This window comes from Streptomyces cyaneus, assembly GCF_004028635.1.
In the GTDB taxonomy this organism is placed as follows: Bacteria; Actinomycetota; Actinomycetes; order Streptomycetales; family Streptomycetaceae; genus Streptomyces; species Streptomyces cyaneus.
Genome location: NZ_RQJW01000021.1, coordinates 57059 through 112952, shown reverse-complemented (window position 1 = coordinate 112952; position 55894 = coordinate 57059). Strand labels below are relative to the sequence as shown.

Annotated in this window: 55 protein-coding genes (2 of these 55 cut by a window edge); 34 read left to right on the top strand and 21 right to left on the bottom strand. The window is 70.4% G+C overall.

The features are described from left to right. From ald to EHO50_RS40850, 10 genes are all read left to right on the top strand, one after another. Positions 1-892 carry the 3' portion of an alanine dehydrogenase gene (gene ald, locus EHO50_RS40895; RefSeq protein WP_128436954.1) on the top strand. Its footprint begins 224 nt before the window's first position, so the window shows 892 of its 1116 coding nt (coding positions 225-1116); its start codon lies beyond the left edge, outside the window; it ends in the stop codon at positions 890-892. Between the two features lie 399 nt (positions 893-1291). Next, a complete protein-coding gene (locus EHO50_RS40890) occupies positions 1292-2428 on the top strand; it encodes a ParA family protein (RefSeq protein ID WP_079052605.1) in 1137 nt (378 codons plus the stop codon). After that, the gene (locus EHO50_RS40885) at positions 2413-3033 is read left to right on the top strand and encodes a hypothetical protein (RefSeq protein ID WP_128436932.1); all 621 of its coding nucleotides are present in this window, start codon (positions 2413-2415) and stop codon (positions 3031-3033) included. Before EHO50_RS40890 ends, EHO50_RS40885 begins: the two co-directional genes overlap by 16 nt. A gap of 18 nt (positions 3034-3051) precedes the next feature. Continuing rightward, the gene (locus EHO50_RS40880; protein WP_128436931.1) at positions 3052-4266 is read left to right on the top strand and encodes a segregation and condensation protein A; all 1215 of its coding nucleotides are present in this window, start codon (positions 3052-3054) and stop codon (positions 4264-4266) included. Beyond that, entirely contained in the window at positions 4263-4916 is a 654-nt protein-coding gene (gene scpB / locus EHO50_RS40875; protein ID WP_128436930.1) for an SMC-Scp complex subunit ScpB, read from the top strand. Before EHO50_RS40880 ends, scpB begins: the two co-directional genes overlap by 4 nt. Further along, entirely contained in the window at positions 4916-6043 is a 1128-nt protein-coding gene (locus EHO50_RS40870) for a pseudouridine synthase (RefSeq protein WP_128436929.1), read from the top strand. Before scpB ends, EHO50_RS40870 begins: the two co-directional genes overlap by 1 nt. A 222-nt stretch (positions 6044-6265) precedes the next feature. Then, positions 6266-6811 (top strand): TIGR03086 family metal-binding protein, encoded by a 546-nt coding sequence (locus EHO50_RS40865; RefSeq protein ID WP_128436928.1) that lies wholly within the window; start codon positions 6266-6268, stop codon positions 6809-6811. An 83-nt stretch (positions 6812-6894) separates the two neighbouring features. Beyond that, on the top strand, positions 6895-7611 hold the full coding sequence (locus EHO50_RS40860) for an NUDIX hydrolase (RefSeq protein ID WP_128436953.1): 717 nt from the start codon (positions 6895-6897) through the stop codon (positions 7609-7611). Continuing rightward, positions 7608-8630 carry an ADP-ribosylglycohydrolase family protein gene (locus tag EHO50_RS40855; protein ID WP_128436927.1) on the top strand — a complete coding sequence of 341 codons (1023 nt, stop codon included), beginning with the start codon at positions 7608-7610 and terminating at the stop codon, positions 8628-8630. Before EHO50_RS40860 ends, EHO50_RS40855 begins: the two co-directional genes overlap by 4 nt. 3 nt (positions 8631-8633) lie before the next feature. Then, a complete protein-coding gene (locus tag EHO50_RS40850; protein ID WP_128436926.1) occupies positions 8634-9383 on the top strand; it encodes a nucleotidyltransferase domain-containing protein in 750 nt (249 codons plus the stop codon). Here the strand turns inward: EHO50_RS40850 and EHO50_RS40845 are convergent. From EHO50_RS40845 to EHO50_RS40830, 4 genes are all read right to left on the bottom strand, one after another. Further along, positions 9309-10052 carry a nucleotidyltransferase domain-containing protein gene (locus EHO50_RS40845; protein ID WP_128436925.1) on the bottom strand — a complete coding sequence of 248 codons (744 nt, stop codon included), beginning with the start codon at positions 10050-10052 and terminating at the stop codon, positions 9309-9311. The two genes, EHO50_RS40850 and EHO50_RS40845, sit on opposite strands and share 75 nt — an antisense overlap. A 22-nt stretch (positions 10053-10074) precedes the next feature. Continuing rightward, the gene (locus tag EHO50_RS40840; RefSeq protein WP_128436924.1) at positions 10075-10485 is read right to left on the bottom strand and encodes a Rieske (2Fe-2S) protein; all 411 of its coding nucleotides are present in this window, start codon (positions 10483-10485) and stop codon (positions 10075-10077) included. Beyond that, complete coding sequence (locus EHO50_RS40835) at positions 10482-11066, bottom strand: DUF6529 family protein (protein ID WP_128436923.1); 585 nt, start codon at positions 11064-11066, stop codon at positions 10482-10484. Before EHO50_RS40835 ends, EHO50_RS40840 begins: the two co-directional genes overlap by 4 nt. 80 nt (positions 11067-11146) lie before the next feature. Continuing rightward, positions 11147-11821 carry a hypothetical protein gene (locus EHO50_RS40830; RefSeq protein ID WP_128436922.1) on the bottom strand — a complete coding sequence of 225 codons (675 nt, stop codon included), beginning with the start codon at positions 11819-11821 and terminating at the stop codon, positions 11147-11149. Positions 11822-12062: 241 nt separating this feature from the next. Here EHO50_RS40830 and aroH point away from each other — a divergent pair, with 241 nt between their 5' ends. From aroH to der, 5 genes are all read left to right on the top strand, one after another. Next, entirely contained in the window at positions 12063-12425 is a 363-nt protein-coding gene (gene aroH / locus EHO50_RS40825) for a chorismate mutase (RefSeq protein ID WP_128436921.1), read from the top strand. Continuing rightward, positions 12422-13507, top strand: coding sequence for a prephenate dehydrogenase (locus EHO50_RS40820; protein WP_128436920.1), 1086 nt, complete (start codon positions 12422-12424; stop codon positions 13505-13507). Before aroH ends, EHO50_RS40820 begins: the two co-directional genes overlap by 4 nt. Before the next feature lie 259 nt (positions 13508-13766). Beyond that, entirely contained in the window at positions 13767-14453 is a 687-nt protein-coding gene (cmk, locus tag EHO50_RS40810) for a (d)CMP kinase (RefSeq protein ID WP_128436918.1), read from the top strand. Continuing rightward, positions 14450-15148 (top strand): lysophospholipid acyltransferase family protein, encoded by a 699-nt coding sequence (locus EHO50_RS40805; RefSeq protein WP_425472363.1) that lies wholly within the window; start codon positions 14450-14452, stop codon positions 15146-15148. Before cmk ends, EHO50_RS40805 begins: the two co-directional genes overlap by 4 nt. An 81-nt stretch (positions 15149-15229) precedes the next feature. Continuing rightward, a complete protein-coding gene (gene der, locus EHO50_RS40800; protein WP_128436917.1) occupies positions 15230-16711 on the top strand; it encodes a ribosome biogenesis GTPase Der in 1482 nt (493 codons plus the stop codon). 67 nt (positions 16712-16778) lie between these two features. On the opposite strand, the gene EHO50_RS40795 is transcribed toward der, so the two are convergent. Continuing rightward, on the bottom strand, positions 16779-17129 hold the full coding sequence (locus EHO50_RS40795; RefSeq protein ID WP_128436916.1) for a hypothetical protein: 351 nt from the start codon (positions 17127-17129) through the stop codon (positions 16779-16781). 103 nt (positions 17130-17232) lie between these two features. After that, positions 17233-18015, bottom strand: coding sequence for a hypothetical protein (locus EHO50_RS40790; RefSeq protein ID WP_128436915.1), 783 nt, complete (start codon positions 18013-18015; stop codon positions 17233-17235). A gap of 538 nt (positions 18016-18553) precedes the next feature. Here EHO50_RS40790 and EHO50_RS40785 point away from each other — a divergent pair. Beyond that, positions 18554-19219 (top strand): LysM peptidoglycan-binding domain-containing protein, encoded by a 666-nt coding sequence (locus EHO50_RS40785; protein WP_128436914.1) that lies wholly within the window; start codon positions 18554-18556, stop codon positions 19217-19219. Positions 19220-19335: 116 nt separating this feature from the next. Next, on the top strand, positions 19336-19902 hold the full coding sequence (locus EHO50_RS40780; protein WP_128436913.1) for a transglycosylase family protein: 567 nt from the start codon (positions 19336-19338) through the stop codon (positions 19900-19902). On the opposite strand, the gene EHO50_RS40775 is transcribed toward EHO50_RS40780, so the two are convergent. The 3 genes from EHO50_RS40775 to EHO50_RS40765 are packed head-to-tail and all read right to left on the bottom strand — an operon-like array spanning position 19814 to position 23759. Then, entirely contained in the window at positions 19814-20512 is a 699-nt protein-coding gene (locus tag EHO50_RS40775) for an ABC transporter ATP-binding protein (protein ID WP_128436912.1), read from the bottom strand. The genes EHO50_RS40780 and EHO50_RS40775 overlap by 89 nt on opposite strands. Then, positions 20509-23283 (bottom strand): ABC transporter permease subunit, encoded by a 2775-nt coding sequence (locus EHO50_RS40770; RefSeq protein ID WP_128436911.1) that lies wholly within the window; start codon positions 23281-23283, stop codon positions 20509-20511. The genes EHO50_RS40775 and EHO50_RS40770 overlap by 4 nt, the downstream gene beginning before the upstream one ends. After that, positions 23283-23759 (bottom strand): hypothetical protein, encoded by a 477-nt coding sequence (locus EHO50_RS40765; protein ID WP_128436910.1) that lies wholly within the window; start codon positions 23757-23759, stop codon positions 23283-23285. Before EHO50_RS40765 ends, EHO50_RS40770 begins: the two co-directional genes overlap by 1 nt. A 156-nt stretch (positions 23760-23915) precedes the next feature. Between EHO50_RS40765 and EHO50_RS40760 the strand changes: the two genes are divergently transcribed. Both EHO50_RS40760 and EHO50_RS40755 read left to right on the top strand, forming a co-directional pair. Further along, positions 23916-24476: an MTB12 C-terminal domain-containing protein gene (locus EHO50_RS40760; protein WP_128436909.1), complete on the top strand. Its 561-nt coding sequence runs from the start codon at positions 23916-23918 to the stop codon at positions 24474-24476. Beyond that, the gene (locus EHO50_RS40755) at positions 24451-25746 is read left to right on the top strand and encodes an ABC transporter substrate-binding protein (protein WP_128436908.1); all 1296 of its coding nucleotides are present in this window, start codon (positions 24451-24453) and stop codon (positions 25744-25746) included. Before EHO50_RS40760 ends, EHO50_RS40755 begins: the two co-directional genes overlap by 26 nt. A gap of 439 nt (positions 25747-26185) precedes the next feature. On the opposite strand, the gene ctaD is transcribed toward EHO50_RS40755, so the two are convergent. Next, positions 26186-27865 carry an aa3-type cytochrome oxidase subunit I gene (gene ctaD, locus EHO50_RS40745; RefSeq protein WP_128436907.1) on the bottom strand — a complete coding sequence of 560 codons (1680 nt, stop codon included), beginning with the start codon at positions 27863-27865 and terminating at the stop codon, positions 26186-26188. 443 nt (positions 27866-28308) lie between these two features. Here ctaD and EHO50_RS40740 point away from each other — a divergent pair, with 443 nt between their 5' ends. Beyond that, positions 28309-28524: an I78 family peptidase inhibitor gene (locus EHO50_RS40740; RefSeq protein WP_128436906.1), complete on the top strand. Its 216-nt coding sequence runs from the start codon at positions 28309-28311 to the stop codon at positions 28522-28524. A gap of 113 nt (positions 28525-28637) precedes the next feature. Here EHO50_RS40740 and EHO50_RS40735 read toward each other — a convergent pair whose 3' ends face one another. Next, positions 28638-29663, bottom strand: coding sequence for a phosphatase PAP2 family protein (locus EHO50_RS40735; protein ID WP_128436905.1), 1026 nt, complete (start codon positions 29661-29663; stop codon positions 28638-28640). 468 nt (positions 29664-30131) lie between these two features. Between EHO50_RS40735 and EHO50_RS40730 the strand changes: the two genes are divergently transcribed. Then, complete coding sequence (locus tag EHO50_RS40730; RefSeq protein ID WP_128436904.1) at positions 30132-31733, top strand: MFS transporter; 1602 nt, start codon at positions 30132-30134, stop codon at positions 31731-31733. Between the two features lie 192 nt (positions 31734-31925). Next, on the top strand, positions 31926-33116 hold the full coding sequence (locus EHO50_RS40725; RefSeq protein ID WP_128436903.1) for an acyl-CoA dehydrogenase family protein: 1191 nt from the start codon (positions 31926-31928) through the stop codon (positions 33114-33116). Positions 33117-33153: 37 nt separating this feature from the next. Here EHO50_RS40725 and EHO50_RS40720 read toward each other — a convergent pair whose 3' ends face one another. Continuing rightward, complete coding sequence (locus EHO50_RS40720; RefSeq protein ID WP_062701561.1) at positions 33154-33591, bottom strand: cell division protein SepF; 438 nt, start codon at positions 33589-33591, stop codon at positions 33154-33156. A gap of 323 nt (positions 33592-33914) precedes the next feature. Here EHO50_RS40720 and EHO50_RS40715 point away from each other — a divergent pair, with 323 nt between their 5' ends. The 4 genes from EHO50_RS40715 to EHO50_RS40700 all read left to right on the top strand — a co-directional run bounded on the left by EHO50_RS40715 (position 33915) and on the right by EHO50_RS40700 (position 38844). Beyond that, the gene (locus EHO50_RS40715; protein ID WP_181449790.1) at positions 33915-35198 is read left to right on the top strand and encodes a DUF5685 family protein; all 1284 of its coding nucleotides are present in this window, start codon (positions 33915-33917) and stop codon (positions 35196-35198) included. A 350-nt stretch (positions 35199-35548) separates the two neighbouring features. Then, positions 35549-36454 (top strand): S1 family peptidase, encoded by a 906-nt coding sequence (locus tag EHO50_RS40710; protein ID WP_128436902.1) that lies wholly within the window; start codon positions 35549-35551, stop codon positions 36452-36454. 154 nt (positions 36455-36608) lie between these two features. Further along, complete coding sequence (locus tag EHO50_RS40705; RefSeq protein ID WP_128436901.1) at positions 36609-37484, top strand: slipin family protein; 876 nt, start codon at positions 36609-36611, stop codon at positions 37482-37484. A 277-nt stretch (positions 37485-37761) separates the two neighbouring features. Next, on the top strand, positions 37762-38844 hold the full coding sequence (locus tag EHO50_RS40700; protein WP_128436900.1) for a S1 family peptidase: 1083 nt from the start codon (positions 37762-37764) through the stop codon (positions 38842-38844). 94 nt (positions 38845-38938) lie between these two features. On the opposite strand, the gene EHO50_RS40695 is transcribed toward EHO50_RS40700, so the two are convergent. Further along, complete coding sequence (locus tag EHO50_RS40695; RefSeq protein ID WP_128436899.1) at positions 38939-39982, bottom strand: ABC transporter permease; 1044 nt, start codon at positions 39980-39982, stop codon at positions 38939-38941. A gap of 176 nt (positions 39983-40158) precedes the next feature. Here EHO50_RS40695 and EHO50_RS40690 point away from each other — a divergent pair, with 176 nt between their 5' ends. Further along, positions 40159-43623, top strand: coding sequence for a DNA polymerase III subunit alpha (locus EHO50_RS40690; protein ID WP_128436898.1), 3465 nt, complete (start codon positions 40159-40161; stop codon positions 43621-43623). Further along, positions 43620-44621: a DNA polymerase Y family protein gene (locus EHO50_RS40685; RefSeq protein ID WP_128436897.1), complete on the top strand. Its 1002-nt coding sequence runs from the start codon at positions 43620-43622 to the stop codon at positions 44619-44621. Before EHO50_RS40690 ends, EHO50_RS40685 begins: the two co-directional genes overlap by 4 nt. On the opposite strand, the gene EHO50_RS40680 is transcribed toward EHO50_RS40685, so the two are convergent. After that, positions 44599-44973: a cupin domain-containing protein gene (locus EHO50_RS40680; protein WP_128436896.1), complete on the bottom strand. Its 375-nt coding sequence runs from the start codon at positions 44971-44973 to the stop codon at positions 44599-44601. The two genes, EHO50_RS40685 and EHO50_RS40680, sit on opposite strands and share 23 nt — an antisense overlap. Positions 44974-45129: 156 nt before the next feature. Between EHO50_RS40680 and EHO50_RS40675 the strand changes: the two genes are divergently transcribed. Both EHO50_RS40675 and EHO50_RS40670 read left to right on the top strand, forming a co-directional pair. Beyond that, a complete protein-coding gene (locus EHO50_RS40675) occupies positions 45130-45576 on the top strand; it encodes a MarR family winged helix-turn-helix transcriptional regulator (protein WP_128436895.1) in 447 nt (148 codons plus the stop codon). A gap of 171 nt (positions 45577-45747) precedes the next feature. Next, positions 45748-46620, top strand: coding sequence for an esterase/lipase family protein (locus EHO50_RS40670; RefSeq protein ID WP_128436894.1), 873 nt, complete (start codon positions 45748-45750; stop codon positions 46618-46620). Positions 46621-46724: 104 nt separating this feature from the next. Here EHO50_RS40670 and EHO50_RS40665 read toward each other — a convergent pair whose 3' ends face one another. Next, on the bottom strand, positions 46725-47732 hold the full coding sequence (locus EHO50_RS40665; RefSeq protein ID WP_128436893.1) for a lytic polysaccharide monooxygenase: 1008 nt from the start codon (positions 47730-47732) through the stop codon (positions 46725-46727). Between the two features lie 167 nt (positions 47733-47899). On the opposite strand from EHO50_RS40665, the gene EHO50_RS40660 reads away from it, so the two are divergent. Continuing rightward, a complete protein-coding gene (locus tag EHO50_RS40660) occupies positions 47900-48349 on the top strand; it encodes a GNAT family N-acetyltransferase (protein ID WP_128436892.1) in 450 nt (149 codons plus the stop codon). A 33-nt stretch (positions 48350-48382) separates the two neighbouring features. On the opposite strand, the gene EHO50_RS40655 is transcribed toward EHO50_RS40660, so the two are convergent. After that, on the bottom strand, positions 48383-48520 hold the full coding sequence (locus EHO50_RS40655) for a hypothetical protein (protein WP_128436891.1): 138 nt from the start codon (positions 48518-48520) through the stop codon (positions 48383-48385). 139 nt (positions 48521-48659) lie between these two features. On the opposite strand from EHO50_RS40655, the gene EHO50_RS40650 reads away from it, so the two are divergent. Continuing rightward, a complete protein-coding gene (locus tag EHO50_RS40650) occupies positions 48660-49289 on the top strand; it encodes a class I SAM-dependent methyltransferase (RefSeq protein WP_164905092.1) in 630 nt (209 codons plus the stop codon). 41 nt (positions 49290-49330) lie between these two features. Here the strand turns inward: EHO50_RS40650 and EHO50_RS40645 are convergent, their stop codons facing one another. After that, positions 49331-49831 carry a ribonuclease FAU-1 family protein gene (locus EHO50_RS40645; protein ID WP_128436890.1) on the bottom strand — a complete coding sequence of 167 codons (501 nt, stop codon included), beginning with the start codon at positions 49829-49831 and terminating at the stop codon, positions 49331-49333. Next, entirely contained in the window at positions 49812-50741 is a 930-nt protein-coding gene (locus tag EHO50_RS40640; protein ID WP_128436889.1) for a GNAT family N-acetyltransferase, read from the bottom strand. Before EHO50_RS40640 ends, EHO50_RS40645 begins: the two co-directional genes overlap by 20 nt. A gap of 71 nt (positions 50742-50812) precedes the next feature. On the opposite strand from EHO50_RS40640, the gene EHO50_RS40635 reads away from it, so the two are divergent. Further along, positions 50813-51181, top strand: a complete 369-nt coding sequence (locus EHO50_RS40635; protein ID WP_181449789.1) for a GntR family transcriptional regulator — start codon at positions 50813-50815, stop codon at positions 51179-51181. On the opposite strand, the gene EHO50_RS40630 is transcribed toward EHO50_RS40635, so the two are convergent. Together EHO50_RS40630 and EHO50_RS40625 are read right to left on the bottom strand one after the other, a co-directional pair. After that, positions 51182-51952 carry a DUF72 domain-containing protein gene (locus EHO50_RS40630; protein WP_128436887.1) on the bottom strand — a complete coding sequence of 257 codons (771 nt, stop codon included), beginning with the start codon at positions 51950-51952 and terminating at the stop codon, positions 51182-51184. It lies immediately after the preceding gene. Between the two features lie 23 nt (positions 51953-51975). Continuing rightward, positions 51976-53070, bottom strand: coding sequence for a DUF5925 domain-containing protein (locus EHO50_RS40625; protein ID WP_128436886.1), 1095 nt, complete (start codon positions 53068-53070; stop codon positions 51976-51978). A 198-nt stretch (positions 53071-53268) separates the two neighbouring features. Here EHO50_RS40625 and EHO50_RS40620 point away from each other — a divergent pair, with 198 nt between their 5' ends. Further along, positions 53269-54681, top strand: a complete 1413-nt coding sequence (locus tag EHO50_RS40620; RefSeq protein WP_128436885.1) for a GH39 family glycosyl hydrolase — start codon at positions 53269-53271, stop codon at positions 54679-54681. Positions 54682-54705: 24 nt separating this feature from the next. Here EHO50_RS40620 and EHO50_RS40615 read toward each other — a convergent pair whose 3' ends face one another. Next, positions 54706-55894 carry the 3' end of a lipopolysaccharide biosynthesis protein gene (locus EHO50_RS40615; protein WP_128436884.1) on the bottom strand. It continues 2669 nt past the right edge of the window, so the window shows 1189 of its 3858 coding nt (coding positions 2670-3858); its start codon lies beyond the right edge, outside the window; the stop codon is at positions 54706-54708.

Here is a 55894-nt window from a genome sequence, read left to right as displayed (position 1 = left end):
GGAGCCCATCGCCGAGGAGTACCACCGCCTCCGCAAGGACCAGACGCTCTTCACCTACCTGCACCTGGCCGCCTCCAAGGAGTGCACGGACGCACTCATCGAGTCCGGCACCACGGCGATCGCATACGAGACCGTCGAGCTGCCCAGCCGCGCGCTCCCGCTGCTCGCCCCGATGTCCGAGGTCGCGGGCCGGTTGGCCCCGCAGGTCGGCGCCTACCACCTGATGCGCTCGGCCGGCGGCCGTGGCGTGCTCCCCGGTGGCGTCCCCGGCACCCAGCCCGCGAAGGCCGTCGTCATCGGCGGCGGCGTCTCCGGCTGGAACGCGACGCAGATCGCCGTCGGCATGGGCTTCCACGTCACGCTGCTCGACCGCGACATCAACAAGCTGCGCGAGGCGGACAAGGTCTTCGGCACCAAGGTCCGGGCGATCATGTCCAACGCCTTCGAGCTCGAGAAGGCCGTCCTGGAGGCCGACCTCGTCATCGGCGCCGTCCTGATCCCGGGCGCCAAGGCCCCCAAGCTGGTCACCAACGAGCTGGTCTCGCGGATGAAGCCGGGAAGTGTCCTTGTCGACATCGCGATCGACCAGGGCGGCTGCTTCGAGGACTCCCGCCCCACGACGCACGCCGAGCCGACCTTCCAGGTCCACAACTCGGTCTTCTACTGCGTCGCCAACATGCCCGGCGCGGTGCCCAACACCTCCACCTACGCGCTGACCAACGCCACGCTGCCCTACATCGTCGAACTGGCCAACCGCGGCTGGGTGGAGGCCCTGCGCCGCGACCCCGCGCTGGCCAAGGGCCTCAACACGCATGACGGCAAGGTGGTTTACCGGGAGGTCGCGGAGGCACACGACCTGGAGCACGTCGAGCTCGAATCGCTGCTCGGCTGAGCCGATCGGCTAAGTCACTTTCTGGTAAAGGCGATACGTCAACAAGAGTCGTCAACCGTACGCACCCGGCCGGACCTTGCCCGAAAAGGTCCGGCCGGATGTGTGTATGGTCACTTTGCGACTCTCGGTCAACTCGCCTCGAACGCAACCCTTAGACCGATTCGTACACCGGTGAAACCTGCCGTGCGACGGCCGTACGCCCTTGACAGCGGGATGTTTCATTGTCGACACATCTGCCCGGTCCGGCGGATTGTGTTGCTGCGGACCGCCGACACGCCATAGAGTCGCCAACCGTCGGCATGGTGCCACGCTGACCTGTCTAGAAGTTTCCTGGTCCCCAAGGAGGTAAGACGACTTGTGAATGAGTCGACATTTTCTCCCGGGGGTGGTCAACCAGGAATGCCGGTACGGGGCCAGGGTCCCGCGGGATTCGAGGCTGTCGGCTCCGTCGCGGTGCGCACCTTCGCAGCCCACCAGGGTCACCTGACCTCAGGGGTGACTCAGCCAGCAAACATGAGCATGGATGGCCATCACGTGAACGCCATGGCCGGCGACGGAAGTGGCGCGCCCCACAACCACTTCGCCGACTACGACGAACTGCCCGAGGGGCACTTCTACGACCCCGACGCGGAGTACGAGCCCGATCCCGAGTACGCGGCCACGCTCGCGCCCGACGCTGCCCGTCAGCGCCGTGAGCGCATCGGCCCGACCGGGCGCCCGCTGCCGTACTTCCCGATTCCGGGCCCGCTGACCGATCACGGTCCCGCGAAGATCATCGCGATGTGCAACCAGAAGGGCGGCGTCGGCAAGACGACGTCGACCATCAACCTGGGTGCCGCACTCGCGGAGTACGGACGCCGGGTCCTGCTCGTCGACTTCGACCCGCAGGGCGCGCTGTCGGTCGGCCTCGGCGTCAACCCGATGGAGCTCGACCTCACCGTCTACAACCTGCTCATGGAGCGGGGCATGTCGGCGGACGAGGTGCTCCTGAAGACGGCGGTCCCCAACATGGACCTGCTGCCGAGCAACATCGACCTGTCGGCCGCCGAGGTCCAGCTGGTGAGTGAGGTCGCGCGCGAGTCCACGCTCCAGCGCGCCCTGAAGCCGCTGCTGCCGGACTACGACTTCATCGTGATCGACTGTCAGCCCTCGCTGGGTCTGCTCACGGTGAACGCGCTGACGGCCGCCCACAAGGTGATCGTGCCCCTGGAGTGCGAGTTCTTCGCCCTGCGAGGTGTCGCGCTGCTGACGGAGACCATCGAGAAGGTCCAGGAGCGGCTCAACCCGGAGCTGGAGCTCGACGGGATCCTCGCCACGATGTACGACTCGCGCACGGTGCACAGCCGTGAGGTGCTCGCGCGTGTCGTCGAGGCGTTCGACGATCACGTCTACCACACGGTCATCGGGCGCACGGTCCGCTTCCCGGAGACCACGGTCGCCGGTGAGCCGATCACCACGTACGCCTCCAACTCCGTCGGTGCCGCCGCCTATCGCCAGCTCGCCAGGGAGGTGCTCGCCCGGTGTCACGCCGAGTGAGTCTGCCGGGGGCCGACGAACTGTTCCGCACGACAGGGGGTACGGCGCTCCAGCCGTCCACTCCCCGGCGCCCGGCCAACGGCGAGGTCCGGGTGCCGGCTCCCGCGGGGGAGAGCGACGCCGCCGCCGCGGCGGAGGACGCGCCGCAGTCGGTGCCCGCACAGGGCGGTGACGGCGATGGCGCGGAGCATGTGGCGGCTGACACGGAGTCGGTCGACGCCGGTGAGTCGCGCAGCCGTGCCGCTGCCGCTGAGCGCTCCGCGCGACGTCAGGGGGCGCAGGAAGGTTCTGCCGGGGCCTCTGCGGGTGCCCTCGGCGGTTCCGCCGCGTCCGGCGCCGCTGCCTCTGCCGCCGCGCCGCGCAAGCGTGGGCGGGGAGGCACGCGTCGGCCCAGTGGTCGTGAACGGCACGACGAGAAGATCACCGTGTACGTCTCCGCCGAGGAGCTCATGGATCTGGAGCACGCGCGTCTGGTGCTCCGCGGTGAGCACGGGCTGGCCGTCGACCGCGGGCGGATCGTCCGCGAGGCGGTGGCCGTGGTGCTGGCCGATCTGGAGTCCCGCGGGGACGCGAGCATCCTCGTACGACGGCTTCGCGGGCGGTAGCGGTAGCCTGCGGGGGCCATGACCTCGAACGACGTTCCCGCCTCGGCCTCCGGCGCAGCAGCCGGTCGTCGGCGTGCGCTGGGGCGAGGGCCGGGGGCGGCACCGGTGGCTCCGCCGGTTGAGCCGGTGTCTGCGCCTCCTGCGGAGAGCTCGTCGGTGGCCGAGGCTGAGTCTCCGACTGAGGCCGCTGGGCCGTTGTGCCCACCCGTTCCTCCCCCGGTGCCGGCAGGGCCTGGGGGGACCACCGGCGGAACGCCTGCCCACAACGGTGGCGGCTACGATGTGGAACCGCCCTCTGCCGAGCCCGAAGAGCCCGAGGCCAGCCGGCCGCAGCAGGAGATGCGAGCTGCTGAGCCGAAGCCCGCTGCCCAGGACGTGGCCGACCCGCCGGAAGTCGGCGCCGAGCCCGAAGAATCCGACGACGGTGTCTTCAAGGTTCGGCTCTCCAACTTCGAGGGGCCCTTCGATCTCCTTCTCCAGCTGATCTCCAAGCACAAGCTCGATGTCACCGAAGTCGCGTTGTCCAAGGTGACCGACGAGTTCATGGCGCACATCAGGGCGATGGGGTCGGACTGGGATCTCGACGAGACGACCGAGTTTCTCGTGGTCGCGGCCACCTTGCTCGACCTCAAGGCGGCCCGGCTGCTGCCCTCCGCCGAGGTGGAGGACGAGGCCGACCTCGCGTTGCTGGAGGCGCGGGACCTGCTGTTCGCGCGGCTGCTGCAGTACCGGGCGTACAAGCAGATCGCCGACATCTTCAGCCGACGGCTCGATGACGAGGCCCGGCGTTACCCCCGTACCGTCGGGCTCGAGCCGCAGCACGCCGAGCTGTTGCCCGAGGTCGTCATCAGCATCGGGGCGGAAGGATTCGCCAAGCTCGCGGTCAAGGCGATGCAGCCCAAGCCCAAGCCGCAGGTCTACGTCGATCACATTCACGCCCCGCTGGTGAGTGTGCAGGAGCAGGCCGGGATCGTCGTCGCACGGCTCAAGGAGCTCGGCGAGGCCAGCTTCCGGGCCCTCGTCGAGGACACCGACGACACCCTCACCGTCGTAGCGCGATTTCTGGCTCTGCTGGAGCTGTACCGCGAGAAGGCCGTGGCCCTCGACCAGGAGACCGCGCTCGGGGAGCTCGTCGTGCGCTGGACCGGTGGGGACGGGGACGAGGCGCCGATGGTGACCGACGAGTTCGACCGGCCGCCCGAGCCGCCCAAGGAGGAGGAGAAGAAGGCGTGAGTGAGGACACAACCGAGCTTCCGGCCGGGCTGCGTACCGTCGCCGACCTCGACCTCAAGCCCGCCCTTGAGGCGATGCTCATGGTCGTGGACGAACCTGCGACCGAGGAGCGCCTCGCGAAGCTCCTGGAGCGGCCGCGACGCCAGATCGCCGATGCCCTGCGGGAGCTGGCCGACGAGTACGCCGTGCAGGGGCGCGGCTTCGAGCTGCGGTTCGTCGCGGGCGGCTGGCGTTTCTACACCCGCTCCGAGTACGCGGCCGCCGTCGAACGTCTGGTGCTCGACGGTCAGACGGCCCGCCTCACCCAGGCCGCCCTGGAGACCCTGGCGGTCGTCGCGTACCGCCAGCCGGTCAGCCGCAGCCGCGTCTCCGCCGTGCGCGGAGTGAACTGTGACGGTGTCATGCGCACCCTCCTTCAGCGCGGGCTGGTCGAGGAGGCGGGCACGGAACCCGAAACAGGTGCGATCCTGTACAGGACGACGAACTACTTCCTTGAGCGAATGGGCCTGCGCGGCCTGGACGAGCTCCCGGAGCTCGCGCCCTTCCTCCCGGAGGCGGAGGCGATCGAGGCCGAGACGCTGGAAGGAGTCCCGTCGTTCGATCCGGACGCTCCGGATTCCGAGGACGCAGACGACAAGACGGAACTTTGATGCGAAGCAGCAGCGGCAGGAACAGCAGCGGAAACAACGGCGGGAGCCGTGGTGGCAACAGCGGCGGCCGCGGCGGGAGCAGTGGTGGCCGCGGTAATTACCGCGGCGCCGGTAACAACCGCGACGACAAGCAGGGCGGCCGGCCGAAGAAGCCGCGCCCGGAGGAGCGGCGCTACGACGTAGGCCCCGGGGCGACGCAGGACGGCCCGAAGTCCGGCCGCGGTGCCTCCGCGCGCGGAGGTGCCAAGGGCGGGCCCAAGCAGGGCCAGCAGCGCGGCACCGGTCGGGGCCGTTGGGCCCCGGCGACGTCCCGCGAGTACGACGCGCGCGCCGAGGAGCGCAACCGCGAGCGCTACGCGGGCAAGAAGGACGTCAAGCTGCCCAAGACCTTCCCGGGCGCCGAGCAGGAGGGTGAGCGCCTGCAGAAGGTGCTCGCGCGCGCGGGTTACGGCTCCCGGCGTGCCTGCGAGGAGCTGATCGAGCAGGCGCGGGTCGAGGTCAACGGCGAGATCGTGCTGGAGCAGGGCAAGCGGGTCGACCCGGAGAAGGACGAGGTCAAGGTCGACGGCCTGACCGTCGCCACGCAGTCGTACCAGTTCTTCTCGCTCAACAAGCCCGCCGGTGTCGTCTCGACGATGGAGGACCCCGACGGCCGTCAGTGCCTCGGCGACTACGTCACCAACCGTGAGACCCGGCTCTTCCACGTCGGACGGCTCGACACCGAGACCGAGGGCGTCATCCTGCTCACCAACCACGGCGAGCTGGCGCACCGCCTCACCCACCCCAAGTACGGCGTCAAGAAGACCTACCTCGCGGCCATCGTCGGCCCGATCCCGCGCGACCTGGGCAAGAAGCTCAAGGACGGCATCCAGCTGGAGGACGGCTACGCGCGCGCGGACCACTTCCGGGTCGTCGAGCAGACCGGCAAGAACTACCTGGTCGAGGTCACCCTCCACGAGGGTCGCAAGCACATCGTCCGCCGCATGCTGGCGGAGGCGGGCTTCCCCGTCGAGAAGCTGGTGCGCACCGCCTTCGGGCCCATCACCCTCGGCGACCAGAAGTCGGGCTGGCTGCGGCGGCTGTCGAACACCGAGGTCGGCATGCTGATGCAGGAAGTCGATCTGTAGTCCTGTAGTCCTGTAGTCCCGTACGCGTGCGTGCAGGCCGGTTCCGGGTGCCGACCCGGGACCGGCCGATGTGTTTTCGCCCCTGCGCCGGTCTGTATCCGTGACGGAGGGAGCGGGCATGAGGACCACCACGGCGGATCGCGAGGAGCGCGGGCGACCGAAGACCCGGGAGGCATCCCGTACGGCGCCTGAGGGGCCGCTGAGGGCTTTATGGGGCCTGTCATGAACTCCGGCGAGCTGCTGGAGCGTTCGCTCGCCTACACGCTCGGCGGCGTCGCGGGTGTGGAGGCCGGGGATCTGCGGCGCGGGACGCCGTGCGGCGAGTGGGATCTGGGGGAGCTGCTCGGACACCTCGACGACTCGCTGGACGCCTTGTACGAGGGTTTGACCGGCGGCCGCATCGGGCTGTTCCCGCGCGCCGACCGCGTCTGCGGCTTCCGTACGCGCGCGTGCGCTGTGCTCGGCGCCTGGGCGGCCGGGCCCGCCGGGGACCGCGTCCTGGTCGGTGAGCGGCCGCTGGACGTGCGGGTGATGGGAGCCGTGGGCGCCGTCGAGATCGCCGTGCACGGGTGGGACGTCGCCCAGGCCTGCGGCCGGCCGAGGCCCATCCCGGTCGCGCTCGCGGCCGAGCTGCTGAACGTCGCCCGTTGTGTGGTCACGGAGGAGGACAGGGGGGTGCGGTTCGCCGCACCGGTCGCGGTGCCGCCACGCGCGCGTGCCGATGTCCGGCTGCTGGCCTTCCTGGGCCGTCGCGAGTCCTTTGCCTGACCGGGGTTGTGCCGTTACCCCACCCTCTTTATAGTCGTGATGACTATAAAAGCTGTTGAGGGGGTGGGTGGGTTCTCATGAGCATGAACTACGACAAATACGCGCACGAGCCCTTCGCCGTCACCGCCGACCTCGCCGTCCTCACCATCCGCGACGGCGTCCTGAAGGTCCTGCTCGTCGAGCGCGGGCAGGAGCCGTACAAGGGGCACTGGGCGTTGCCCGGCGGGTTCGTGCAGCCGGACGAGTCGGCGGAGACGGCCGCCCGGCGTGAACTCGCCGAGGAGACCGGCCTGTCGGACGTCTCCGGGCTGCACCTGGAGCAGCTGCGGACCTACAGCGAGCCCGACCGCGACCCCCGGATGCGGGTCGTGACGGTCGCCTTCACCGCGCTGCTGCCCCACCTGCCCGAACCGCACGGCGGCAGCGACGCGGCGCAGGCGCGCTGGGTGCCGTACGACACGGCGGGGCCGCTCGCCTTCGACCACGACCGGATCCTGGCCGACGCCCATGAACGCGTCGGCGCCAAGCTCGAGTACACCTGTCTCGCCACCGCCTTCTGCCCGCCCGAGTTCACGCTCGGCGAGCTGCAACAGGTCTACGAGACGGTGTGGGGCACCGCCCTCGACCGGCCCAACTTCCGCCGCAAGGTGCTCGCCACGCCGGGCTTCGTCGAACCCGTGCCCGGCGCCGCCCGGCTCACCGGCGGCCGCGGCAAACCGGCCGCGCTGTACAGCGCGGGCACCGCCACCGCCCTCCACCCGCCCCTGCTGCGGCCCACCCCGGAAGGACGCCCCGCATGACCACGACCACCGTCCGCAAGCGCGCCGCCACCGGCTCCCTGCTCGGCCTCGCCCTCGGCGACGCGCTCGGCTTCCCTACCGAGTTCAACGACGTGCCGACGATCCTCGCCAAGTGCGGGCCCTGGCGCGAGATGGAGCTGCCGACGCCGGCGATCGTCACCGACGACACCCAGATGACGCTGGCGTTGGGGAAGGGGCTACGGACGGCGATGGACATGGGCGTACTCGGGCCCGACGCGTTGGCGGAGCCGGTGCGTGCGGAGTTCATCGCGTGGAATCGCTCGCCGGAGAACAACCGCGCCCCGGGCAACACCTGCCTCAGGGCTTGCGACCTGCTGGAGCGCCCGGACCTGCCCTGGCAGGACGCCAGCCAGATCGGCTCCAAGGGCTGCGGCGCCAACATGCGCGTCGCGCCCCTAGGTCTCGTCCCCGGTCTGAGCGACGAACAGCGGGCGGGCGCCGCCCAGTTGCAGTCCGCGCTCACCCACGGGCATCCCACGGCGCTCGCCGCGTCCGACCTGACCGCGCACGCCGTACGGCTCCTCGCGCAGGGCGCCGAGCCGACCGGGCTGGTCGGGTTGCTGCGGTCGTACGCCTATGAGAACCGCAGCCGGTACCACGAGCGCTGGCTCGGCGACTTGTGGACCCGCAGCCAGGACCCCACCCCCGAGCACTTCATCGCGCGCGGCTGGGACGAGTGCCTGGAGATCCTCGGCCGCCTCCAGGACGCCGTACGCACGGCCTCGCCCGAGACCGACCCGTGCCTGGCCACCGGCGCGGGCTGGATCGCCGAAGAGGCCCTCGCGACCGGGTTGCTGTGCTTCCTGCTGTTCGTCGACGAGCCGCTGACGGCCCTGCGCCGGGCCGCCTGCACGTCCGGGGACTCGGACTCGATCGCGTGCCTGACGGGAGCGTTCGCGGGCGCCTGGCTCGGGGCCGACGCCTGGCCGACGCAGTGGGCGGACCGGATCGAGTACCGGGGGGACCTGCTGACCCTCGGGGCGCTCTGGGACGCTTGACGGATGATCGACGCCCTGGACATCGACCTCATGCCCGTCGTCGCCGAACAGCCCGACCCGGTGCTGTTCGCGACGGTCTCCGGCGCGCACCTTTACGGCTTCCCGTCACGCGACTCGGACGTCGACCTGCGGGGCGTGCACCTGCTGCCGACCGCCGACCTCGTCGGGCTCCGGGAGCCGGACGAGACGCGGTCACGGATGTGGGTGCGGGACGGCGTCGAGATGGACCTGGTCACGCACGACCTGCGCAAGTTCGTACGGCTGATGCTGCGGCGTAACGGCTATGTCCTGGAGCAGCTGTTGTCGCCGCTCGTCGTGCACAGCACGGACGCCCACCGGGAGCTGGCCGAACTCGCGCCCGGCGTCGTCACCAGCCACCACGCGCATCACTACCGGGGGTTCGGCGGCACGCAGTGGCGGCTCTTCGAGAAGACCGGCGAGCTCAAGCCCCTGCTCTACACCTTCCGCGTGCTGCTCACCGGCATCCATCTGATGCGCAGTGGTGAGGTGCAGCCGCATCTGCCGACGTTGCTCCGGGAGGTCGACGCGCCCGCCTATCTGCCGGAGCTGATCGACGCCAAGGCCGAGCAGGAGCACGGGGCCGCCGACGTCGAGCACGCGCGCGTGGCGGCCGACGTCGAGCGACTGCACAGTGTGCTGGACGAGGCGCAGGCGGCCTCAGCGCTGCCCGACGCTCCGAGCACCTACGACGCCCTGCACGCCTTCGTCGTACGGACCCGGCTGGAGGGCTGACGAGCGGCGGACGCGGATCAGGAAGTCCTCGACCCGGCGGCGGTCCGGCTCGGCCGGCAGCGGGCTGTGGTGGGCGGCATCCTCCGCCTCCCTCGACAGGCGGGTCATCCGGGACTCCACCTCCGGCCACGGGACTTCGCCGCGCTTGACCTCCAGCAGTGCCGCGCGCCCGTCGCCCACGTCGATCGTCAGGCGGCCGGTGCGCAGCAGGTCGCGGGCGCTCGCCAGGAGGCGCAACAGGTGCATCGCGTGCTTCCAGCGCGGGACGCCGTGGGCGCGGACGTCCGCCTCCAGCTTCTTGCGCTGCCCGAGCGCGTAGCGCGTGAACGTCTCCAAGGCCTGGCGGGACAGGAACGCCTCGCGCAGCTCGAGGAGTTCGCGGCCCGTGTCGTCGACGTACTCCACGAGCGGGGAGTGCAGGCACTCCAGGATGTTCGGGTTGGCGCGCAGGGCCAGCTCGCAGAAGCGTTCCAGCTCCCAGCTGAACTGCTCCTCCAGCGGGCCTTCGACGTGCGTCGGCGGCTTGTCGAAGCGCCAGAAGAGGGCGGTGGGAGCGAGGAACACGCCCCGGCGGTCGGTGTCGCTGCCGTCCGTGGCCAGACCGAAGGCGCGCGAGCCCATGACGCAGGCGTAGATCGTGTGGTCGCGTACCAGGGTCTCGGGGTGCATGCCCCGGAGCGTACGGGGCGGATCACGCCAGGCGGATCGAATTTCCGTCCACGGTGATCTTCTTCTCGGGCAGTGGCCTCGTCGCCGGAGGGTTGGCCACCGAGCCGTCCGTGATGTTGAACTTGCTGCCGTGGCAGGTGCAGTTGATCGTGCCGTCCGAGACATTGGCGACCGTGCACCGCTGGTGTGTGCAGATGGCGGAGAAGGCCTTGAACTCGCCGTCCTTCGGCTGGGTCACCACCACTTCCTCGTTCTTGAAGATCGTGCCGCCGCCCACCGGGATGTCGCTCGTGGTGGCCAACTCCTGGCCGGGGGAGAGGCTGGGGGCCGAGTCGCCGGTGCCGCCGGAATCGCCGCAGCTCGCGACGAGCGCTGCCGCACCCGTCGCGCCCGTCGCGATGAGGATCGTGCGCCGCGTCGGACCGTTGGTCATGTCGTCACTCCGAAAGTGCGGAAGAACCAGAGGGCGGAAGTCAGCCAGATGATCGTGAGAGCGGTGAGAACCAGCCCGCCGACGATCGGCAGCAGCCAGCCGGGGAGTCGCTCCGAGCGGAGCAACAGCATCTTTGCACTGAAAGCACCGAAGAAGAAGCAACCCAGGAGAGAGTGCCAGAAAACGCGCGTTTCGTACGTCTGGTAGCCCATGGCGTACAGGCAGTGCACCGCCACGGGGACGGAGACCAGGAACGCCGCGCGCCCCGACCAGCGATGCAGTGCGGACGACCAGGCCGGCCCCGGCAGCTTGCCGTACAGCATGAACGCGGAGACCAGCTGCACCAGCGCGAAGAAGATCGCCGCCGTCGCCAGCCATGACTTGACCGCGCCGGTGCTGCTGAACCCGGCGAGGTTGAAGGCCGTCCCGCTCGGGTCGTGGACCTTGCCGTACGCCCCGAGGGCCACCGCGACCGCGCAGGCGACCAGCGCCGGGACCAGATAGCGGGCGGGGTGCGGGCGGCGGTGGCCGGGGGGCGGGGACGGGAAGTCCTGGGTGACGGCGTTCGGGTCGACGGTCATGATCGACTCCCGTGAGGAGGGGGATCGAGGAGGAGGGGAGCGGGCAGGGGGTGCAGGTGAGGGCAGGATCGAGGAGTGGATCAGGGGGCGGCGGGGCCGGCCGTGAGCCGCTGTCCGTCGACCGTCACCGCGCCCGTCCGCGGGTCGAGCCGCGGGGCGGGCGAGGGCTTGCCGTCGCGGGTGAGGACGCCGACCTGCCGGCCGTCCGGCAGCACGATCCAGCCGCCGTCGACCTCGGCGCCGCGCACGGTGGAGGTGGCCCGGTACAGGCCCGACGGCTTCTTCGTCCTGGCGGCGGTGAAGGCGTGGTGCCCGCCGTCGATGTCGACCGTGCCGCGGATCTGCTTGCCGTCCTCGAGGGTGCCGTTCAGCACGGAACCGTCCTTGCCGGTGAGCCGCATGGTCCCGTCATCGTTCACATCGCCGCGCAGCCAGGACTCCTTGGCGCGGCCATCACAGAAGTACGCGATCGCCCTGCCGTCGCGCAGGGTGAGGGCGACGGCGGAGGAGTCGTCGTCGGTGCGGCCTGCGTAGCGGGCGTCGGGGACGGGGGCGGGCGCCGTGGTGGGCGAGGGTGACGATGACGGGGTCGTCCCGGTGGGCGTCGGTGACGCCGTCACCGCGGGCGACTCCTTCGTGGTGTCCGCGGACGAGGACGAGGTGTTCTTCGTCCCCGTCGTCGCGTTGAGCGACAGCATGAACACGCCGACCAACAGTCCCGCGAGAAGGGTGAGCAAGGGTCCGGGACGCTTCATGAGGCCTCCCCCGAGGCGAGCTTCCTGCCCATGAGAGCGGACCCGTGGCCCGGCGTCCAGGGGCGCACGGAGGTGTTCGCAGTCCGGTAGCGAAATCGGGATACACGGGTGACAGTGCCGCAAAGCTGACTTCGGGCGTCAGTCGGTGTCTCAGCGGGCGGGCGACATACGTCCGCCGCGCACGGGCTGACTAGGCTGGACCGGCGAAGAGCCGATCCGTACAGCAGCAAGGAGCAGAGCCGTGGCGGTACGAGCGGTCCGGGGGGCCGTCCAACTGGAGCGGGACGAGGCCGGCCACATGGACGAGCAGGTCGGGGCCCTGCTCACGGAGATCCTGGAGCGCAACGGCCTCACCGCGGACGACCTCATCAGCATCTGGTTCACGGCCACACCCGATCTGCACAGCGACTTCCCGGCGGCCGCCGCCCGCAAGCTCGGCATCGTCGACGTACCGCTGATCTGCGCCCAGGAACTGGACATCGCCGGCGCCATGCCGCGGGTCGTGCGCGTCCTCGCGCACATCGAGTCGGACCAGCCCCGGGCCGACATCGCGCATGTCTACCTCGGCGCCGCGGCCGCCCTGCGCAAGGACATCGCCCAGTGAGAACCGCACTCGTCATCGGCACCGGTCTCATCGGTACGTCCGCCGCGCTGGCGCTGGCGGGGCGCGGTGTCGTCGTCCACCTCGCCGACCACGACTCCGAGCAGGCCCGTACGGCGGCCGCGCTCGGGGCCGGCACGGACGAGGCGCCCGAGGGGCCCGTGGACCTCGCGATCGTCGCCGCCCCGCCCGCGCACGTGGCCGGGGTGCTGGCCGACGCCATGCGCCGGGGTGTGGCCCGCGGCTACCTCGACGTGGCCAGCGTCAAGGGTGGGCCGCGGCGTGAGCTGGAGGCGCTCGGGCTCGACCTGTCGTCGTACATCGGTACGCATCCCATGTCGGGCCGTGAGAAGTCCGGGCCGCTGGCCGCGACCGGGGATCTCTTCGAGGGCCGTCCCTGGGTGCTGACGCCGACCCGCGACACCGACACCGAGGTGCTGAACCTCGCCCTGGAGCTGGTCTCGCACTGCCGTGCCGTGCCGGTGGTGATGGATGCCGACGCCCACGACCGGGCGGTCGCGCTGGTGTCGCACATGCCGCACCTGATGTCCAGCATGGTCGCGGCGCGGCTGCAGAACGCCGAGGAGGCGGCCGTACGGCTGTGCGGTCAGGGCATTCGTGACGTGACCCGGATCGCCGCGTCCGATCCGGGGATGTGGATCGACATCCTCTCCGCGAACCCGGGGCCGGTCGCCGATCTGCTCACGGATGTCGCCGCGGATCTTGAGGAGACGGTGCGGGCGCTGCGGGCGCTGCAGTCGTCCGACGACGTCAAGCGGCTGGAGGGGACGTCCGGGATCGAGGACGTGCTGCGGCGCGGGAACGCGGGGCAGGTGCGGGTGCCCGGCAAGCACGGGGCGGCTCCTCGGGTGTACGAGGTCGTCGCGGTGCTGATCGACGACCAGCCGGGGCAGCTGGCTCGGATCTTCGCGGATGCGGGGCGGGCCGGGGTCAACATCGAGGACGTACGGATCGAGCACGCGACGGGGCAGCAGGCCGGTCTGGTGCAGTTGATGGTGGAGCCGAAGGCGGCGCCGGTGCTCAGTGCTGCGCTGCGGGAGCGGGGCTGGGCGATCCGCCAGTAGGGTTTCTCGCCCCCGCCGCCCCTACCCTTCCCGTCCTTGAAGGGGCTCCGCCCCTTCGACCCCGCCAGGGGGCTCCGCCCCCTGGACCCCCATTGGCCCTGAACGGGCCTCGTCCTCAAACGCCGGACGGGCTGATTTTGCCTGCCCTCGCCGGCCAGTGGCTGCGCGGCCGGACGAGTGACCCGTACCCAGTAACCTTGTGCGGGGCACGTTCGCGCCCCGCCCCTCTCGCCTCACCGCACCAGGAAGGTGTTCCCCCGTGGAAAACGGTGCCGCCAAGCCCGTGATTGTCGCCATCGACGGCCCCTCCGGCACGGGCAAGTCGAGCACGTCGAAGGCCGTCGCCGCGCAGCTCGGGCTGAGCTACCTCGACACCGGCGCCCAGTACCGGGCGATCACCTGGTGGATGGTGACCAACGGGATCGACCTCGAGGACCCGTCCGCGATCGCCGCCGTGGCCGGCAAGCCCGAGATCGTCTCCGGCACCGACCCGGCGAACCCGACGATCACCGTCGACGGCACCGACGTGGCCGGCCCGATCCGCACCCAGGAGGTCACCTCCAAGGTCAGCGCGGTGAGTGCGGTGCCGGAGGTTCGTGCGCGGATCACCGAGCTGCAGCGCTCCCTCGCGACCTCCGCGGAGATCGGCATCGTCGTCGAGGGCCGTGACATCGGTACGACCGTGCTGCCCGACGCCCACCTGAAGATCTTCCTCACCGCCTCCCCGGAGGCCCGCGCCGCCCGCCGCAGCGGAGAGCTGAAGGGCGCCGACGTACACACGACCCGCGAGGCGCTGCTGAAGCGGGACGCGGCCGACTCCAGCCGCAAGACCTCGCCGCTCGCCAAGGCGGACGACGCGGTCGAGGTGGACACCACCGAGCTCACGCTGCAGCAGGTCATCGAGTGCGTCGTCACGCTCGTCGAGGAGAAGCGAGCCGGAAAGTGACCGCCCACCCGTCGCCTGTCCACCACCCGTCGTCGAGGCGCCCCGCGTCGCCCCTGCCGGCTTCCGAGAAGGGCGCCGAGGTCGGGCGACGCATCGGCGTCGGCCTGATGTACGGGCTGTGGAAGCCGCGCGTGCTCGGCGCCTGGAAGGTGCCCGCGACCGGGCCGGTGATATTCGCCGTCAACCACTCCCACAACATCGACGGCCCGATGGTCATGGGCGTGGCGCCCCGGCCGACGCACTTCCTGATCAAGAAGGAGGCGTTCGTCGGTCCGCTCGACCCCTTCCTGACCGGCATCGGTCAGCTGAAGGTGGACCGTCATTCCGCCGACCGTACGGCCATCACGCAGGCGCTCGACGTCCTGTCGGCCGGCGGTGTGCTCGGCATCTTCCCGGAGGGCACCCGGGGCGAGGGCGACTTCGCCTCCCTGCGCGCCGGGCTCGCGTACTTCGCGGTGCGCAGCGGGGCGCCGGTGGTCCCGATCGCCGTGCTGGGAAGTTCCGAACGGCAGGGACGGTTGATAAAGGGGCTGCCTCCGCTGCGCAGCCGCATCGACGTCGTCTTCGGCGACCCGTTCGAGGCGGGCGACGGCAGCGGACGGCGTACCCGCAAGGCGCTGGACGAGGCGACCGAGCGCATCCAGAAGCAGCTCACCGCGCACCTGGAAAACGCCAGGCGGCTGACCGGCCGCTAGGCGACACTGAGTAGTGGATCAATCCGGGAGAAAACATCCGGGTTGTCCACCGATGACCACTATGAACGAGGTACGGACTTCATGAACGACCACATCCACTCCGAGGGCTCGCTCGAAGAGCATGACCACGGAGAGCTTGGCGATGCCGAGTACGCGGAGTTCATGGAGCTCGCCGCGGAAGAGGGCTTCGACCTCGAGGACGTCGAGGGGGCCATCGAAGCGGCCGGTCATGGTCCGCTGCCCGTCCTCGCCGTCGTCGGGCGGCCGAATGTCGGCAAGTCGACTCTCGTCAACCGGATCATCGGGCGCCGCGAGGCGGTCGTCGAGGACAAGCCCGGCGTCACCCGTGACCGTGTGACCTACGAGGCCGAGTGGGCGGGCCGCCGCTTCAAGGTCGTCGACACCGGCGGCTGGGAGCAGGACGTCTTCGGCATCGACGCGTCCGTGGCCGCGCAGGCCGAGTTCGCGATCGAGGCCGCCGACGCCGTCGTGTTCGTCGTCGACGCCAAGGTGGGCGCCACCGACACCGACGAAGCCGTCGTACGACTGCTGCGCAAGGCCGGCAAGCCCGTGGTGCTGTGCGCCAACAAGGTCGACGGTCCCAGTGGTGAGGCGGACGCCGCGTATCTGTGGTCGCTGGGTCTGGGGGAGCCGCACCCCGTCTCCGCGCTGCACGGCCGTGGCACCGGCGACATGCTGGACGCCGTCCTGGAGGCGCTGCCGGAGGCACCGCGCGAGTTCGTCGGCGGGGCCGGCGTCGGTGGCCCGCGCCGCATCGCCCTGATCGGCCGTCCGAACGTCGGCAAGTCGTCCCTGCTGAACAAGGTGGCGGGCGAGGAGCGCGTCGTCGTCAACGAGCTGGCCGGCACCACCCGTGACCCGGTCGACGAGCTCATCGAACTGGGCGGCGTGACCTGGAAGTTCGTCGACACGGCGGGTATCCGCAAGCGCGTCCACCTCCAGCAGGGCGCCGACTACTACGCCTCGCTGCGCACCGCGGCCGCCGTCGAGAAGGCCGAGGTCGCCGTCGTGCTGATCGACGGCTCCGAGTCCATCTCGGTACAGGACCAGCGCATCGTCACGATGGCCGTGGAGGCGGGCCGCGCGATGGTGATCGCCTACAACAAGTGGGACACCCTCGACGAGGAGCGCCGCTACTACCTGGAGCGGGAGATCGAGACCGAGTTCGGTCAGGTCGCCTGGGCGCCGCGCGTCAACGTCTCGGCGCGCACCGGCCGTCACATGGAGAAGCTGGTCCCCGCGATCGAGACCGCGCTGGCGGGCTGGGAGACCCGGGTTCCGACCGGTCGGCTCAACGCCTTCCTCGGCGAGCTGGTCGCCGCCCACCCCCACCCGATCCGCGGCGGCAAGCAGCCCCGTATCCTCTTCGGCACCCAGGCCGGCACCAAGCCCCCGCGGTTCGTGCTCTTCGCCTCCGGCTTCATCGAGGCGGGCTACCGCCGCTTCATCGAGCGCCGGCTGCGCGAGGAGTTCGGCTTCGAGGGCACGCCGATCCACATCTCCGTGCGGGTGCGGGAGAAGCGCGGAAGCAAGAAGAAGTAACTGCGGCAGAAGAAGTAACTGCGCACAGCTGAAGGGCGGCCCGGTGAGGGCCGCCCTTTCGTGTGATTCAGCCTCTGCGCGCCGGGGGCAGCGCGGCCGGGACGTGGTGCATCCCCGTGCCCTGCGGGCCGATATGCCCGACGCGCTGCCACTGTGGCTGCTGGCCGTTGCCCTGGCGCGCGCTGTGGGCCCCCGCGCTGTAGGCGGTGTACGAGCTGCTGAACGACCCCGGGCGGTGACCTCCGTACGAGCCCGTACTCCGTGGGATGTTCCCGAACGCGATGAACCCCAGGTCCTCCTCGCCGCTGCGGTCACCCGGCAGCGAGCGGAAGGATTTGACGTACTCGGCGTAGAGCGCGTCGTAGATCGGCGTGGCCGATGGGCCGCCCTGAAGGCGGGGAACGTCGTATGCATGCACGTATGTCCAAACGACCCCGCGCTCGAAGAGATGCGGCCGCCGTGAAGGATCGCCTGCTCATCGGCGGCGCGGGCAACGCCTCAGGGGCGTGGGGCAGGTGTTCTCAGGTCCCCGCGAGAGGGAGCGCGGCCCCGACCAACTTCCCGTTCGCCGCCGCCTTGTCCAGCGCCTCCCGCAGCAGATCCTCCCGGGGCTGACGCCCGATCGAACCCACCGGTGCGGCGAACATCAGTACCTGCTGATGCTTGTTCGCCGCCGCCCGCCATCCGTCGGTCACCAGCAGCGGCTGATGCGCCTGCCACCAGGCGACCGGCTGTCCCCCGCCCGTCCCCGGCTGGAGAACCGCGTGCAGCTGCCCCATGGCCAGCAGCACGGACCAGCCGTGCAGTACCGGCGGCGCCTCGGCCAGCTCCGTCACCGGCATGAACCCCTGCTCGATGAGCAGCGGCAGGAAGTCGTCACCGGCACCGATCGTCCCGGGGCGCACGATGGGCCCGGTCGGCTCGACGACCAGGGCGGGGTGCAGCTCCCCGGCGATCAGCACCAGCCCGCTGGTCACGCCGAGTACGGCCTGCTCCGGCACGATCGACTCCGGCTCCAGGTCGACCCGGTCGCCGGTGATGGACTTCACGGCACCCTGCAACTGCTCCTCGGTGACCTGGACGACCTGCGAGGGCAGGCAGGTGGCGTGGGCGAAGGCGAGGACGGCGGTCTCGTCCCCGATGAACAGGACGGTGCTGGTGCGCTCCTGTTCGGAGTCGCCCGGGGTGCGGCAGGACGTGCAGTCGTAACTGCCGGGGGCGTTCTCTCCGGCGAGCAGCCGGTCGGCTTCTTCGTCGCCGATCTCGGCACGTACCTCGTCGCTGACGTCGAGCATGCGCGGCACGGTTGGCTCCCTCGGGATGCGGTGCGTGGCGGGGCCGGGTGGCTCCCGGTCCGTGAACCGGCGGGTGCCGGGCTCATGAAGAAGACAACGGACGATCTGTGGCGGGAGTCACGCACCACGGCGAACGGAATCGAACCATCCACCGCACACCGTCACCTCGGGTGCGGAATCGCGCACTCTGCGTCAAGTCCTTGGAAATGCAAGGAAGTTGGTGGCGTGTGGTGCATCACAGATCGTCGGGGTTGGTGGTCGACAAATCCGGAAATCAGCGAATGAAGTGGGTGGCCGGAAATCGCCGATACCGGAGGTAACGGCGAACTGGCCTGGAACGACGAGGAGTTGGTTGATGCCGACCGGCCGCCCTCCCTACATTCCTCGGCCGTGTGCAACGAGCACCGCTCGGGTACGTCCGCCGGCCCGCAACAAGCCAGCTCGCAGTACCGACTCCGGCGGACGGGGCGAGCGCGACTCACGCGCCCCATGGCGTGGGAGTGGCGTTCCGCCCTGGGGGACCCCGAGTCCTTCGAGAGGGACCTACATGTCCGAATGTGCCGATAACACTCACGACAACGCTCTCAAGACGCAGCAGGCTCCCAGCTGGAGCCGGACTCGTACGACGGCGGTCCTCGCCGGGGCGGCACTGCTCGCCCCGCTCGGGCTGCTGGCCGCCACCGGCAACGCCGCGGCGGCGGACGGCGGAGTGTGGGACCGCATCGCACAGTGCGAGAGCGGCGGCAACTGGCACATCAACACCGGCAACGGCTACTACGGCGGACTGCAGTTCGCCGCCTCCACCTGGCGCGCGTACGGCGGTACGGCCTACGCGCCGACGGCGGACCAGGCGAGCAAGGACCAGCAGATCGCCGTGGCCACCAAGGTCCAGCGCGCCCAGGGATGGGGGGCGTGGCCGACCTGTTCGGCCCGGGCCGGAGCGTACGGGAGCGCACCCGCGGCTTCCGCCGCCGGCTCGGCCTCCTCCTCCACCAAGGCGGCCCCGTCGACTCCCGCTCAGGCGCCGGAGCGTTCGTCGGGACACCCGAACCGCGGCTCGTCCCGCGGTGACTACACCGTCCGTGAGGGCGACACGCTGAGCGGCATCGCCGCCCGGCACGGAACCACCTGGCAGCGGCTCTACGCCGCCAACAGGTCCGTCATCGGCGCCGATCCCCATCTGATCGTGCCCGGGCAGCGCCTCGAACTCTGAGTGTCGCTCCCTGTCCCGGGCGTGGGGCCCCATCCGGTCCGCCGACCGGGTGGGGCCCCGGCGGCCCTCGGACGCGCCGCCCCGGTCGGCCGCAATAAGCTGCCTAGCGTGCTGATATGAAATGCACACCACTCGCGATCGCCCTGGCCGCCGCCCTGTTCACCGCCGTTCCTGCGGGAACGTCGCACGCAGCGCAGGCAACGCACCCGACGCGCCATATCCATACGGCGCCACTACAACCGGCCCCCGGACCACCGCCCAAACCCGCGGCGTACGGCTGCGCCAAGGATCAGTGGCCCTGGGGCTGTGTCGCCAAGTGTGAGAGCGGCGGCAATTGGCGCATCAACACCGGCAACGGCCACTACGGGGGCCTGCAGTTCTCACAGTCGACCTGGGAGGGCTTCGGCGGGGCGAAGTACGCCCCGCGCGCGGACCTCGCCACCCGCAAGGAGCAGATCACCATCGCCCGGAAAGTGGTCGCGGTGCAGGGGTGGGGGGCCTGGCCGCAGTGCTCCAGGCGGTACGGGCTCAAGGGCCGTATGAGCATGGAGAGACCCGGCGTCACGGATCGGCTGGCCGCGAAGACCTCGCTGCTCATCCGGAAGGGCTCGACGCTGATCCGGAAGGGCTCGACCCGGTTCGGCGCGCTGCACGGCGCTCCCACTCGCCGGTCTCTCCGCTGAACACGACCGCTCCCCGCCGCAGTTCGTAGACGAGCGCCGCCTTGCCGCGCAGCACGCGCGGCAGGCGCTGCTCGGCGATGATCACACAGGCGTCGAGTTCGCTCAGCAGTTCGTACGTACGGTTCGCGACCGTGGGCGACATGCCCTGTGCCGGCTCGTCAACGAGCACCACGCGCGCGCGTGCCAGCAGGGCACGGGAGAGGGCGAGCATGCGCTGCTCGCCGCCGGAGAGGGTGCCGGCGCGGCGTGCGAGGAGGGGCGCGAGCCGGGGGTAGGCGTCGAGGGCGAGGTCGTACGAGTCGGCCGCGAGTTCCAGGTTCTCCCGCACGGTGAGGGAGCCGAACGCCGCCTGCCGCTCGGGGACCAGGCACAGTCCGCGGCGGGCCCGCTCGTAGGCGGGCATTCGGGTCACGTCGGCGCCGTCCCAGACCACCGCGCCGCCCGACAGGGGCAGGGTGCCGGCCAGGGCGCGCAGGGCGGTCGTACGGCCCGATCCGTTGCGTCCCAGCAGAACGGTGAGGCCGGGGCCGGGGGCGGCCAAGGTGACGCCGTGCAGGGCCTCCAGGGGGCCGTAGCGCACGCGCGCGTGGCGCAGGGAGATCGTGGTCATACGGGCGTCTCCTGGGAGCCTGCGACGTCGAGCACGCGGTCGGGCGGGCCGGAGGCGACGATGCGGCCCGCGGCCATGACGTGCACGGTGTCGGCGAGGTCGGCGACCAGGTCGAGGTCGTGCTCGACGACGAGCAGGGCCGTGCCGTCGGCCGCCAGGGCTTTCAGGATCCGGGCCAGTGCGGTGACTTCGGCGGTGTCGAGGCCGGCGGCGGGTTCGTCGAGCAGCAGCACGCGCGGGCTGCCCGCGAGAGCGCGGGCCAGTTCGACGCGGCGCAGTGTGCCGGTGGGCAGGGCGGCGGCGGGCATGGCCCGTACGGGGCCGTCGAGGTCGAGGAGTGTGAGGGCTCGTTCCACGGCCGCGGGGTCTCGGACTCGGCCGTGCTCGGCGCCTACGCGGACGTTCTCGGCCACGGTCAAGGAGGGGAATACGGCCAGTTGCTGGAAGGTGCGGGCGATGCCGAGGCGGGTGCGGGCGTGTGCGGGCAGGCGGGTGATGTCCCGGGTGCCGAGCAGGACTTGGCCGTGGGCGGGGCGGTGGGTGCCGGCCAGGCAGTGGAACAGGGTGCTCTTTCCGGCGCCGTTGGGGCCGATGATCGCGGTGATGTGGCCGGGGGGGATGGTGAGGGTGACGTCGTCGAGGGCCGTGAAGCCGCCGTAGCGGGCCTGGAGGTGGTGGGTGGTGAGGGGGGCGGTGTTGGGTGCGGGTGCGTGGGTGGGCACGCGGTCTTCGGCCGCGTTCGGGTTCCCACCCGCACCGCCCGTGCAACTTTCGTCGTCGGATGCTGGTGGCCCCTGCGGGGGCTGAGCGCCGTCGGCGGCCGCGGCGGTTCGGTCCCTGCCATGGGCTCCGCTGCCCGCGCTGCCCGTCAGTACGGTCACGCCCGCCGGTGTCCGACGTGGCGTCGTCCGCTGACGCGCCGGCCGCAGGCGCCTGCGTACCTCCGCCCCCAGCGCCGTGAGAGTCGCCCCCCGCCGCAACCGCAGCCTCCCCGCCGTCGCCCGCAACGCCTCGTACGGCCCCCCGGGGAAGCGGCCCACGAGTACCGCCAGTACGCCGATCAGGGCCGCCGCCACCCCGCCCCGGGCGCCCGCGTCCAGGCCCACCAGGAGGGCGGCCGCGGCCAGTGCGCCCAGGGTGCTGTCGGCGCCCAGGACGACTACCGCGGCGAACCAGAGGAGGCCGCGGACGGGGTCGTAGGCGGCCGGGTCGAAGGCGCGTAGGCCCATGCCGAGCAGGCCGCCGCCCAGTGCTGCCAGGGCGGCGCCCGAGACGAACGCCAGGAGCTTCAACGAGGGCACCTGGACGCCTGCCGCCGATGCGCCCGCCTCGTGGTCCCGCATCGCCGCCAGGGCCCGGCCCGTGCGGCCACGGCGCAGCAGCCAGGTCGTCAGCAGGGCGGCCGCGAGGAGGGCCAGCTCCAGGACGTAGTACGCGCGGTCGCCCTCAAAGCCGGCCGGGCGGCCCAGGGACAGGCCCGAGATCGCGTACGGCTGGGCGAAGACGAAGCGGCTCACGCCGACGCCCACCGCGAAGGTCGCCAGCGCCAGGGCGAGGCCCCGGCGGCTGATCGCCGGCCAGCCGGTGAGGAGCCCCAAGGGGGCCACGAGGGCGACCGCCAGCCCCAGTGCCGCGAGTTCCGGCAGACGCGGTACGCCCGGGAAGCGGCCCGCCGCCAGGAGGGCCGTGAACAGGGCGCCCAGGCCCGCGTACGCCGCCTGGCCGAGGGAGATCTGGCCGCCGCGGCCCGTGACGACGACCAGGGACAGCAGCACCACGGCCAGCGCCGGCACCTGCACCGACGTATGCAGGTCCGAGCCCGCGAAGCCCAGGGGGAGCAGGAACAGCACCGCCGCCACGATCCAGGCGCCCGGCGGCGTCGGCACGCGCGCGGTGGCCGTGCGGGGCAGGGCGTCGCGGGTGCCGACGCGGGGGAGGGCCAGGGCCGCGATCAGCAGGGCCACGACGAAGAGGTTCGTGCTGATGGCCTGCAGGAGGGGCGCGCCCCAGCCCGACGGGTGCAGGCGCGTCAGCTGGCTCTGGGCCACACCGATGGCCAGCGCGGCCACCACCGCGATCGGCAGGCTGCGCATCCTCGCGGCCACCGCTACCGCCACCACCTCCATGACCAGCAGCGGCAGGCCGTACGGGTCCAGGCGGACGTACGGCGCCAGCAGTACGCCGGTCAGGCCCGCCGTGAACGAGCCGAACGCCCAGCCGGCCGCCGCCACCCGGTCCGCGTCGATGCCCCCGAGGACGGCCAGTTGGCGGTCGTCGACCACGGCACGCAGCTCACGGCCGAAGCGCGTCCAGCGGATCACCGCGCCGACGGCGGCAGCGAGCAGCAGCGCCACCGCCAGCTGGCCCCACGGATCCGCCGACACCAGCTCCGGTGCGTCGTCCCGCGCCCCCTGACCCCATAGCAGCGCCGCGCCGCCCACCAGCAGCACGAACACCCCGATGGACGCGACCAGGGTCTGCGCCGGGTCGCTGCCCAGGACCGCGAGCGGCCGGAAGACGAATCGTTCCAGCGCCATCCCGATCCCGGGCGCGACCAGCAGCAGTGTCACCGTCGCGCCCGCCCACAGCGGCCAGCCCCACTCCACCACGCACTGCCGCAGCACATACGCGCACACCATCGCGATCGCCCCGTGCGCGAAGTTCAGCACCCCGGTCGCGCGGTACGTCACGATCAGGCCGATTCCGGTGAGCGCGGCGGCGCTGCCGACCGACAGTCCGGCCAGGGTGAGGTCGTACGTCAGGGAGGACATCAGTCATCCGCTTCGGCGGGTTCACAGATCGGGCAGGGGCCCAGTTCGCCGCTCCTCACCAGCTTCGCATCGACCGGAACCGCCTCCACCTTCCCGGCGACCAGCGGGCAGTCCGCGCGGTGCCAGAGGGTGCCGCCGGGCACCATCAGCAGGTCCCCGCTGACCGCGAGCGGCGCCCCGGCCGCCTGCCCGGACTCCTCCGTGTCGGCGGGCTCTGCGGCGACCAGGAGGCCGTACAGCTCCTCCACGCGCGCGGCGGCGAGCGCGCCCCGGCCGTGGGTCAGCAGCACCGCCCCGGCGATGATCAGCGCGGCGCCGGGGACCGTGCAGGACGCGAGATACGGCAGCTGCCGCTCGGCGAACCGCTCGCCGGAGATGCCGTACCAGCCGATGACGCACAGCACCGCGCCCGCCGCGAGCGCGGCCCAGCCGGCCCACAGGGCGGGGTGCACGGTCCGCAGTCGGGCTGTCCGCATCGCCGGCTCCCACACGTCGGGTTTCGGTGCACGCGCAGCGGGTTTCTGCGCATGTGCCTGTCCATGTCAGCCAATGGCTTGCACTATGCCTCCTGCAAGCTGACCCTGAAAGCACCGGGCGCACACGGCCCGGATCGACACCCGGTGGTGAGCCAGATGGTTCTCGGGAGCGACCTCAGGCGGAGCAACGCACACAGGGGGCGGGGTGCGGCGCTGGCGGCCGCCCTGCTCCTCTTCCTCGCCCCGGGCCTCGCGGCCTGCAGCGACGACGAGGGCGGCGGCGGCAACGAGACGCCGCCGACGCCGACCGTCGAACAGACCGAGCCGACCGAGCAGTCCCCGGCCGCGACGGCACCCCCCGACATCGGGGCTGCCGAGACGGAGATCAAGCAGAACTGGCAGAAGTTCTTCGACCCGGACACGGCGCTGGAGGACAAGCAGACCGTCCTGGAGAACGGCGAGCAGATGGCGCCGGTCCTGCAGGCGTTCAGCGGTGACGAGCGCGGCGGGCAGGTCCAGGCGACGGTCTCCAAGATCGAGTTCACCTCGCCGACCGAGGCGAACGTGACGTACGACCTGACCCTGAAGGGCGCGACCGCCCTGCCGAACGCCTCCGGGACCGCGGTCGAACAGGACGGCACCTGGAAGGTGTCCGCCAAGACACTGTGCGCTCTGGTCCAGTTGAGCGGCAATGGGTCGCCGATCCCGGGGTGCTGAGGCGGCGATCGCCGTGGTGGTGCTGGCTCTGAGTACGGCGTGCGGCAGCAGGCTGCCGGAGAGCGACTTCGAGCATCGCGACCGCGGCACGCCCTCGGCGCCCGCAGCGGACCGCAGCCCGGTCCGGGTCGGCATCATCACCAGCGCCACCAGCCCGGTCGGCGGCAGTGCCTTCACCGGCCCGCGCGACGGGGCCAAGGCCTGGTTCGAGCGCCTCAACGCGCGCGGCGGCATCGACGGCCGCCGCGTCGAGGTGCGCGAGTGCGACGACGGCGGCAGCGGCGTCGGCAACAACGAGTGCGTGCACGAGCTGATCGACGAGGAGAAGGTCGTCGCCCTGGTCGCCACCACCGCCCTGGACTACGCGGGCGCCGAGCGCGTCTCACGCGCACGCGTGCCCGACATCGGCGGCCAGCCCATCGGGGCCGCCTACGACACCTACTCGCACCTGTACGGCATCTACGGCAGCCTCGCGCCCCGCGACGGCACGACCGGCTGGGACGGCAAGCAGTACGGCGGCACGGAGGTCTACCGCTACTTCAAGCGCGAGCACGGCGCCCGCACGGCCGCCGTCGTCTCCTACAACCAGCCCGCGTCCGCCGCCTACGCCCGGCTCGTCGAGCGGGGGCTGAAGGCCGAGGGCTACAAGGTGGTCACCGAGCAGGTCGACTTCGCGCTGCCCAACTTCCGCGCGGTGGCGGCCGATCTGAAGGAGCAGGGCGCCGACCTCGTCTTCGACGCCATCGACACCCACGGCAACGCCCGGCTGTGCCAAGCGATGGACGACGTCGGCGCCGAGGTCACCGCCAAGGTCACGAACGTACAGAACTGGACGTCCACCGTCGCCGAGGACTACAAGGACTCCCCGCGCTGCCGCAACGCCCTGTGGGCGACCGGGTCGTCCCGCAACCACGAGGACACGGACCAGGACGCCGTACGGGAGTTCCGGGACGCCACCAAGGGGCTGAAGGCGCACTCCCAGTGGCAGTTGGAGGGCTGGGCTGCGGCGATGTGGTTCACGGACGCGGCGAAGTCGTGTGCCGAGCAGGGCATCACGCGCGTGTGTGTCGACGACTTCATGAACCGCAGCCAGGGATACACCGCCGACGGCCTGCTGATCCCGGTCAGGTTCGAGCGACTGGCCGAGCCGCCGAAGAGCCGCCGTACCTGTCTGTCGGTGGCCCGCTGGGAGGACGACAGGGGCTGGGTCTCCCAAGGGGACATGAACAACACGTGCTTCGAGGTCCCTCAGTTGTCGTATCAGCCGTGAGGGGCAACCAAAAGGCCGCATCGTCGGTCCAACCGACAGAGCACAGAGCCGAGGGAGGAACCGCAGCGTATGACGCCCGTGTCGCAGGCAGTACCCCTGCGTGCCGACTGCATCGCGGATTCGGCCGGCGGGCTGACCTTCGACGTCACCTCGGCCGGGGTCACCGAAACGGCCCACCTGGTCCTGCGCCACCGCGAGGGCCACGAGGAGGTCACCCTGCCCCTGACCCCGGCCACGACGGGCCGCCTGCGCGCCGCGCTGCCGAGCAGTGTCGCTCTGCCGGAGGGCCACTGGGACGCGTACGCACGGGTGACGGAGGGGGAGCCGCACCGCTTGGCTCCGGGTGCCATGAAGGTGCACTCCCTCGCTTCCCGAGTCCCGTACGAGACCCGCCAGGGCAACCTGAGCGTGGAGTGCCGGGTGCCGGCCACGCCTTTAGCTAGGGGGCTTGCTCGCTCTTCGGCTCGGGCTGCGGAGCCTCCAACGCGTGCGCCGGGTGGTGCAGATCGAACGCCGGGGACTCGGAGCGGATCCGCGGCAGCGAGCTGAAGTTGTGCCGCGGCGGAGGGCAGGAGGTCGCCCACTCCAGGGAGCGGCCGTAGCCCCAGGGGTCGTCGACCTCGACCTTCTTGCCGTACTTGGCGGTCTTCCACACGTTGTAGAGGAACGGCAGCGTCGACAGGCCGAGCAGGAACGCGCCGATCGTCGAGATCGTGTTCAGTGCCGTGAAGCCGTCGGCGGCGAGATAGTCGGCGTACCGGCGCGGCATGCCCTCCGCGCCCAGCCAGTGCTGCACCAGGAACGTGGTGTGGAAGCCGACGAACAGCGTCCAGAAGTGGATCTTGCCGAGGCGTTCGTCGAGCATCTTCCCGGTGAACTTGGGCCACCAGAAGTGGAACCCGGCGAAGATCGCGAAGACGACGGTGCCGAAGACGACGTAGTGGAAGTGGGCGACGACGAAGTACGAGTCGGAGACGTGGAAGTCCATCGGCGGCGACGCCAGGATCACCCCGGTCAGCCCGCCGAACAGGAACGTCACAAGGAAGCCGGTCGCCCACAGCATGGGTGTCTCGAAGGACAGCGAGCCCTTGATCATGGTGCCGGTCCAGTTGAAGAACTTCACGCCGGTCGGCACCGCGATCAGGAAGCTCATGAAGGAGAAGAACGGCAGCAAGACCGCGCCCGTGACGAACATGTGGTGCGCCCACACCACCACCGACAGACCGGTGATCGCCATCGTCGCCGCGACCAGCGTCAGATAGCCGAACATCGGCTTGCGCGAGAAGACCGGGATGATCTCGCTGATGATGCCGAAGAACGGCAGCGCGATGATGTACACCTCGGGATGGCCGAAGAACCAGAACAGGTGCTGCCACAGCAGCGCCCCGCCGTTGCCTGCGTCGAACACCACCGAGCCGAACCGGCGGTCCGCCTCCAGCACCAGCAGCGCCGCCGCCAGCACCGGGAACGCCATCAGGATCAGGATCGACGTGAACAGCGTGTTCCACACGAAGATCGGCATCCGGAACATGGTCATGCCGGGGGCACGCATCCCGATGATCGTGGTGATGAAGTTGACCGCGCCGAGGATGGTGCCGAAGCCGGCCAGCGCGAGGCCCATGATCCACAGGTCGGGGCCGATGCCGGGCGAGCGCTCCAGGCTGTTGAGCGGCGCGTAGGCGAACCAGCCGAACGCGGCCGGCCCGTCCGGCACGATCAGCGAGCCCATCACGATCAGGCCGCCGAACAGGAAGAGCCAGTACGAGAACATGTTCAGCCGTGGGAAGGCGACGTCCGGGGCGCCGATCTGCAGCGGCATCAGCTCGTTGGCGAAGCCCGCGAAGGTCGGCGTCGCGAAGAGCAGCAGCATGATCGTGCCGTGCATGGTGAACAGCTGGTTGAACTGCTCGTTGCTCAGCAACTGCATCCCGGGCCGAGCCAGCTCGGCCCGCATCAGCAGGGCCATGACGCCGCCGGCCAGGAAGAACCCGAAGGACGTGATCAGGTAGAGATGGCCGATCTTCTTGTGGTCGGTGGTGGTCAGCCAGTCGACGACCACTCGTCCGGGCTCTCTGGTCCGCTCGGGCCGTGCCGTCACCCGTACGGTCTGCGTCCCCATCGCTCGCCCCTTCGCTCGTAGCGCCCCGGGCCCGCTGAAAGCCCGCGCCGCACGCGCCGACGCGAGCTCACGCCATGATGCTCGCGGCGACACCGCTCCGACAGAGGGCGTACGGAGGTTCTGTGGTGGAACCATGTACTTTCTGTGCGAAACCGGCTCCCGCCGTCGGCACGGAATCGGAGAGAAAAGAAGTCCGGAGGCGGTTCCCCGGGAACCTTTCCGGCGGGCAATTGGCCAGGCCGGTGCGACACGCGGGAATTACGATCTAATGCCTGCGGAAGGCCTATGGAACCGCTCGTCCGTGTGACGAAGTGTGGCCGAAACGCGTGTCGTGATTCTGTGACAAAAGCGTGACCGGAGGGGGATGTGTGACCTGGATGGCCGCTACAAAGGATCCCGGTCCGCTCTGGCCCGATCCTTCGCTCAGGCCCTAGCGTGGCGGCATGGCACCCATTCCGAAACCCCCTGCCGAACCCCAGGACAGCCCGGACACATATGTCGGTCTCGACGCCGACCGGGCCGAGCGGCTCGCCCGTGACCGAGGGTGGTCGACGGTGCGTTCGCTGCCGCCGGGGGCGATCATCACCATGGAATACCGCAGCGGCCGCCTGAACTTCGAGGTCAAGGACGGCCGGGTGGCGCGGTCCTGGAAGGGCTGACGAAGAGCCGGCGAGGGCTGACACAGGGCGACGGCCCCGGTTCCTGTCGAGGAACCGGGGCCGTCGTCGTGCGGGGGTGGTTGTGTGTACCGAACCCCGCGGTCCGGGGTGGGTCAGCCTCCGGTGAGGGGGCGGGCCGCCGGGGCAGTGCCGCGGGTGATGCGGTCGGTGTGCGGCGGGCGGCGGCTGCCGACCGGGGTGAGCGGAGTGCGCTCCGGGCGGGCCGTGTGCGGGCCGGGCGCCAGATAGACGGGCGCCCGGGGCGAGCGGGGTGCGGAGGTCGCCTCGCGTGCCGCGACCTCGTCGTCGGCGGCTGTGGCCCGCGGCTTGAGCAGCACCGGGGTCGTGACCGGGGCGGTCTGCACGGGAACGGCGGCGGTCCGACGCTCGCGCCAGCGGTCGCGCAGGTCGAAGATCCAGGCCTCGGAGCGGGCGATCAGCGGCTCGAACCACGGCAGGGCGAGCATGATCAGCAGGCCGGCGGCCCAGCCGAGCAGAACGTCGCTCAGCCAGTGCGTACCGAGGTAGACGGTGGACAGGCCGACGCCCAGCGAAGTCACCGCCGACAGGGCCGACAGCCAGCGGCGCGCTCTCGGGGTCGAGGCCAGATAGGCCAGGATTCCCCAGGTCACCACGGCGTTGGCGGTGTGGCCGCTGGGGAATATATCGCCGCCCAGGCCCATCTCGTTGGAGCCGATGGTGGTCGCGTAGTGCGGTCCGAGGCGGCCCATGCCGAGCTTGGCGGCACCGACGGTGATGTTCAGCAGGAGCAGCGAGACACCGAGCGCGAGCAGCGGCCGCAGTGTGTGCTGCCGCCAGGAACGCCAGCCCAGCCAGGCCGCGACCATCACGGCGGTCGGGCCGCGCTGGCCGAGCACCACGTAGTAGTCGACGAACGCGTGGATCTCCGCCCACTGCTGGTACGGACGGAAGAACATGACCTGCCAGTCGAGCCGGACCAGCCACGAGGTGATGACGACGGCCCACACGATGGCCCCGTAGAAGGCCAGGGTCGCGGCGAACAGCACGATCCTGTGCGGGGTCATCCGCGGCACATCGATGTGGGCCGGGCGTTCTGGTTCCCGGTCCAGCCTGGCGAAGACCCGGTCCAGACGGGTCAGCTTTCGTTCGGTACACACCCAATCGACGTTACAGCGAGTGAGCGCAGTACAAGGGCGATTCCACGGCTTTGTGATGACGATGTGATGTGGGATTCCTCTCAGGGGGAGGTTTATTTCCAAGGAATCCGTAATCATCGGGCGCTACATCCTTCAATTCCTTTGATCATTCTGGCGGTTCGTTTTTCGCTGCTTATGAATTAGTTAACCGAATGATGGGATGGAATTCCCCTGGAGCTCACCGCGCCGGCCCGGCCCCGAGCGGCGGTGGACGGGGCGGGAGCGCTGCTGGACGTGGCGTACGCCACACGCGTTCTGTGCGGGGTCTGAGAGGTCCGCCACTCGGCACCGACGCGGACTCGCGTACTCTGACGAGTCACTCGCCCTTCGTTGCGCGGGCCGGAGACCACCGCTCCTCTCCGGCCGAGTCACGGGGAGTCCCCACCCCGTGAGCCCGCCGGGGCGAGGGAACATCTGGGAGGTACGTACATGTCCGGGACGACCACGGCCGCCGCTGCGCTGCGCCGTCGGGCGGCCGGGGCCGGTGCCAACCGCTGGGTCGTCCTCGTCGTCCTCTGCGTCAGCCTGCTGCTCGTCGCGGTCGACGCGACGGTGCTGCACGTTGCGGTGCCCGCCGTCACCGAGGACCTCCGGCCCGGCGCGATAGAACTGCTCTGGATCGTCGACATCTATCCGCTGGTCTGCGCCTCGCTGCTGATCCTCTTCGGCACGCTCGGTGACCGCGTGGGCCGCAGACGGGTCCTGCTTCTCGGGTACGGCCTCTTCGGCCTCGCCTCCGGCCTCGCGGCCCTCGCGCACGACCCACAGGTGCTGATCCTGGCCCGCGCCCTGCTCGGCGTCGGCGGCGCGATGATCATGCCCGCGACCCTGTCGATCCTGCGCCAGGTCTTCCCCGACCGGCGCGAGCGCGCCCTCGCGATCGGCATCTGGAGCGCGGTGGCCGCGGTGGGCGCGGCGGTCGGGCCACTGCTCGGCGGCTTCCTCCTCGAGCACTTCTGGTGGGGCTCGGTCTTCCTCGTCAACATCCCGCTGATGCTGGTCAGCCTCCCGGTGGGACGACTGCTGCTGCCCGAGTCGAAGGGCGACGGCAAGGGCCCCTGGGACGTGGTCGGCGCGCTGATGGCGGCGGCCGGTCTGTTCGGCGTCGTCCTGGGCGTGAAGCGGCTCGGCGGCGGGGAGGAGGTGGCCAGCCTGTTCACCGTGGTGCCGTTGGTGGTCGGTGCGGTGCTGCTGTTCCTTTTCGTACGACGGCAGCGGCGCCGGGAGTTTCCGCTGGTGGACCTGCGGATGTTCGCGCGCCCGGCTTTCAGTACGTCCGTCGGGTGCATCGTGCTGGCGATGCTCGCACTGGTGGGGCTCGAGCTGATCGCGGCGCAGTATCTGCAGCTGGTGCTGGGACTGTCGCCGCTGGAGACGGGGCTACGGCTGCTGCCGCTGACGTTCGCGGCGATGGCGTCCGGCCTCGCGGGGGCGCGGATGCTGCGGCGGTTCGGGCCGCGGCGGATGGTGTGTTTCGGTTTCTGTCTGACGGCCGTCGCGGTGCTGCTGCTGACGGCCATGGGCGGCGAGGACAATCCCGGTCTGCTGTTGTCCGGGTTTGTGCTGCTGGGCTTCGGACTGGAGACGACGCTCTTCGGGGCGTACGAGTCGATGCTGAGCGAGGCTCCGCCCGAGCAGGCCGGCGGGGCGGCGGCGATCGGCGAAACGTCGTACCAGCTGGGCGCGGGGATCGGCATCGCGCTGCTGGGCAGCGTGATGAACGCGGCGTATGCCCCCGGGCTGGCGAACGTTCCGGGTGTTCCGCCGCCGGCCTCCGCGGCGGCTTCGCACTCGCTGGGTGAGGCCTACGACGTTGCCGCGCAGCTGGGCGGGCCTGCGGGGGTTGCCCTGCAGCGGGCGGCTCGGGACTGTTTCGTGCACGGGCTGCATGTGACGTTGCTGGTGAGTGCGGCTCTGCTGCTGCTGGGCGCGGTGATGGCGTTGCGGTTGCCGCGGGTCATGCAGTGTGAGGCGCCTGCGGTGGAGCTGCCCAAGCCGAGGGAAGTCGCGGAGTCCCGCGTCTCTGCTTGACCAGCCTTTTCCCACCCACGCACCACCCGTTTCCAGTTCGTTGATGGGTGGACCTCTCCTGTGGGGGTCGTCCGCCGTTGGCGGCTTGCGGTGTGTGGGGATGTCTACTGGACGCGCACGGCACTGCGTCGTAGCGTCTGGGCAGAGCCGTAACTAGCGGTGCTAGTTTTCATCGTTGCCGGAGGGTGTCCCATGTCCGCGTCCTCGAAGTTGCCCCCGTTCGACCCCGCCGACCCCCTCGGCATCGACGACCTCCTGGAGCCCGAGGACCTGGCGATTCGGAGCACCGTGCGGGAGTGGGCCGCGGACAGGGTCGTGCCGTACGTCGCCGAGTGGTACGAGAAGGGCGAGCTGCCGGAGATTCGTGAGCTCGCCCGGGAACTCGGGGAGATCGGTGCCCTCGGGATGTCGCTCGACGGGTACGGGTGTGCCGGTGCGTCCGCCGTGCAGTACGGGCTTGCCTGTCTGGAGCTGGAGGCCGCCGACTCCGGGATCCGGTCCCTGGTCTCCGTGCAGGGCTCCCTCGCCATGTACGCCATTCACCGGTTCGGGAGCGAGGAGCAGAAGCAGCGGTGGCTGCCTCGTATGGCTGCGGGCGAGGTCATCGGGTGCTTCGGGCTGACCGAGCCCGACCACGGGTCCGACCCCGCCTCGATGCGGACCTACGCCAAGCGGGACGGCTCCGACTGGGTGCTCAACGGGCGCAAGATGTGGATCACCAACGGGTCCGTCGCCGGGGTCGCCGTCGTGTGGGCGCAGACCGACGAGGGGATCCGCGGGTTTGTCGTGCCCGCCGACAGCGCCGGGTTCTCCGCCCCGGAGATCAAGCACAAGCTGTCGCTACGAGCCTCCGTCACCAGTGAACTCGTCCTCGACGACGTACGGCTGCCCGCCGATGCCGTGCTGCCCGACGTGGTCGGGCTCAAGGGGCCGCTCAGCTGTCTGTCGCACGCCCGCTACGGGATCGTATGGGGGGCCATGGGAGCGGCGCGTTCCTGTTTCGAGGCCGCCGTCGAATACGCGAAGACGCGGGAGCAGTTCGGTCGGCCGATCGGTGGCTTCCAGCTCACCCAGGCCAAACTCGCCGACATGGCGCTCGAACTGCACAAGGGGATTCTGCTCGCCCATCACCTGGGGCGGCGTTTGGACGCCGGCCGCCTGCGTCCCGAGCAGGTCAGCTTCGGCAAGCTCAACAACGTCCGAGAGGCCATCGACATCTGCCGTACGTCCCGGACCATCCTCGGTGCCAACGGGATCTCGCTCGAATACCCCGTGATGCGGCACGCGACCAACCTCGAGTCGGTGCTCACCTACGAGGGCACCGTCGAGATGCACCAGCTCGTGCTGGGCAAGGCGCTCACTGGACTCGACGCCTTCCGCTGATCCCCACCAGGGGGCAGGGCCGGCGAGCGGCCCTGCCTCAGCTCTGGTTGTAGAAGCCGTCCGTGCGGTGTTGCGACGCCTCCCCGCTGATGATCTCCGTGTCGGCCGGGGTCAGCAGGAACACGCGGTTGGACACGCGGTCGATCGAGCCGCGCAGACCGAAGATGAGCCCCGCCGCGAAGTCGACGACGCGCTTGGCGTCGGCCGGCTCCATGGCTGTGAGGTTCATGATGACCGGAACCCCGTCCCGGAACAGCTCACCGATGGCGCGGGCGTCCCGGAAGCTGTCCGGAGTGACCGTGCCGATGCGGCGGCCCTTCTCCTCGGCGACGTCCGTGGCCACCTTGACCCGCGGGTCGGTGACCCAGGCATCCCCGGGCTCGGTCCCTTCGGAGTAGTCGTCGTCGTAGTAACGCTCGTCATCGTTGTCGTCAACGAGGCCCAGCCAGGCACTCGCCTTGCGCACCGATCCCATGGACGCCTCCTCTCACAGCGGTCTCTCTTACATTCCGCATCCCTATGGTCATCCATGATGCGGACGTCGCGCCAAGTGGATAGACGCCGCGCGGGGGGTTTGTGACGGTACTGGTGCACAGCGAATACGTCGAGAGCCCGTGTCCCCCAAGGGGCATGCCACGTACGGCTGCTGACTGTGAGTGAAATATGATTCTTCGCGGCGTATGGGTGACGCGGGGTGCGTACGGGTGAACGAGTCGGCCATGGTGATCCGTACCACGATCGATACGATGCGGCAGCTCAGCGTCGTGCGAAGCGTCGTAAGAACCACGGGGGTACGAGGTGTTCGGAATCGTCAGGCCATGTCGTCATCGGCTCGGAGAGAAGCTCGCCGGTCAATGGATGGCGCATTTGTGCGGGTTGTGCCTCTCGTTGCGCGGGGATCACGGTCAGTTCGCGCGGATCGTGACGAACTACGACGGGCTCCTTATCTCCGTTCTGACGGAGGCTCAAGCCGAGAAGAGCAGTGCGCTGCGGCGTACGGCGGGACCGTGCGCGTTGCGCGGGATGCGGACCGCGTCCGTCGCGCAGGGTGAGGGCGCGCGGCTCGCCGCGGCCGTCTCGCTGGTGCTCGCCTCGGCCAAGGTGCGTGACCATGTGGCCGACGGGGACGGGCTGCTGGCCCGTAAGCCGGTTGCGCTCGCCGCGCGCCGGGTGGCCGCCGGGTGGGGTGCCGCGGGTGCCCGTACCGGGTCGGCCGTCGGGTTCGACACCGCCGTACTCGTCGACGCCGTGGACCGGCAGATCGGCATCGAGGCGCTCGCCGGGCCCGGGACGCCGATCCTTGCCGTGACCGAGCCGACCGAGACGGCGACCGCCGCCGCCTTCGCGCACACCGCGATCCTGGCCGGACGGCCGCACAACGCCGAGCCGCTCGCCGAGGCCGGGCGCCTCTTCGGACGGCTGGCGCACCTTTTGGACGCCGTGGAGGACCAGGCGGCCGACGCCATGGCGGGTGCGTGGAACCCCCTCACCGCGACCGGGACCTCGCTGCCCGAGGCGCGGCGGCTCGCCGACGACGCCGTGCGGGGAGTGCGGCTGGCGCTGCGCGAGGTGGAGTTCAGCGATGCCAAGCTCGCGCATCTGCTCCTCGTGCACGAGTTGCGGCGCTCGGTGGACCGGGCGTTCGGCACGGTGCCGACGTGTGCGTCGCACCAGGCCGGGCCCTATGGGCAGCCGCCACAGCAGGGGCAGTCGCCGCAGGGGCAGGGGCCGTACGGGCAGGGGCCGTACGGGGCGCCGCAGAATCCGTATGCGGGACAGAACCCGTACGCGGGCGGGAATCCGTATGCGGGCGGTGGGGGAGCGCCCGGCGGTGGCCATGGTGGCCATGGCGGTGGCGGTGGTGACTTCGGTGGGTTCGGCGGTGGGCCGGCCCCGCAGCCGCCGAAGGGGCGGCGTGGGTTCTGGGCCGGCTGCGGGATGTTCTGGCTGCTGTGCTGCACCTGCAAGCTGTGCTGCGCGAAGGAGTACGAGGGCCCGTGGTCCCGCAAGAAGCGCGAGGGCTGCTGCCGTGACTGCGACTGTGACGGCTGCGACTGCTGCTGCCCCTGCGACGGCTGCTAGGCGCTCCGCTTGGGTGCCGTGATGGGGGAGTGCCGCGATGGGTGGCAATCGTCTGCGGGTCCGTCGTGGCTGGTCGCGCAGTTCCCCGCGCCCCTGGGGACGCTGCCGAACCGCCGCCGCGGGGGAGCGCAAGCTGCGCTGACCGGGGCAGGAGCGGCCAAATTGTACAGGTGGTTCAAAAGTTGACGGCCGAAAGGCGCTCTTGCGCCAACCGGCCGTTCGGCCGAATACTCCCCCTCAGCGCTTGTCAGGGGCACGACTTGTTCGGAATCCGAACGGGCGGCCGTCTGACTGCGCCTCACGGGCCCCACCCCACGCGGGCCCCCGACTTCCCTTGGAGGGAACGAAACGTGAGGATCAAGCGCACCACCCCCCGCAGCGGCATTACGAGACGGACCCGGCTGATCGCCGTTTCCTCCGGCCTCGTGGCCGCAGCCGCGATCGCGATCCCCAACGCGACCGCCGCCGACTCTCCCACCACCTTCAGCGCCGCCGAACTCAAGAGCGCCAGCGGCTCGGTGCTTAAGGCCGACATCCCGGGCACCGCCTGGGCGGTCGACAGCAAGACCAACCGCGTCACGGTGACCGTCGACAGCACGGTCTCCCAGGCGGAGATAGCGAAGATCAAGCAGCAGGCCGGGGACAATGCCGACGCGCTCACGATCAAGCGCACCCCCGGCAAGTTCAGCAAGTTCATCCAGGGCGGCGACGCCATCTATGCGAGTAGCTGGCGCTGCTCGCTCGGCTTCAACGTCCAGGACAGCAGCGGCAACCAGTACTTCCTGACGGCCGGGCACTGCACCGACGGCGCGGGCACCTGGTACTCCAACTCCGGCCGCACCACGGTCATCGGCTCGACCGCCGGCTCCAGCTTCCCGGGCAACGACTACGGCATCGTGCGCTACTCCGGGTCCGTCAGCCGGCCCGGCACCGCGAACGGCGTGGACATCACCCGCGCGGCCACGCCGAGCGTGGGCACGACCGTCATCCGTGACGGCTCCACCACCGGTACGCACAGCGGCCGGGTCACCGCCCTGAACGCGACCGTCAACTACGGCGGCGGCGACGTCGTCTCCGGTCTGATCCAGACCACCGTCTGCGCCGAGCCCGGCGACTCCGGCGGTTCGCTCTACGGCAGCAACGGCACCGCGTACGGTCTGACCTCCGGCGGCAGCGGCAACTGCACCTCCGGCGGCACGACCTTCTTCCAGCCGGTCACCGAGGCCCTCAGCGCGTACGGCGTCAGCGTCTACTGACACCTCTGTTCGGCCTGATCGACAGCCGGCAGCATGTGAGCCCCCGCACGCAACTGTCGTGCGGGGGCTCGCCCTTGGTCGCGGGGCGGGGTTACCGTCGAGGTGCAAACAGTCCTCCCTGTGATGCGCCCACGTCGGACCCCGGGGGGTCGTGATGGTCGAGGAGCTGGTGGCGGCGGGAGTGACGCTCGCGTCCGCCGGTGCGGTGTACGTGGCGGCGGCCGCGCGGGTCGTCAAACAGTACGAACGGGGTGTGGTCTTCCGCCTCGGGAAGCTCCGGACCCAGGTGCGCGGGCCCGGGTTCACCATGATCGTGCCGGGTGTCGACAAACTGCGCAAAGTGAACATGCAGATCGTGACGATGCCCGTGCCCGCGCAGGAGGGCATCACCCGGGACAACGTCACCGTGCGGGTCGACGCCGTCGTCTACTTCAAGGTGACCTCGCCGGCCGAGGCGGTCGTGCGGGTGGAGGACTATCGGTTCGCCGTCTCACAGATGGCCCAGACGTCGCTTCGGTCCATCATCGGCAAGAGCGAGCTGGACGATCTGCTGTCCAACCGCGAAAAGCTCAACCAAGGGCTGGAGTTGATGATCGACAGTCCGGCCGTGGAGTGGGGCGTGACGATCGACCGGGTGGACATCAAGGACGTTTCGCTGCCCGAGACCATGAAGCGGTCGATGGCCCGGCAGGCGGAGGCCGACCGGGAGCGGCGGGCGCGGGTGATCAACGCCGACGCGGAGCTCCAGGCCTCCAAGAAGCTGGCGGAGGCGGCGCATCAGATGTCCGACGCGCCCGCGGCTCTTCAGCTTCGGCTGCTGCAGACGGTGATGGCGGTGGCGGCCGAGAAGAACTCCACGTTGGTTCTTCCGATTCCGGTGGAGTTGTTGCGGTTTTTGGAGAAAGGGGCGCAGGGGGTCGGCTTCGGGGGGCGGTCGTCTGTGGGGCCGTCGGCCGTGGAGGGTGAAGTTCCGCCTCTTGAGCCGCGCTTGGATTCGGCTCCCGAAGGGTCGATTTCAAGACAGGAGTAGACCTCACGCGTTGCGTATGGTTCGCTCGCTTGCAGTGTTTGCTGTGCGAAGAGGCCCCGTGTGACTGTGCACGGTCAAGACGATGGGGGGCGTGCAACCGTGTTCTACGCGCGTCCGGAAGTCGACCTTGTGCGCTCCCTGCGGGTCTCGGAATAGTGAGCGTTGTTCAACCGGCCCGGGCGTGGCTTTTGTTGTGTGCCGCCTCCGTAGCCGTACGCCTTCCGGTTCGTGAGGTCCCCACAACCTCTCGGGCCGACCCCCCACAGGAGGACGTAAGTTGAAGCACCGACGCATACCCAAGCGGCGTGCAGCCGTGGCAGGTGCGGGCATCGCCGCACTGGTTGCCGCGGGAGTGACCTTGCAGACTGCGAACGCCAGTGAGACGCCCGAGGCGCCCGCGCTGAAGACCCTGTCGGTCGGCGCGGCCGGAAAGCTCGCCTCGACGCTGGCGAAGGACCTCGGCGCGGATGCCGCGGGTACCTACTACGACGCGCAGACCAAGAACCTTGTCGTGAACGTCCTCGACGAGGCCGCCGCCGACGCCGTCGAGGCGGCCGGCGCCAAGGCCCGGGTCGTCGAGAACTCCCTCGCCGAGCTGAAGAGCGCCCGTACGACGCTCAAGCAGGACGCGACCATCCCCGGCACCGCCTGGGTGACGGACCCGGCGACCAACAAGGTCGTCGTCACCGCCGACCGTACGGTGTCCGACGCCGAGTGGACCAAGCTCGGCAAGGTCGTCGACGGGCTGGGCGCCACGGCGGAACTCAAGCGGACGAAGGGTGAGTTCAAGCCCTTCATCGCGGGCGGTGACGCCATCAGCGGTGGCGGTGGGCGTTGCTCGCTCGGCTTCAACGTCGTCAAGGGCGGTGAGCCCTTCTTCCTGACCGCCGGACACTGCACCGAGTCCATCTCGACGTGGTCGGACTCCAGCGGCAAGGAGATCGGCACCAACGAGACCTCCAGCTTCCCGGACAACGACTACGGGCTGGTCAAGTACACCGCCGAGGTCGACCACCCGAGCGAGGTCAACCTCTACAACGGCTCCTCGCAGGCCATCAGCGGTGCCGCCGAGGCCACCGTGGGCATGGCGGTCACCCGTAGCGGCTCCACCACCCAGGTGCACGAGGGCAAGGTGACCGGGCTGGACGCCACCGTGAACTACGGCAACGGTGACATCGTCAACGGGCTGATCCAGACCGACGTCTGCGCCGAGCCCGGTGACAGCGGTGGCTCGCTGTTCTCCGGCGACAAGGCGATCGGTCTGACGTCCGGGGGCAGCGGTGACTGCACCTCCGGTGGGGAGACCTTCTTCCAGCCGGTGACCGAGGCGCTGTCGGCCACGGGTACCGAGATCGGCTGACGGTTCGTCGCTTCGTGAAGTCCCGCCCCTTGTGTGAGGGGCGGGACTTTCGCGTTCGTTGTGGTCGGGCTTGGGTTGTGGGCCCGTGGTGCGTCTACGGCGTCTTCGTCCTGGCGCCCGTTCGGAGCCATGTCGCCAGTAGCGTGATCGTGATTCCTGCCGCCGCCCATGCCGACAGGACCAGCAGTGAGGCGGTCGTGTCGTTGCCCTTGAAGTAGGCGACCGAGCGGGTTGTCCAGGTTCCCGCGCCCGGGGGTAGTGCCGGGCCGATGTCTCTCCAGAACGGGGGGAGCAGTGGGGGTGGGAGGGCGCCGCCCGCGCTCGGGTTGCCCAGGATGACGACGATCAGGATGACCAGGCCGATGCCGGCCAGGCCGAAGATGGCCTGGAAGGCGAGCGTGGCCGCGCCTACCGCGAAGATGATCAGGGCGCCGACGCCCCAGAGGGCGGCGATGCTGCCGGGGAGGGCGCCCAGGATCGGGCCGACGATCAAGGCGCCGCCGAGTCCGCCGACGATGGCGACGACGGCCATGGCGATGAGGCGGATCACCGAGCGTTTCGGGGTGGGGCGGCCGGCACCCGAGCTGATCGTCATGATCGATGCGCAGAGGTAGCCGCCTACGCACCAGCCCACGGTCACGTAGAAGGACGTGAGCCCGTTGGCGTCGTGCGGGTCGGCGGGGGCCACGTCGATGGTGCGCAGGGTGCGTGCCTCGGATTTCTCCAGGGTGGTGACCAGGTTCTCCAGGGTGGTGGCCAGGACTCTGCCGCCTCCGGTGGCGACCAGGAGGGTGTCGGTGGTGCTCGCTGGGTTGATCAGTAGGGCGCCGTCGATCTCCCGGTTCAGGATTTGCTTGCGGGCTGTTGCCGCATCGGTCGCTGTGCGTGGGTCCAGGGGATCGCCGGGCAGGTTTTTCAGACGGTCCACCGTTTGCTGGGCGGCTACCTCGGGCGCCACGACCCCGAAGGGGACGTCCTTGGGCTTCGGGTCGTGGAGTGCGCCCACGTAGGAGGCGATGAAGAGCAGAGCGAGGGCGACCACGCCGGTCACGAGCAGCGTGGCTCGTGGAGTGACGGCGTCCTTCACCTCGGCCATGAAGGAGCGGGGTGGAGTGTCGGCGCCCGTGGTCTGCGTCATGCCCCCACGGTCCGGGCCGTCGGGCGTTTGCGCAGGTGGGAGGCGGCCGAACGGATGTCGTACGGATGTTCGAGAAACGGTCCGGAAATGGTCTATGGTGGGGGTGGGAGAGTTGGGAACTGATGTTCGAGAGCTGGTGTTCGACCGGCCTCGGGCTCATGAGTCGGGAGGTGCGTGTGCCGGGTTTCACGCATCTGCACACCGTCTCCGGGTTCTCCCTGCGGTACGGCGCCTCGCACCCGGAGCGGCTGGCCGAGCGCGCCTCCGAGCGGGGTATGGATGCCCTGGCTCTTACCGACCGGGACTCACTCGGGGGTGCGGTCCGTTTCGCCAAGGCCTGTGCGGCGGCGGGGGTGCGGCCGTTGTTCGGCGTGGAGCTCGCCGTGGAGGAGTTCGAGTTCGGGCTTTCGGGAGCGGGTGAGTCTGCGGGGCGGCGGCGTCGGGTTCCGGTGCGGGGCGGTGCCTTTGTCGATGAGTCGATGTCTCGTGTCACCTTTCTTGCTCGAGATGGGGCTCGGGGGTGGGCCGATCTATGCCGAATCGTTTCGGCTGCGCATGCGGGGGAGGGGCCGCCGCTGCTGCCCCGGGCGGACAACCGGGGCGACGGCCTGATCGTTCTGCTCGGGACCGAGTCCGATGTGGGGCGTGCGCTTGCCGCCGGTCGTCCCGATCGGGCGGCCCGGCTGCTCGGGCCCTGGCGGGAGGTCTACGGCGACTCCTTGCGGCTGGAGGCCGTCTGGCACGGGCGCAAGGGCACCGGGCCGGGATCGCTGCGGCTGGCCGCTCGTACCGTGGGCTTCGCCGCCGAGCAGCGGGTGCGGCCTGTGCTGAGCAATGCCGTCCGGTATGCCGATCCTGGTCTGGGGCCGGTCGCCGATGTGCTGGACGCCGCGCGTCGGCTCGTGCCCATCGACTCCACCAAGGAGCTGGACTCCGGTGAAGCCTGGCTCAAGGGTGCGGATGAGATGGCGCGTGTCGCCGAGCGGGTCGTCGAGGCCGCCGGTTTCCGGCGCGACACCGCGTATCGGCTGCTGGAGCAGACCGGGGCGGTCGCCGCCGAGTGTCTTGTCGATCCCGAGGACGACCTCGGTATCGGCAGCGTTCACTTCCCCGAGCCGTACCTCGTCGGGGCCGGGCAGCGCACCGCCCAGCGGGCGCTCGCCTCGCGGGCGGTGGCGGGCATGGTGCAGCGTGGCTATGACGGGCGGCGGGCGTACTGGGAGCGGATGCATCAGGAACTGGACATCATCGCCTATCACGGGTTCGCTTCTTACTTCCTGACGGTCGCTCAAGTCGTTGATGACGTAAGGAAGATGGGGATTCGAGTGGCTGCGCGTGGGTCCGGTGCGGGGTCGCTCGTCAATCACCTGCTCGGCATCGCGCACGCCGACCCCGTGGAGCACGGGCTGCTGATGGAACGCTTCCTGTCCAAGCGCCGGCTGGTGCTGCCCGACATCGATATCGACGTGGAGTCCGCGCGGCGGCTGGAGGTCTATCGCGCGATCATCGACCGGTTCGGGACCGAGCGGGTCGCGACCGTCTCGATGCCGGAGACCTATCGGGTGCGGCATGCGATCCGGGACGTGGGTGCGGCTTTGTCCATGGATCCGGCTGACATCGACCGCATCGCCAAGTCCTTCCCGCACATCCGGGCGCGAGATGCCCGGGCGGCGCTGGACGAGCTGCCCGAGCTCAGGAAGCTGGCGGGGGAGCGGGAGAAGTACGGCAGGCTGTGGGAGCTGACGGAGGCTCTTGACGCCCTTCCGCGTGGCATCGCCATGCACCCGTGCGGGGTGCTGCTCTCCGACGCCTCCCTGCTGTCCCGTACGCCCGTCATGCCGACCAGCGGCGAGGGCTTCCCCATGTCGCAGTTCGACAAGGACGACGTCGAGGACCTCGGGCTGCTCAAGCTCGACGTGCTGGGCGTGCGGATGCAGTCGGCGATGGCGCACGCGGTCGCGGAGGTGGAGCGGGTCACGGGGGAGCGGATCGACCTGGACGCGCTCGACTTCGAGCGGGGGGAGGGCGACCCGGCGACGTATCGGCTCATTCGTTCGACGGAGACGCTCGGCTGCTTCCAGATCGAGTCGCCGGGGCAGCGGGACCTGGTCGGGCGGCTCCAGCCGGCCACCTTCCATGACCTTGTCGTCGACATCTCGCTCTTCCGGCCGGGGCCGGTCGCCGCCGACATGGTGCGACCGTTCATCGAGGCGCGGCACGGGCGGGCGCCGGTGCGCTATCCGCACAAGGACCTGGAGGAGCCGCTGCGGGAGACGTACGGGGTCGTCGTCTTCCACGAGCAGATCATCGACATCGTGCACATCATGACCGGGTGCGGGCGGGATGAGGCGGATCGGGTGCGGCGGGGGCTGTCGGATCCTGAATCGCAGGGGCGGATCCGGGTGTGGTTCGCGCAGCACGCGGCGGCGGGCGGGTACGACGCGGAGACCATCCGGCGGACCTGGGAGATCGTCGAGGCCTTCGGGTCGTACGGCTTCTGCAAGGCGCACGCTGTCGCCTTCGCCGTGCCGACCTATCAGTCGGCCTGGCTGAAGGCCCATCACCCGGCCGCCTTCTATGCGGGGCTGCTCACCCATGACCCCGGGATGTATCCGAAGCGGCTGCTGCTGGCGGACGCGCGACGGCGCGGGGTGCCGATCCTGCCGTTGGACGTGAACGTGTCGGGGGTCGCACACCGTATCGAACTGGTGTCTGAATCTGGGGGTTCGCGAGGGGGTTGGGGGCTGCGACTCGCCCTCTCCGATGTGCATGGCATCAGTGAGGCCGAGGCGGCGCGGATCGCGCAGGGGCAGCCGTATGCCTCGCTGCTCGATTTCTGGGAGCGGGGGCGGCCGAGCCGACCGCTCGCTCAAAGGCTTGCGCAGGTCGGCGCGTTGGACGCCTTCGGCGCCAACCGGCGTGATCTGCAACTGCACCTGACCGAGCTGCAGCGAGGCGCCCGGGGTGGCGGCGGGGGCCAACTCCCGCTGGCGGGTGGGCGGAAGACGGCTGCGGCCGGGCTGCCCGACCTCAGCTCGGCGGAGCGGCTCAGCGCCGAGCTGGGTGTGCTGTCGATGGATGCCTCGCGCAATCTGATGGACGATCACCGGGCCTTCCTCGATGAGTTGGGTGTCGTTTCGGCGAAGCGGCTGCGGGACGCCCGGCATGGGGAGACCGTGCTGGTCGCGGGCGCCAAGGCGGCTACCCAGACGCCGCCGATCCGGTCCGGCAAGCGGGTCGTCTTCAGCACCCTGGACGACGGGACGGGCCTGGTCGACCTCGCCTTCTTCGACGACTCGCACGACGCGTGTGCCCACACCGTCTTCCACTCCTGGCTGCTGCTGGTGCGCGGGGTCGTGCAGCGGCGCGGTCCGCGCAGTCTGAGCGTGGTGGGCTCCGCCGCCTGGAATCTCGCCGAGCTGATCGAGCTGCGCGACGAGGGCGGCCTGGACGTGGTGGCGGCGCGGCTGGCGGAGCCGGTGGCGGCGGCGACGGGGGACGGCGGGGATCCGGCGCGGGGCCGGCGAATCCAAATGCCCACCGGATACGAACTGAACCCGTGGGCCGATCTGCGACCGGCGGGTCAAGAGCCTTCACAGGTACGGAAGTTGTGGCACCAGAGTCCGGGGAGTGCGGGATGACCATCCTCTGCGTACGTTTCCAGCTGCCGCCGATGTACGAGGCGGCCCTGCCGGGGCTGCTCGGATTGCTGGAGGACTTCACGCCGGTCGTCCAGGCGCTGCCACCGGACGGCGCGCTGGTCGATCTGCGGGGCGCCGAACGGTACTTCGGGCGCGATGCGGTAGAGCTGGCGTCGGTGATCCGGGTGCGCGCCCTCGCCCACCACGGCGTCGACTGCGTGATCGGTGCCGGGCCGGGGCCGATGCTGGCCCGCGTGGCACTGCGGGACGCCCGGCCCGGGGTGACGTGTGCCGTCCCCGAGGAGCCGGGCGCCATCGCGGAGTTCCTCGCCGAGAAGCCCGTCGCCGCGCTGCCCGGCGTCGGCGCCGCCACCACCCGCACCCTGTGCGAGTACGGCCTCGACACCCTCGGCCTGGTCGCCGCCGCACCCCTGTCCACGCTCCAGCGTCTGGTGGGCGTGAAGGTCGGCCGTGAGCTGCACGAGAAGGCGAGCGGAGTCGACCGGGGACGGGTGGTGCCGAACGCCGTGTCACGGTCGCTGGCCGCCGAACGTCCCTTCACCCGCGACGAGTTGGACCCCGACCGGCATCGCCGCGCCCTGCTCTCGGCCGCCGAGGAGCTGGGCGCCCGGCTGCGTGCCCTGGACAAGGTCTGCCGCACGCTGACCCTCACCGCGCGCTATGCCGACCGCTCCTCGACGACCCGCAGCCGTACGCTGAAGGAGCCGACGGCCCACTCGGCGGCGCTGACCAGGGCGGCATACGGCATGTACGACGCCCTCGGCCTCCAGCGCGCCCGCGTTCGCTCCCTCGCCCTGCGCGCCGAGGGCCTCGACCCCGCCGAGCACGCCTCCTACCAGCTCACCTTCGACCCGCTCGACGAGAAGGCCCGCCGCATCGAGGAGGTCGCGGACCGTGCGCGAGCGAAGTTCGGGGCGCGTGCGGTGATGCCGGGGGCGCTCGCCTCGTCAGGGGTCAGTTGGCCCACGGCGGCGTGATGCGCGTGCCGTCGGCCAGCTCCGCCGTCAGGCCGATGGACGTGGTGACCCAGGTGACGGCGGTCCGGTCGGTCGGGTTCTCGACGGCCAGGGTCGCACCGGGGTTGATGATCAGGGTGTCGCCCGCCGTGATCCGGTCGGTGCGGTCGTCGAGCGTGATCAGCAGCTCGCCGTCGAGGAGGTGGAGGATCTCCTCCCGGTTGACGGTGTGTGCGGGCGCCTTGGTCCCGGCCGGGATCTCGCCGCGCCAGGCGCACAGCTCCTTGCTGCCGGTGTGCGGGGTGGCGTACGAGACGAAGCGGGCGCCGTGGATTTCGTGGGTGACGGCTTCGGATGCGCGGATGACTGGCACGGGGGCCTCCTGGGCGTGGATGGTCGAGTTGGACGGGCGAGGTAGAAGGGCGAGTTAGGCGGGCGAGGTAGACGGTCCATATGGTCAAGCGACTTGACCATATGGACCTATGGTCAAGCTGCTTGACCAATTCGTCAAGGGTGTTTCAATGCCTGCGTGCAGAACTCCGAAGCCATCGCCCTGTCCGCCGCACTGCTCGCCGTCGCCGGTGAGCTCACGCAACGCATCCATGACGGCGTGGTCGCCCGGGGCTTCGAGGGGGTGAGGCCCGCGCACGGTTTCGCGTTCGCCCGGCTCGCCCCCGGTGGTGCGACGGTCACCGACCTTGCCGTCCATCTCGGTGTGACCAAGCAGGCGGCCAGTCAGCTCGTCGACGAGATCGTGCGCAAGGGGTACGCCGAGCGCCGGCCGCATCCCGATGACGCGCGTGCCCGGCTGGTCGTGCTGACCGAGCTGGGGTGGGCCTGCACTAGGGCGGCCGAGGAAGCGGCTGCGGATGCGGTGCGGGCGTGGAGTGATGTCCTCGGGGAGGGTGAAGTGCGGGCGCTCTATGGGCAGTTGGTGCGCATCGCGCCCTATAGGCCCATCAAGCCCGCCTGGTGACGGTTCATCAGTAGTTGTGAACCGCCCCTTACTATCACTGGAAGTTTTTACTGACGCGTAACTTCACACTTCTCCTACTCGCCCGTAACTTGACGAGTGAACAGCATCCTCGTGATCCGGATCACAGGGTAAGGCCGTCGCACCTCCCTTGAGCCGCAAGGAGATCACACGATGCTGCCCTGGAAACGAGTGCTCAGACCCCTGGCCGCGCTGCTGCTGACCGCCGCGGTCGCCGTCGTCCCCGCCGCCACCACCGCCCAGGCGGCCGAGGCGGCGGCGACCTCGAACAGTGGCTGGAACGACTACTCCTGCAAGCCGTCCGCCGCCCACCCCCGCCCCGTAGTCCTCGTGCACGGCACCTTCGCGAACTCCGTCGACAACTGGCTGGGACTCGCGCCCTACCTGGAGAACCGCGGCTACTGCGTCTTCTCCCTCGACTACGGCCAACTCCCGGGCGTGCCGTTCTTCCACGCCCTCGGTCCGATCGACAAGTCGGCCGAGCAACTCTCCGCCTATGTCGACAAGGTGCTCGCCGCGACCGGCGCCGCCGAGGCCGACCTCGTCGGCCACTCGCAGGGCGGCATGATGCCCCGCTACTACCTCAAGTTCCTCGGCGGTGCCGCCAAGGTGAACGCCCTCGTCGGCATCGCGCCCAACAACCACGGCACCACCCTGGCAGGGCTCACCAATCTGCTGCCGTACTTCCCCGGCGCGGAGGACTTGCTCTCCACCGCCACTCCCGCCCTGGCCCAGCAGGTCGTCGGATCCGACTTCATGACCAAGCTCAACGCGGGCGGCGACACCGTCCCCGGCGTCCGCTACACGGTCATCGCCACCAAGTACGACGAGGTGGTCACGCCGTACCGCAGTCAGTTCCTGAACGGGCCCGGCGTGACCAACGTCCTGATCCAGGACCTGTGCGCGGTCGACATATCCGAGCACGCGTTCCTGGGGCTGACCGACCGGATCGCCTTCCACGAGGTGGCCAACGCGCTCGACCCGTCCCGCGCCACCCCCACCACCTGTGCGTCCGTGATCGGTTGAACATACTGCCGGGGCCTGACCGGCCTGAGCCGCCGGTCAGGCCCCGGAACACTGGGCCGCAGAGCCCCTGGGGCAGTGGAGCCCTGGGGTGGCGGAGCCCTGGGTCAGCGGCCGTAGCGGCCGCCGTCGGCCGCCGCTCGCCTGCGCACCGACGCGAACAGGACCGCCGAACCCAGCGACAGGGTCGCCGCACCGCCCATCGCGAGATACGCCGTGCTGCTGTCCCCGCCCGTCTCGGCGAGGTTCTCGGTGGCGCCGGCCGCCTTCGGCCGGTTGGCCGGGGCGATGGACCGGTCCTCCTCGGCCGCCGCGACCGGCTCGGCCGCGACCGGCTCGGCCGACGTGTCGGCGTCCTGGTCCCCGTGGCCGTGGTGCTCGATCGTCGACTGGTCGGCACCGTCCTCGATCTGCTCCTCGGAGGGTGCGGAGGCGCTCGGCGCCGGCGCGGCCTCGCCGCTGTTGCCACCACCGCTACCGCCCCCGAACGTGACGTCCGAGCAGGAGTAGAACGCCTCCGGGCTGTCCGAGCGCTGCCAGACCGCGTACAGCAACTGCTTGCCCGAGCGCTGGGGCAGGCTGCCGGAGAAGGTGTAGAAGCCGCCCGAGGCTGCCGGGTCGGTGGCCGTCGCCACCGGGTTCGCCAGGTCCAGGTCGTCCCAGGCCAGCGGCTTCGTCGGGTCGTAACCGGCCTTGGTGAGGTAGACCTTGAAGGTGCCCTTGTGCGGGGCGGTCACGCGGTACTTGAAGGTGTACGACCCGCTGCTCACGCTCGTCGCCGGCCAGTCGGCGCGGGCCAGGTCGAGGCCCTTGAACTCGTCGCTGTTCGCGCTGCACAGCTTGCCGTCCGGGATCAGCTCCTGGTGGCGGCCGGCCGCGTCGCCGATGCGTATGCCGTTCCAGTCGTAGAGGGCCTGGGTGCCGCCGGCCGCGACCGCCGCCTTGCAGGCGGCGGACCTCGGGCTCTCGGGGCCTTCCGCGTAACACTGCGAGACCCGGCTGACCGGATCGCCCATCGAACCGTGCGCCGACGCCGGGGCCGTGGCGAGGGCGGTCAGGGCGAGCGGGGTCAGGCCGAGGGTGGCGACGGCGGCGGCCTTGCGGCGTGCGGGCATGAAAGATCTCCTCGAAGGGGTCCTGATGCGTGGGGTGAATCCCGTGGGGGCGATCAGAAGCTAGCCCGAGGAAACCGCGAAATCGCCTGCTGGAGGCGGGTGATGGCGATCTTTAGGGTCGCCTTAAGGGAGTGTTCGGACTGCGATCAGGTAGGTACCGTCGCGGTATGACGGACGACGACATCAGGTCGGCGGTCGACGCCGACGTATGCGCAGTGAAGGCCGTGACCGATGCCGCCTACGAGCACTACATAGAGCGCATCGGACGGGCGCCCGTGCCCATGGAGGCGGACCACGCGGCGGACGTGGCCGCGGGGAAGGTGTTCGTGACGGGGGATCCCGTGATCGGGCTCGTCGTGCTGGAGGCGCACGAGGACCATCTGTTCCTCGACAGCATCGCCGTCCACCCCGACGCGCACGGCAGGGGCGTGGGGCGACGGCTGCTGCACTTCGTGGACGCACGCGCGCGTGCGCTCGGCCTGCCCGAGGTCAGGCTCTACACGAACGCGCTGATGTGGGAGAACCAGAAGATCTACCCGAAGTACGGCTACGAGGTCGTCGAGCGTCGTGTGGACGGGCCCTACGACCGCATCCACTACCGCAAGCGGGTCGCTTGACGCGTTTCTCGCGACGGCGACCGGCAGGGCGTTTCAGCCTTCCGGCCACCAGGTTCGCGCGATGTCCTTGCGGACCTCCGGTCGTCCCGAGGGGGACTCGTCGGCCTCCTCCTGGAGCCGGCGGGCATCCGTCTTCCTCTTCAGCGGCTTCTGCACGGTCACACGGCGCATGGCTGCCTCCTTCAAGGTCCACCGAGTTCCGCTTTGTCACGGAGATAGACCCTTTTGGCGAGAGTTCCTCATCGCTGCAGGTCCTGTCAGTGGCGGCTGTCACCATTCGACTGTCAGTGGCGGGTGTCACTCTTGGCCCATGACGAACGGTGAACACACCATCACAGGGGCGGGTATGGGCGATGTGGACTGGGACGCGGCGGCCGCCTCCTTCGACGACGAGCCGGACCACGGCCTGCGCGACCCCGAGGTGCGCCAGGCCTGGGCTGCCCGGCTGCGGTCCTGGCTGCCCGAGCGCCCGTCCGACCTCCTCGACCTGGGCTGCGGCACCGGCAGCCTGTCGCTCCTCGCGGCCGAACAGGGACACCACGTCACAGGGGTGGACCGGTCCGCGCCGATGGTGGACCTCGCCCGCGCCAAGCTCGCCGGGCGAGACGCGGCGTTCCTCGTCGGCGACGCGGCGGCGCCACCGGTGGGGGAGGAGCGGTTCGACGTGGTGCTCGTACGGCATGTCCTGTGGGCCCTGCCCGACCCGGGCCGTGTCCTACGGCACTGGCGCGGGCTGCTGCGCCCGGGAGGGCGGTTCGTGCTGGTCGAGGGGGTGTGGGGGACGACCGCGCCCACGGTCGGTGTACCGGCGGACCGGCTCACCGCTCTCCTCGCACCGCTCGTCGGGGACGTGCGCGTGGAGCCACTGTCCGCGGACGCGCGGCTGTGGGGCAAGGATGTGGACGACGAGCGGTACGCGGTGGTGGCGTGGGTGGACTGACTGGGGGCGAGGTGGCCTGAACCGAGGAGCGCTGTCGGGAGTCATCCCAGCAGCCCCGCCAAGCCCTCCCCGCGCGCCAGCGCCTCCAGTGCGTCCAGCGCGGATACGGCGGCCGCGGCGGCCTGCGGATCCGTCTGCCCGAGGCCGCTCTCGGCGAACTCGTCCTCGTCCAGGCGGCGCACATCCGAGCCGTCGGCGGAGCACCACAGGTCCAGGTCGAGATCCTCGACGACCAGCTCAGTGCCGGACAGCGTGGCCGGGCGGGTGACGTCGCAGTACCAGCCCTTGAGGGCGCCCGTGGCGTCGCGGACCTCCTTCACGGCGTACCAGCGGTCGCGCCAGTAGTACTCGGTGAAGACGTCGCCCGGCTCGAAGCGGACGAAGCCGAAGTCGCGGACCCCGGCACCGGACCAGGGGGCGCGGACGGCGATGCGGGTGCCGTCGTCGGAGAGCAGCTCGGCCGCGTAACGGATCTTCGTACGGCCGGCCTTGACCAGGACCACATCCAGCAGACGTCCCTGGTCAGCCGAGTTCGCGGACATAGCGCACCTCCGTCGCGCAGATCTCGTAGCCGAACCACTTGTTGATCGCGAGCATCGGGCCGTTGCCGGTGTCGTTGCCCGTGAACGCCTCCGTGAGACCGGCGGCACGGGCGCGGTGCAGGGAGTCGTTCTTGGCGAGTTTGGCCAGGCCGCGGCCGCGGAAGTCACGGGCGGTGCCGGTGATGACGGTGCCGTACCGGGTGCCACCGTCCGTGCGGGCCACGCTGAAGGCGACGGGGCGGCCGTCGACGACGGCGACGGAGGTCAGCTCGCGGCTGAGGAGGGGGTGGTTCCAGGTCTCGTCCAGCCAGGCCTCGTAGTCCGTGAACTCGTAGGCGACGTCGCTCGGTTCGTCCGACGCCGCCTCGGCGTCCAGCTCGAACAGCGGGCGCGGATCGTCCGCGAAGTCGGCCCCCGTGCGCAGCTCCACGCCCGGGGGCGGGGCCTGGAGCGAGGGCAGCGTGCCGTTCACCAGATCCAGACGGAGGAAGTGCGCCGAGCGGCCCTCGCGATAGCCGTGCCGTTCGGCGAAGGCGCGGTTGCCCGGTGCGTCGAGGATCCAGGCGAACAGCCTGGTCGCTCCTCGCTCGGCCAGGTACTCCTCGGCGGTGCGGACCAGCAGCGCGCCCGCACCGCGGCGGGTGCGCTCCGGGTGGACGTACACGTTGACGAAGGCCTGGCCGGGCTCCGGGCTGTCGTTGACGAGCCCGACCTGGGCGGTGCCGATCACCTCGCCGTTCTCCTCCGCGACGAGCGGCCGGTAGTGGGCGTCCGGGTGCATGTGGGTGACGTCGTAGGCGACGGACTCCGGGGTCACCAGAAAGAAGGGGAGTGCGAGGTGCCGGACGTGGGCGAAGCCCTCGACGTCGGCTCGGACCTCGGGACGGAGGGGGCGCACAGTCATAGTCATCACGGCGCACGCTACGGGGGAGTTGAGCCAGGGTGCCTCTTATTTTCCGGCGGGTACGGGACAATCGCTGCGTGACCTTGAAGATCCACATCGATGACAGTGCCGCGCCGTACGAGCAGGTGCGGGCGCAGATCTCCGAGCAGGCGCGTTCGGGGGTGCTGCCGGTCGGGTACCGGCTGCCGACCGTGCGAGGGCTGGCGGAGTCGCTGGGGCTCGCGGCCAACACGGTCGCCAAGGCGTACCGGGCGCTGGAGAGCGACGGCGTGATCGAGACGCGGGGGCGCAACGGCACGTTCGTGGCGGCCGCCGGCTCGGCCGCCGAGCGTGAGCTGGCGTCGGCTGCGCAGGCATACGTGGAGCGGGCTCGTAGGCTCGGGCTCGCTGAGGCCGACGCGTTGGCGGCCGTGCGGGATGCCCTGCGTGCGGCTTACGGAGAGTAGTCAGCGGCGTGCGGCGAACTCCGGCGTGCGGGTGACCGTAAGGCCCGCTCGCGTCGCCGCCCTACCGAAGACCACCGCGTCCTGCACCGCCGCCCCGCCGGGGTCGTTGTTGAAATACGCGTACATGTCCTCGGCGTCGGACCAGGTGGTCGCGATGCGGTCGACCCAGGTCTCCAGGGAGCGTCGGCCGTAGCGGGGCCAGGGGTGCGCGCGGCCCTCGTGGAAGCGGACGTAGCCCCAGTCCGTGGTGCGCCACAGGGGAGTCACCGGCCGGGCCTGGACGTCGGCCCAGCACAGGGCGGCACCCCGGGACTCCAGCACCTGGCGGGTCTTGGCCGCCCACCAGGATTCGTGGCGGGGCTCGACCGCGATCCGCGTCCCCGACGGGAAGCAGGCCAGGCAGGCGTCCAGGAGGTCGGGGTCGGCGCGCAGGGTCGGCGGCAGTTGGAGGAGGACCGGCCCCAGGCGGTCGCCCAAGCCCGCCGCGTGGGACATCAGACGGTGGACCGGCTCCTCGGGATCCTTGAGGCGCTTGATGTGGGTGAGGTAGCGGCTCGCCTTCACCGCGACCACGAAGTCCCGCGGCACCCGGTCACGCCAGGCCTCGAAGTTCTCCCGCGTCGGCAACCGGTAGAACGCGTTGTTGATCTCCACCGTGGCGAAGCACTCCGTGTACTCCTCCAGCCACAGGCGCATGGGCACATCGGGGGGATAGAAGGCACCCCGCCAGTCTCTGTACTGCCATCCCGACGTCCCGATGAACAGGGTCATACCACCATGAAAGCACCGGAGGGCTACAGGTAAAGCCCCGCGTCCGCCCCGTCCCGCGGGTCCGGCAGCGACGTCGGCGACGTGCCCCGCTTCAGCGCGTACAGCTCCGCCAGGGTCGCCCCCTCCCGGCCGACACCCTCGTCGGTGCCCAGCCAGTTCACCGCCTCCCGGCGCGTCAGCGCCCCCACCTCGATGCGGGCCAGACAGCGGCCGGGGCGGACGACGGCGGGGTGCAGGCGCTCCAGGTCCTCGTTGGTCGTCACGCCGACCAGGACGTTGCGGCCCTGGCCCAGCAGGCCGTCCGTCAGGTTCAGCAACCGCGACAGCGCCTGGCCCGCCGTGTGCTTCGCCTCGCCGCGGATCAGCTCGTCGCAGTCCTCCAGGAGCAGCAGCCGCCAGCGGCCCTTGCCCGTCCCGTCCTCCTCGCCGATCGCGATGTCCATCAGATAGCCGACGTCACTGAAGAGCCGCTCCGGGTCCAGCACGCAGTCCACCTGGCACCAGTCCCGCCAGGAGCGGGCCAGCGTCCGCAGCGCCGACGTCTTGCCGGTGCCCGGCGGGCCGTGCAACAGGAGCAGGCGGCCCGCGATGTCCTCGGGCGTCGTCTTCATCAGGCGGTCCATCGCGTCGGCGACCGGCGCGGTGTAGTTGGCCCGCACCTCGTCCCAGGTGCCCGCCGAGATCTGCCGGGTCGTGCGATGCGGGCCGCGCCTGGGGGAGACGTACCAGAAGCCCATGGTCACGTTCTCCGGCTGCGGCTCGGGCTCGTCCGCCGCGCCGTCCGTCGCCTCGCCCAGTACCCGCGCCGCCAGTTCCTCACTGGTCGCGGTCACGGTGACGTCGGCGCCGCGGTTCCACCGGGAGACCAACAGGGTCCAGCCGTCGCCCTCCGCCAGCGTCGCGCTGCGGTCGTCGTCGCGGGCGGTGCGCAGCACACGGGCGCCCGGCGGCAGGAGCGTCGCCCCGGACCGTACGCGGTCGATGTTCGCCGCGTGCGAGTACGGCTGCTCGCCCGTCGCGAAGCGGCCGAGGAACAGCGCGTCGACGACGTCGGACGGCGAGTCGCTGTCGTCGACGTTGAGCCGGATCGGCAGAGCGTCGTGTGGGTTCGCAGACATGCGGCCATGATCCGTCACGCGGCGGGCCCGTGCACCCGGTTTCCGTCGCACGTCCCGCCAACGGGCCACGTCCGGGCCGGGGCCGGCCCGCAGCATGCCGTGCCCGAAGCTTCCGCTGTATCCCCTCCGTCCTGTTACAGGACCGTGTAGTTGCGAAACCTGCCCGAGCGGCTGTCACCGCCGTTACCGTTGTCCTTGATGGGACGTCATGGGTGGAATTCGGGGGCGCGACGGTGGCGGCTCACCGCGCTGCTCGGCGTGGGCGCTGTGGCTCTGGCCCTGGTAGTGACCCTGCTCAGCACGCTTCCGGGGAACGGTGTGAACACCGACGGCACTTCACGCGACGGCGACAAGGTGCACGGCACCCCGACCGCCACGCCGGACGCCACGAATCCCGAGGTGGGCTGGGGGTTCACCCACACCAAGCACAGCGCCGACGAGGGCGCCGCCGCGGCCGTGCAGCGCGTCGAGGGACGGCTCGCGGACGCCGGGGGGCTACCGCAGATCCAGCACATCATGGGCTGGGGCGCCGACAACCCCGAGCCGGTCGAGGGGCGTTACGACTTCGAGGCGATGGACCGCCGTATCGACTTCGTCCGCGCCTCCGGCAGCACCCCCGTCGTCACCCTGTGCTGCGCCCCCGACTGGATGAAGGGCGGCAGGGCCGGCGTCGACAACACGAACTGGAGCCAGGCCGCACTGGAGACGGCGCCCGAGCCCGAGCACTTCGAGGACTTCGCCGCGCTGGCCGTGACCGTCGCCAAGCGCTATCCGGACGTACGGCACTTCATCGTGTGGAACGAGTTCAAGGGCTTCTGGAACGACGCCGAGGCCCGCTGGGACTACGAGGGCTACACCCGCCTCTACAACCTCATCTACAAGGCGTTGAAGAAGGTCGACCCGGACATCATGGTCGGCGGGCCCTACCTCGTGATGGACAGCGTCGACCCGCGCGCGGAGGAGGCCTCGACGGCCCTGACGGGCAGTTGGGGTGCCCTGGACCAGCGCACCGTCGATGCCTTCGGGTACTGGAACGAGCACAAGGTGGGCGCCGACTTCGTCGTGGTGGACGGCTCCAGCTACACCCGTGACGACGAGTTGCTGCCCGACGAGTTCGCGGCCACCGACAAGTTCACGGCGGTGGGCCGGTGGGTGCGGCGGCAGACCGGTGACCTGCCGCTGTGGTGGGCCGAGTACTACGTCGAGCCCGCCGACGGCAACGACGACCGCAAGGGCTGGTCCGAGGCCCGCCGAGTCGCCGTCCAGGCCGCCGGAATGATCGCGTTGGCCGAGGGGGGCGCCTCCTCCGCCTTCTACTGGAACCCGCAGGAGGAGAAGGGCACCGAGTGCGCCGGCTGTCTGTGGACGCCGACCGACACCGCGGGCGGCGGCGAGAAGCTGCCGATGTACGACCTGATCTCCCGGTTCGGCAAGGAGTTCCGGCCCGGCACCGAGTACAAGAAGGTGTCCGTGGACAAGCCCGACGTCCGGGTCCTGGCCACCGACAAGGTGGTCCTGGTCGTGAACGCCCTCGACCGGCAGACCAGCGCGAAGATCGACGGCGAGAAGGTCGAGCTGCAGGCGTACGAGGTGAAGTGGCTCAGGCGCTGAGCCACTTCACCCCTGCGCGATCGGCTATTTGATCGTCAGGAACCGCTGCACCAACGAAGCCAGCAGCACCGCCAGCAGCGGCAGCGAGAACCAGAAGCTGCTCTGCAGCCACCGCAGTTGCCGCACGCTGGGCGCCATCGCCACCCGGACGACCTCGCGGGCCATCAGCAGCACGATCAGCGCGACCGCCGCGAGCCCGCCGACCACCGACCAGGGCGTCCAGGTCACCTGCGGCCCGATCGGACCGGGATCGGCCTTCGGGACCTCACCCGCCGGCTGCTTCCTCAGCGCGTACATCGTCACGTCGGCGTTGACGAAGACCTTCTTCAGCTCCTGCCGCTTGTCCAGGTTCTGGATCAGCCGTGTCTCCCAGGTCGCCGAATAGCCCACGTCCAGCCGGAGATAGGTGACCTGACCCCGGTTGATCATCAGATACGAGTTCGGGCCCGCGTCCTTCAGGGCCTTCACCAGCCCCGACACCAGCACCGGGTCGACCGGCGCCTGCGTCGGCACGTACGAGACCTTCTCCATGTCCCGCGAGCCCCACGGCATCGCCGGCGTCACATCGTTGACCGGGTCGCTGCTCAGCCACAGCAGCCGCAGCGTCGGGTCGTCATGGGCGTACACGTACTCCATGGCGGCGACCTCGCCGGGCCGCACCCGCTCGAACGGCTCGTTGCCCCAACGGGCCACCAGGAAGCCGCCCATGAGGACCAGGCCCGCCATGAGCGCGGCCAGCGGCGCGAGGCTCACCCGGTCCTTGTCGCGCTCCTTCGCGGTGACGCCGGTGCGTGGGAACAGGGCGAGTCCGGCCAGCAGGGCCGCGCCGGGCAGGGCGAACATGAAGACGCGCAGCGCCATCTCGCCGCCGTACGACTGCATGCCGAAGCCGAGGAACGGCACGAAGGTGAGGACGAGCAGCGAGCGCTCCCGGTAGTGGTGGAAGCGCCGTCGCCACCAGCCCCAGCAGGCGAAGGCCATCACACCGCCGGCCAGCAGCACGCGCGTGTACAGCACGAGCTTGTGGGTGGAGCTGCCGCCCTCGATACGGCCGGAGACGGACGACGACACATTGCTGCCGACGCCGCCGACGCCGCCGAAGAGTTCGTCGAAGTGGCCCGACCAGTACGGCTCGGCCATGAAGCCGATCCAGACGGTCACCATGACGCCGAACAGGATGGGCAGGCCGCGCAGTTCGGACTTGCCGATCAGG

Excerpts from the sequence above, each read along its gene's own strand:
- EHO50_RS40770 (WP_128436911.1), bottom strand. The coding sequence starts at position 23,283 with ATGTCCTCCCTGACGTACGACCTCACCCTGGCCGGACTGTCGGTCGGC.
- EHO50_RS40705 (WP_128436901.1), top strand. The coding sequence starts at position 36,609 with ATGGTCGAGGAGCTGGTGGCGGCGGGAGTGACGCTCGCGTCCGCCGGT.
- EHO50_RS40830 (WP_128436922.1), bottom strand. The coding sequence starts at position 11,821 with ATGAAGCGTCCCGGACCCTTGCTCACCCTTCTCGCGGGACTGTTGGTC.
- EHO50_RS40780 (WP_128436913.1), top strand. The coding sequence starts at position 19,336 with ATGAAATGCACACCACTCGCGATCGCCCTGGCCGCCGCCCTGTTCACC.
- EHO50_RS40660 (WP_128436892.1), top strand. The coding sequence starts at position 47,900 with ATGACGGACGACGACATCAGGTCGGCGGTCGACGCCGACGTATGCGCA.
- EHO50_RS40840 (WP_128436924.1), bottom strand. The coding sequence starts at position 10,485 with ATGACCAACGGTCCGACGCGGCGCACGATCCTCATCGCGACGGGCGCG.
- EHO50_RS40720 (WP_062701561.1), bottom strand. The coding sequence starts at position 33,591 with ATGGGATCGGTGCGCAAGGCGAGTGCCTGGCTGGGCCTCGTTGACGAC.
- EHO50_RS40835 (WP_128436923.1), bottom strand. The coding sequence starts at position 11,066 with ATGACCGTCGACCCGAACGCCGTCACCCAGGACTTCCCGTCCCCGCCC.
- EHO50_RS40695 (WP_128436899.1), bottom strand. The coding sequence starts at position 39,982 with ATGACGCAGACCACGGGCGCCGACACTCCACCCCGCTCCTTCATGGCC.
- EHO50_RS40640 (WP_128436889.1), bottom strand. The coding sequence starts at position 50,741 with ATGACTATGACTGTGCGCCCCCTCCGTCCCGAGGTCCGAGCCGACGTC.
- EHO50_RS40850 (WP_128436926.1), top strand. The coding sequence starts at position 8,634 with ATGATCGACGCCCTGGACATCGACCTCATGCCCGTCGTCGCCGAACAG.
- EHO50_RS40880 (WP_128436931.1), top strand. The coding sequence starts at position 3,052 with ATGACCTCGAACGACGTTCCCGCCTCGGCCTCCGGCGCAGCAGCCGGT.
- EHO50_RS40645 (WP_128436890.1), bottom strand. The coding sequence starts at position 49,831 with ATGTCCGCGAACTCGGCTGACCAGGGACGTCTGCTGGATGTGGTCCTG.
- EHO50_RS40785 (WP_128436914.1), top strand. The coding sequence starts at position 18,554 with ATGTCCGAATGTGCCGATAACACTCACGACAACGCTCTCAAGACGCAG.
- EHO50_RS40725 (WP_128436903.1), top strand. The coding sequence starts at position 31,926 with ATGTCCGCGTCCTCGAAGTTGCCCCCGTTCGACCCCGCCGACCCCCTC.
- EHO50_RS40650 (WP_164905092.1), top strand. The coding sequence starts at position 48,660 with ATGACGAACGGTGAACACACCATCACAGGGGCGGGTATGGGCGATGTG.
- EHO50_RS40860 (WP_128436953.1), top strand. The coding sequence starts at position 6,895 with ATGAACTACGACAAATACGCGCACGAGCCCTTCGCCGTCACCGCCGAC.
- EHO50_RS40865 (WP_128436928.1), top strand. The coding sequence starts at position 6,266 with ATGAACTCCGGCGAGCTGCTGGAGCGTTCGCTCGCCTACACGCTCGGC.
- EHO50_RS40630 (WP_128436887.1), bottom strand. The coding sequence starts at position 51,952 with ATGACCCTGTTCATCGGGACGTCGGGATGGCAGTACAGAGACTGGCGG.
- EHO50_RS40775 (WP_128436912.1), bottom strand. The coding sequence starts at position 20,512 with ATGACCACGATCTCCCTGCGCCACGCGCGCGTGCGCTACGGCCCCCTG.
- EHO50_RS40890 (WP_079052605.1), top strand. The coding sequence starts at position 1,292 with ATGCCGGTACGGGGCCAGGGTCCCGCGGGATTCGAGGCTGTCGGCTCC.
- EHO50_RS40625 (WP_128436886.1), bottom strand. The coding sequence starts at position 53,070 with ATGTCTGCGAACCCACACGACGCTCTGCCGATCCGGCTCAACGTCGAC.
- ctaD (WP_128436907.1), bottom strand. The coding sequence starts at position 27,865 with ATGGGGACGCAGACCGTACGGGTGACGGCACGGCCCGAGCGGACCAGA.
- EHO50_RS40870 (WP_128436929.1), top strand. The coding sequence starts at position 4,916 with ATGCGAAGCAGCAGCGGCAGGAACAGCAGCGGAAACAACGGCGGGAGC.
- EHO50_RS40665 (WP_128436893.1), bottom strand. The coding sequence starts at position 47,732 with ATGCCCGCACGCCGCAAGGCCGCCGCCGTCGCCACCCTCGGCCTGACC.
- EHO50_RS40670 (WP_128436894.1), top strand. The coding sequence starts at position 45,748 with ATGCTGCCCTGGAAACGAGTGCTCAGACCCCTGGCCGCGCTGCTGCTG.
- der (WP_128436917.1), top strand. The coding sequence starts at position 15,230 with ATGAACGACCACATCCACTCCGAGGGCTCGCTCGAAGAGCATGACCAC.
- EHO50_RS40655 (WP_128436891.1), bottom strand. The coding sequence starts at position 48,520 with ATGCGCCGTGTGACCGTGCAGAAGCCGCTGAAGAGGAAGACGGATGCC.
- EHO50_RS40740 (WP_128436906.1), top strand. The coding sequence starts at position 28,309 with ATGGCACCCATTCCGAAACCCCCTGCCGAACCCCAGGACAGCCCGGAC.
- EHO50_RS40760 (WP_128436909.1), top strand. The coding sequence starts at position 23,916 with ATGGTTCTCGGGAGCGACCTCAGGCGGAGCAACGCACACAGGGGGCGG.
- EHO50_RS40765 (WP_128436910.1), bottom strand. The coding sequence starts at position 23,759 with ATGCGGACAGCCCGACTGCGGACCGTGCACCCCGCCCTGTGGGCCGGC.
- EHO50_RS40755 (WP_128436908.1), top strand. The coding sequence starts at position 24,451 with ATGGGTCGCCGATCCCGGGGTGCTGAGGCGGCGATCGCCGTGGTGGTG.
- EHO50_RS40855 (WP_128436927.1), top strand. The coding sequence starts at position 7,608 with ATGACCACGACCACCGTCCGCAAGCGCGCCGCCACCGGCTCCCTGCTC.
- EHO50_RS40730 (WP_128436904.1), top strand. The coding sequence starts at position 30,132 with ATGTCCGGGACGACCACGGCCGCCGCTGCGCTGCGCCGTCGGGCGGCC.
- EHO50_RS40685 (WP_128436897.1), top strand. The coding sequence starts at position 43,620 with ATGACCATCCTCTGCGTACGTTTCCAGCTGCCGCCGATGTACGAGGCG.
- EHO50_RS40620 (WP_128436885.1), top strand. The coding sequence starts at position 53,269 with ATGGGACGTCATGGGTGGAATTCGGGGGCGCGACGGTGGCGGCTCACC.
- EHO50_RS40845 (WP_128436925.1), bottom strand. The coding sequence starts at position 10,052 with ATGCACCCCGAGACCCTGGTACGCGACCACACGATCTACGCCTGCGTC.